Genomic DNA, 57,671 nt, shown 5'->3' with positions numbered 1-57,671 from the left:
TTGATGCCATCGACGGCCGCCGACAGAATGCCGCCTGCGTAGCCGGCGCCTTCGCCAGCCGGGAACAGGCCGCGCGTGTTCAGGCTTTGCAAGTCATCATCGCGGCGCTTGATGCGGATCGGCGATGAGGTGCGCGTCTCCACGCCCGTCAGCACGGCGTCGGCCTTGTAATACCCCTTGATCTGCTTGTTGAATGCCGGGAAGGCTTCGCGCAGGGCCGTGATCGCGTATTCGGGCAGTGATGGTGCCAGGTCCGTCAAGTGCACGGCCGGCTTGTACGATGGCACTACGCCGCCAAATTCGGTCGAAGCGCGGCCTGCCACAAAATCGCCGACCAGTTGCCCTGGTGCATCGTAGTTACCGCCGCCCAAGGCGAAGGCGCGTTCTTCCAGTTCGCGCTGCAGGGCGATGCCGGCCAGCGGACCACCAGGGTAGTCAGCCGGCGTTATGCCAACCACGATGGCGCTGTTGGCGTTGCGTTCATTGCGCGAATACTGGCTCATGCCGTTCGTTACCAGACGGCCCGGTTCCGATGCGGCGGCCACCACCGTGCCGCCCGGGCACATGCAGAAGCTGTAGACAGAGCGGCCATTGCTGGCGTGGTGCACCAGCTTGTAGTCGGCTGCACCCAAAATCGGGTGGCCGGCGCTGGGGCCGAAGCGGCAGCTATCGATCAGCGATTGCGGGTGTTCCACGCGGAAACCGATCGAGAAGGGTTTCGCCTCGATGTAGACGCCGCGCTGATGCAGCATCTCGAAGGTGTCGCGCGCGCTATGGCCGATCGCCAGCACCACATGGTTGCTGGCGAGGGTCTCGCCGCTGGCGAGCACCACGCCACGCACCTGGCCGCCATCGCTGCCAGGTTCGATAGTGAGGTCGACTACTTTGCTTTCAAAGCGGTATTCGCCGCCCAGTTGCTCGATATTGGCGCGCATTTCTTCCACCATCTTGACCAGGCGGAAGGTACCGATGTGCGGTTTGCTCACATACATGATTTCTTCGGGCGCGCCGGCCTTGACGAATTCCGTCAGTACCTTGCGGCCATAGTGTTTCGGGTCCTTGATCTGGCTATACAGCTTGCCGTCCGAGAACGTGCCCGCGCCGCCTTCACCGAACTGCACGTTCGACTCAGGGTTCAGCTCGCGCTTGCGCCAGAAACCGAAGGTGTCGACCGTGCGTTCGCGCACCTGCTTACCCCGTTCCAGGATGATCGGACGCAAGCCCATCTGCGCCAGGATCAGCGCCACAAACAGGCCGCAGGGACCGGTGCCGATGACAATGGGACGTGGCTGATTGGTATGGCCCGCCAATTGTTCACCGCCGGCAACGAATTTATAGTCGGTGTCCGGTGCAGGCATCAGATGGATATCGTGCTGCAGGCGCGCCAGTACGGCTGCTTCATTCTTGACTTCAACGTGCAGTGAGTAAATCAACACCACGGCGCTGCGCTTGCGCGCGTCATAACTGCGCTTGAAAACGGTGTAGCTGACCAGGTCGGCGGCAGTGATGCCGAGGCGCGCCAGGATGGCGGCGGGCAGGGCCGCTTCGTCGTGTTCAAGGGGGAGTTTTACTTCGTTGAGTCGCAACATGGTATGTCTTTGTAAAGATGTCGGGCTCCGTATCTAGCGGAGAGTCTGTGAGAGACCGCTTGGGCAGTGTCATCAGGATGCTATTTTACCTGTTGCGCTGCATATTGATGAAGTGAGGAGCGGACCGTCGCTTGCTATGCAGAAGTGGGAGAGGTGGTGGCGCAGGACTCAGTGCCTTTGCAGGGCTCATGTTCAAGCACCATGGATTTGTCAGGCGTCTTGAAACGATATCCAATGTACTAAAAAGGACAAGTGATATGGACTGAGGTGTACTGTCAATAGCGGACACTCTTGTTTTAAGGCGCCTGCAGCTGTTTGCTGAAGGATTCAGCGAACAACGCTGGCGGAACATTACCAAGGCGTGAATGACGCCGCTGGCGGTTAGGCGGATTAAACCGGTCCTCGCAACACTAGATTGTTGAACAAATTGTAGGTATTCGTCCAGTACTTCTGCCGAGGTCTTCCAACCAAGCGTTTTTCGGGGTCTAGAATTCAGTGCATTGGCAACGGTCTGGATTTCTCGAGGGCTCCACCGAGACAAGTCTGTACCCTTTGGGAAGTACTGCTGCAATAGGCCATTCGTGTTTTCTTTAGCGCCGCGCTGCCATGGGCTATGCGGGTCTGCGAAGAATACCTTCACCCCGGACTCGACCGTGAAGCGGGCATGCTCAGACAGTTCTTTGCCGCTATCCCAGGTCAATGACTGCCACAAAAGGGTGGGCATGTCCGTCACAGTATTCTTGAGCGTATTAGTCATCGTGACAGCTCCGTAGCCAGCCAACGCAGGGCCATTTTTCGTCCTGGGTATCAATCCGTAGCCTTCCTCGCGAGGTAGGTGGACAAGTATGGTGAATCTGCTTGAGCGCTCAATTAGCGGTCCGATCGCAGACCGATTTAGAGCCTATCCCAGTAGTGAGCACCTTCTGCCGGCAGCTCATCGGGAGCGCGGGCAAGGCATGAGGAGGACGCATGGCTAGCCATGCGACGACGAGCAACACAGTCCCCGCTTCTGAGGGGCGCCTGCAGGGGGCGTATTCATCTACTGGGATAGGCTCTTACCTTCCAGATATTGGGCTCAACATAGAAAGTGGCATGCCGCCATTATGACGAAACCAACGCGTCCCGACTGCCTGCGACACGCCAACTGCTTCAGCAGCTTTTTCGCTTGTAATCCCCGTTGCTATTTGTTCCCAGAACCGCCGCTCGACCAGTCAACTTGTTCATCCACCTTGCCGGTCTACCCATAAACACCTCCTCGATTAAAGGTGTTGCGAGGACCTGTTGAATCCGCCTTGGCTCCCTCGGTCTGAGTGATGAGTCAATCCTGGCGCTGGCCGCATATTGGTTGCGGCGCGCCAAAGGGCCTGTATCATACGATCACCCATGGCATAGCCGACGATTTCACAGATGAACACGTCCTTCACGCCGGCTAGGTAGGACCATCCCTCGCCAGTCTGAATGTACGTGATATCAGTCACCCAGGCTTCGGTCGGGTGGGCGTGAACGTCTGGTTCAGCAAATTGTCGGCCACTGGCAGGTCATTGCTCGAGTTCGTCGTGGCCTTGAATTTGCGCTTCTGATTGCAGCGCAAGGCCAGTTCGCGGCGCAGGCGGGCAATGTGGTCACGGCCAGCCTTAAAGCCTTGTGCCGCAAGCTCTGGCTGCATACGCAGTGGACTGCTTTGATCGCGACCTTCAGACGTTCATCGACCTGCACACGCGGTGGCAATGCGCCACTCGCCCAAGCTTAGTGGCCACTGCGCGAAACCCTAAACACTTGGCACATAACGGTAATCGGATATTCGAGTATCATCGCCCTCATCACCGCGTACTTGGCAGCGACTCCCGCGCAAAGTACGCTGCCGCCTTTTACGATATCTCGCTCAATACGGGCTTCAGCGAGCTCCTTACGCAGCTTTGCATTCTCCGCTTCCAACTCGGGCACAGTGCAGCTTCTCGGCGCGGCGCTGGGCGTTATCCCGAGCTTTGCTGCACTTACCCAATTGGCTGAAGTCCCCTTCGGAATGGTGCTGCGCGCTGCCGTATCTTCAAGCGTCAGGCCTTGGGCCAAGACCAGCTTAACCGCCTCCTCGCGAAGCTCCGGCGTGTAAAGGCGGTTTTTCCTGTACTGACCGGTGCCGGGTGCTGTTTTTTCTGCGCGCCGGCGATGTTGCGACAAGGCGTGCATGCCGGTGAAAAACTGTTGTTTTATAGAAACTTATGGGTAACAACGTTTCTTTTTCGTTGACGCTGTTATTGCTGCATGATTAACTCTTCCTGCGGGACTAGCTACTGTCATGAAAGTAATTTCAGGTCGATCCTGCGTGATATCACTCCTCTTATCCTCTTCCCTGTCGTCCCTCTGCGGACGTTAATGCAAGGCTATTTAGCTTATCGCCTTTGCATTTTTTGTTGGAAAAAAATTTACTGTTGTAAAAAAGTGTAACGGCGCTGGATTTATTTGACAGAATTAAAACAAAAATGTTTTCATGTGTTTCTAGGCAAATTGTTTATCACATTTTGCAAAAAAAGCCGGGTATGAACGGCGAAAAACTAGGTCGGGTTGACAGGTGATTGCACCCACAATTTTCCTGTTTCAACAGTTTTGTCTGCAAAAAGACAAGCTCTGAGAATGGCTTGTACGGAGAAGAAAAATGATTAAAAAAATCGTATTGAAGCGTAGCGTCGTGGCGGTGGCTCTGACACTGTCCTCGTCCCATGTAGTTTTTGCACAAGAAGTGTCCACTGAACCAGCGGTACAAAAAGTGCTGGTTACGGGTTCAAACATCAAGCGCTCGGAAAAAGAGGGTTCATCGCCGGTTCAAATCTTCAATGCCAAGCAGATCGCTGCCACCGGTGCCAATACCGTGGCTGAACTGCTGCACTCGATTCCTGCTTTCGGCTCGGGTTCGTCGGTTGACATCACCGATGGCGGCTTTTCGCGCGGCGCGGCAACGGCTTCCCTGCGTGGCCTGGGTTCTTCGTCTACCCTGATCTTGTTGAACGGCCGCCGCATCACCGCTTCCGCTTATGCCGACCCGAACCAGGGTAAATCGGCGGTGTATGACTTGAACAGCATTCCCGTGTCCGCAATCGAACGCGTTGAAGTATTCAAGGATGGCGCTTCGGCTGTGTACGGCTCCGACGCGATCGCCGGCGTGGTCAACTTCATTACCAAAACCAAGTACACGGGCGCCGAACTGACTGCCAGTGTCAGTGCCAACGATGATGGCGAGTTCGGACGTCAAAACCTCAGCGGTATCTTCGGTTTCGGCCAGGACCGTTTCAATGGCTTCGTCAGTTTCGACGTCGCCAAGCGTGACAGCACCCTGATCAAGAACGTCAACGACGTTGAAAAAGGCATGTATGCCGACATCAACGGCCGCCTGAACCCGTTCTCGAGCAGCCTGACCACTTCGCCATTCTTCTATGCCGAGCGTACGCCAGGTGGCAAGAACTTTGCCAATACCTATGCCTTGCGCGACCTGGTCAAGAACCGCCTGGATTGCCCCGCATCGGAACAGATCACCGGCGACCGCGCCCTGCATAACCTGTCGTCAACCGATACCCTGATTGGCCGCACCTTCTGTAATATCAATCTCAACGACTATTCCGAAGTACAAAGCGCGGGCAAGGACGCCAACGTGCTGTCGCGCGCCACATTTGAAATCAATTCGGATGTGACCGCTTTTGCTGAAGCCGGCTATAGCCGTTCGGAGCGTACTTACCTGCGCCCGCCATCGGCATTCCGCAGTACGGCATCGACCACGGTGTTCATGCTGGACGGTGCTCCCCAGCAATTCCAGCTGATTTTGCCGGTGGGCCATCCTGACAATCCGTTCCCGAACCAGCGTTCCGCTGTCGGCTACCGCGTCAGCGCGCCTGGCGGTGCAGTCAATACCAATGAAAGCTACCGTTTGCTGGCCGGCTTGCGCGGCACCGTCGGTACCTGGGATTGGGAGACCGGCATCCTGTGGAACCGCTCGGAGCGCAAGGAAGAGTGGAAGGGCATGCTGTATCGCCCAACCCTGGAAAAGGTCATGACGCAAGGCTGGACCCTGGCCCAGGTTAATGCGGATCCTACCGTGACGCGCGACCTGGTCAACCGTGGTTATGCCCAAGTGTCGCAAGTTGACGCCAAAGCCAGCTCGGCCTTCGGTCAACTGGACGGCGGCCAGGTCGGCGTGGCATTCGGCGCCGAATTCCGTCAAGAGAAAATCGGCCTGACGCCAGACGACGCAACCCAGCGTGGCGATATCATTGGCCTGGCCAATTCGCTGGCCGATGGCCAGCGCAACGTCAGCTCCGCTTTCTTCGAAGTGCGTACGCCATGGACCAAGAACTTTGAAATGGACTTTGCTGGCCGTTACGATAAATACCCGCAACTGAAGGGTAATTTCGTCCCGAAAGTCGGCGGCAAACTGACGGTCAACGATAAGGTAGCGATCCGCAGCACCTACGCTGAAGGCTTCCGGGCCCCAGCCCTGACGCAAGTGTCGCCGGGTGGTGTGCAGTCCTTCCAGACGGTCACCGACTCGCTTCGCTGCCCGGACGGTGTTAACCCAGTGGCCGGTGCGGACCGTACCGATTGCGCCAAGGGTATTTCCAGCTTGTCGTCGGCTACCCCTGACCTGCGCCCTGAAAAGTCCAAGAGCTACTCCCTGGGCCTGATCTTGGCGCCGACCAAGGACATCGATGTGCTGATCGATTACTACCGTATCAAGAAGGTGGATGAAACCGCCTTGTTCAGCGCGCAATACATGATCGATCACAGCAGCAGCTACCCAACCAGCGTGGTTCGCGATCCTAACCCGGCCAACCAGCTGGTCGACGGCAAGGGGAACCCTATTCCGAATAGCGGCCCGATCTATCAAGTCAACCGTTCGTATGTGAACCAGGGCAGCACGGAAGTGAAGGGCGTCGATTTTGAAGTAGCGTTCCGCAAGTCCCTGGGTGACATGGGCCGCCTGACCGCCAACCTGAACTGGAGCTATCTGATCAGTTTCCGGCGCGCTGAGCGCCCAGGCGAGGTAGCGGCCAATACCGCTGGTTCCGCTGGTGGTATTTCGGACTGGTCGACGTCGGTTGGCGACAATCCTAAGAATCGCGGCAACCTGTCCGTCAACTGGACGCGTGGCGATCATTCGCTGACCACCTCGGTAGACTTCGTCGGCCCTGTCTCCTTGCTGCGCCGCAGTGACAATGATGTGACTTACGCCGAACCGTACTGCCAGTATGGTACTGGCCAGCCATCGACCGCATACCAGCTCGGTGGTTTGCCGAAGTTCAGCAATTACATCAGCAGCTGCGATGTGAAAAGCTGGACTACCACGGGTGTGGCGTATTCCTACACGGGTTTCAAGGATTTGACCTTGTCGTTTAACGTCAGAAACATCTTTGACGTGAAAGCGCCATACGACCCACGTTACCCAACCGAAGGCTTCAACACGCAGTTGCACAACGGCCAAGGCCGTTACTTCCGCGTCAGTGCCAACTACCACTTCATGTAATACGTAGTGGCCGGCGTGGCAGCACGCTGGCCAACCTGAATGCATGATATGAAAAGCCATCCGGTTTTCTTCCGGATGGCTTTTTTTATTGCTGAGCTGGCTGTGCCTTACATGCCGCCCCACAGCGCGCTCAAGGTCGCCAGCGCCGTCAATCCCGCCGTTTCCGTGCGCAGGATGCGGGGTCCCATCGATAGACCGATGGCGCCGGCGGCCAGTGCGGCCTTTTCTTCCGCTTCCGAAAAACCGCCTTCCGGTCCTACCATCAGGGTGATGGCTTGTGGCGGCTGGTGACGCGCCCAGTCGGCCAGCGACTGGTCCGCGCGCGGTGTCAGAATGATACGTTTGTGCAGGTCTTGCTGGCTGCTCCAGCTATTAAAATCTTGCAGCGGCGCCAGTTGGGCCAGGCGGTTACGCCCGCTCTGTTCCGAGGCCGAGACGATGATGCCTTGCCAATGAGCAAGTTTCTTTTCCGCTCGTTCGGCGGACAAGCGCACCACGCAGCGCTGCGCCGCCAGCGGCACGATGCCGGCCGCGCCCAGTTCGATGGCTTTTTCAATAATCCAGTCCATTTTCGACGCTTCCGGCAAGGCTTGCGCCAGCGTTACCGCGTAAGGCAGCTCCGCTTCGCGCGCCACATGCGCTTGTATTTCAGCCGTTACGCTGCGCTTGGCGACGCTGACCAGGCTAGCTTGCACTTCACCACCTTCGCCATTGAACAGGGTAATGATGTCACCGGGAACCAGGCGCACCACTTGTATATGGTGGGCAACGGCTTCAGGCAGATCGACGGTGGTGCCGGCGACGAGCGGCTGGGGGCAGAAAAAACGCGGCATGCAAATCCTCGACAGCGGTAAAGTGGGTAAAAGACGTGAAAGTATAGCGAGTTGGCGGGCCAGTACGCCGCAATTCTAATTTGCAGCCCCCCAGTCTGGTAAAATAGTTGACTACAGAAAGCAGCCGGCTTCCTTGTCTGCGCTGCTGCAAACGAATTCCAAACTCGCGACTGACCCACATCATCATGACAACTACGCTCCCGACTACCAAAATGGCCAATGCGATCCGCGCACTGGCAATGGACGCTGTACAAAAGGCCAATTCCGGCCATCCTGGCATGCCGATGGGCATGGCCGAGATCGCAGTTGCCCTGTGGAGTGGTCATTATCGCCACAATCCAATCAATCCAAAATGGCAAAACCGCGACCGTTTCCTGTTGTCGAACGGCCACGGCTCGATGCTGCACTACGCTTTGCTGCACCTGACCGGCTACGACCTGTCGATGGATGACATCAAGGCTTTCCGCCAGATGCATTCGAAAACCCCGGGCCATCCGGAAGTCGATATCACGCCAGGCGTGGAAACGACCACCGGCCCGCTGGGCCAGGGTATTGCCAATGCCGTCGGCATGGCTCTGTCGGAACAATTGCTGGCTGCTGAATTCAACAAGCCTGGCCACGACATTGTCAATCATTACACCTACGCTTTCCTGGGCGACGGTTGCCTGATGGAAGGTATTTCGCACGAAGTGTGCGCACTGGCCGGCACCCTGGGCTTGAACAAACTGATCGCCCTGTACGACGACAATGGCATTTCCATCGACGGTAAAGTCGAAGGCTGGTTCACCGACGACACCCCGGCCCGTTTCGAAGCCTACGGCTGGAACGTGATCCGCGCCGTCGACGGCCATGACGTTGCTGCCATCTCGGCCGCCATCGCCGCTGCGAAAACCGCGACGAAGCCAACCCTGATCTGCTGCAAAACCATCATCGGCAAGGGTTCGCCAAATCTGCAAGGCGGCGACAAGGTCCACGGCGCCGCGCTGGGCGACAAGGAAATTGCTGCCGTACGTGAATACATCGGCTGGGACGCCGCACCATTTGAAATTCCAGCTGACGTGTATGGCGCCTGGGATGCGAAAGAGCAGGGCGCCCTGCTGGAAAAAGACTGGAACGACCGTTTTGCCGCTTACAGCCGCGAGTTCCCGCAGCAAGCCGCTGAACTGAACCGCCGCATGAAGGGCGAGCTGCCAGAAGCATTTGAAGCGGCCTTGAGCGCTGCCATCGCTTCCTGCGTGGAAAAGAAAGAAAACATTGCGACCCGCAAGGCTAGCCAGAACGCCATCCAGGCACTGGCGTCGTCGCTGCCAGAATTCCTGGGCGGTTCGGCCGACCTGACCGGCTCGAACCTGACCAACTGGAAAGAGTGCGTAGCCGTGCGTTCGGGCCAGCCTGGCAACCATATCAACTACGGCGTGCGCGAATTCGGCATGAGCGCCATCATGAACGGTATCACCTTGCACGGTGGTTACATTCCATTCGGCGCCACCTTCCTGACGTTCTCCGACTACAGCCGCAATGCACTGCGCATGGCAGCCCTGATGAAGCTGCGTTCGATCTTCGTGTTCACCCACGATTCGATCGGCCTGGGCGAAGACGGCCCGACCCACCAATCGGTGGAGCACGTTTCGTCGATGCGTTTGATTCCTAACCTGGACAACTGGCGTCCATGCGACACCGTCGAGTCGGCTGCTGCCTGGGGCGCCGCCGTGCGCCGCAAGGATGGTCCATCGACCCTGATCTTCTCGCGCCAGAACCTGCCGTACCAGGAACGTAGCGCCGAACAGATCAACAACATCTACCGCGGTGGCTATGTGCTGAACGACGTGGCCGATGCCAAGGCGATCCTGATCGCCACCGGTTCCGAAGTGGAACTGGCAGTGGCGGCCGCCAGCGCGCTGGCTGCCGAAGGCATCGCCGTGCGCGTAGTGTCGATGCCGTCGACCGACGTGTATGACCGTCAGGATGCAGGCTACAAGGCCAGCGTGCTGACCAAAGGTGTGCCACGCGTGGCCATCGAAGCGGGCGTGACCAGCTTCTGGTACAAATACGTGGGCCTGGAAGGCGCCGTGGTCGGTATCGACACCTTTGGTGAGTCGGCCCCGGCTGGCGTGCTGTTCAAGCACTTCGGCTTCACGGTTGATAACGTCGTGGCCAAGGTCAAGGCTGTTATCGCCGGCTAATTGAAGTTAGTTGCAAGTTCCTGCCGCCAGCGCCCCGCAGATGGGCGCGGCGGCACGCATTTTTGGTAACACCTGAAAACCGTAGCGAGCGGCAGTGAGTTGTGGCTGAGAAGCGGAGCTGTGCGGATGCACAGTGAGCATCGGAGGCCGCAAATCGCGACGCGCAGCAGGTTTTTCCAGATGTTTAATGTGTCAGGTTTTTTTCTATCAGGAGCAAAGTATGACGATCAAAGTTGCAATCAACGGCTACGGCCGCATCGGCCGTAATGTATTGCGCGCTTTCTACGAAGGCGGCAAGAAACAAGATATCCAGATCGTTGCCATCAACGACCTGGGCGATGCCAAATCGAACGCCCACCTGACCCGCTACGACACTGCCCACGGCAAGTTCCCGGGCACCGTCACGGTCGAAGGCGACAACATGATCGTCAATGGCGATCCGATCCGTGTGTTTGCACAACGCAACCCTGCTGAAATTCCATGGGGCGAGCTGGGTGTGGACGTGGTACTGGAGTGCACCGGTTTCTTCACCACCAAAGAAAAAGCCTCGGCCCACCTGAAAGGCGGCGCCAAGAAAGTCATCATCTCTGCCCCAGGCGGCAAGGATGTGGACGCTACCGTCGTGTTCGGCGTGAACCACTCGGTACTGAAATCCACCGATACCGTCATCTCGAACGCATCGTGCACCACCAACTGCCTGGCGCCGCTGGTCAAGCCCCTGAACGACGCCATCGGTATCGAAACGGGCCTGATGACCACCGTGCACGCTTACACCAACGACCAGGTCTTGTCCGACGTGATGCATGAAGACCTGCGCCGCGCCCGTTCGGCCACCATGAGCATGATCCCGACCAAGACCGGCGCCGCCGCTGCGGTTGGCCTGGTACTGCCTGAGCTGAATGGCAAATTGGACGGCTTCGCTATCCGCGTGCCGACCATCAACGTGTCGCTGGTCGACCTGTCCTTCATCGCCAAGCGCGACACCACCGTGGAAGAAGTCAACGCCCTGATGAAGTCTGCTTCGGAAGGCGCGCTGGAAGGCATCCTGACGTACCAGACCGAACCGCTGGTATCGATCGACTTCAACCATAACCCGGCTTCGTCGAACTTCGATTCGACCCTGACCAAAGTCTCGGGCCGTCTGGTCAAAGTATCGTCGTGGTATGACAATGAGTGGGGTTTCTCGAACCGCATGCTGGACACCACCGTGGCGTTGATGTCTGCCAAGTAATTTCCGGCAATTGCTGAACACGCCCTGCGGGGTGTAATGCCGCCCTGGCTGATGCCAGGGCGGTTTTTTTTTGCCGTCTGAATGTGAGTCAGGTGCCCCTATCGCTACCGCTGCGTTCAAGCCTTCCGTTATCTTTGGTAGCGGTGCTGCCAACCAGGTCTTGTATGACTCGATCACGGCCGACTCCACGAATCTGTTCAAGTCAGGCTTGACGCAAATCGATGGCAAGATTTCCGGCGAACTGTTCAACCTGCCAGCTGGCGCCGTCGGCCTGGCCGTCGGTACTGAATTCCGTCGCGAGTCGCTCGATACCAATCCTGATCCGATTGCTGTCCAGGGTGAGTTCTATCACCAGGCGCAATTGCCGCCAGGCTTCTCGAATAGCCGCCGCATTGCGTCGATTTATGCAGAATCGACAGTGCCTCTGCTGAAGTCTGTCGAAGCGCAACTGGCGGTGCGCCACGACCACTACTCGGACTATGGTAATTCGACTACACCGAAAGTGGGCCTGAAATGGAGTGTTACGCCAGCCTTCATGGTACGTGGTACGTACGCCGAAGGTTTCCGTGCGCCAACCTTGGTAGAGAACTCGACCGACGTGCGTAATGCCTTCGTCTCGATCCGCGATCCGTTCCGTTGCAACGCCCAATACAAACTGGGCTGCTCTACTTCCAGCCCGTATCAAAGCGGCGCCAATCCAGACCTGAAACCTGAAACGGCGAAGAGCTACACCCTGGGTCTGGCATGGGAGCCTAGCTCCTCGTTCCTGGCAACGGTCGACCTGTGGCAGATCAAGCGTGTCAATGAAATCGGCACCTATGATCTGGACAAGGTGTTGTCCGATCCGGGCCGTTACGCTGGTGACCCAGCCGTTGCCATTACGCGTGCTGATCTGACTGCCGCCGACAAGGCTGCTGGTGCAGTTGCTGGTGAAATCACCAACATCAAGATGTTGCTGACCAACGTCGCTGTCACGCAAATCCGCGGCGTGGACTTGAAACTGACTGGCCGTATCAATATGGGCGAGTACGGCACCTTGCAGCCAACCTTGAACGTCAGCCATATGCAGTCGTTCAAGAATGCACCGTCGCCGACAGACGACCTGATCGAGTACGCCGGTACCCGCGGTACTCCGTCGGTACAGGCCAACCTGGGTCTGGCCTGGAGAAAAGCAGCATATGCGCTATCGGCAGATACTGTCTTTGTCAGTAAGATGGCTTCCGTTGCTGACCGTACGCCACCATGTATGGTTTGGTGAAAAATCCGGATTTGTATAAATGCGGCATTAACTGGGTAGGCGTGACCGATGTGAAAATGCTGTTTACCGTCAACTGGTCGGATGTGGCCGGTCCGGTGATGGATAACATCGGCACGAAAATGCATGGCGATCCTAAAACCGACGAAGCCTATTTCAAGAAAGTGTCGGCGATCGAGCACGCAGACAAGATCAAGGCGCCGGTACTGATGGCTTATGGCAGTGAAGACCGCCGCGTGCCGCTGATCCACGGCGAGAAAATGCGTGATCAGTTGCTCAAGCAGGGCAATACCGTCGAATGGATGGTCATGACGGGTGAAGGCCACGGCTGGTCCAAGGAAAGCAATAACATCAAATGGGGCGAAGCCGTCTACCGCTTCATCGACCGCTACATTGGTCAGGCGGCCGGCAGCAAGGCTGCCCAGCAGTAATCAAGCAAGGCGCAACGGCGACGGCGACGCCGGTGCAGCATAAAAAAACCCCTCCCGGCTTGCACCGGGAGGGGTTTTTTTTCGGGCTGATGCGATTAACGGAACTTGTATTCCGCGGTCAGGCGCACGGCACGGCCGCTGACGTCGGACGTGTCTTGCGGAATCACGCCGCCACCACTGGCATTGAAGGCGCGCAGGTCCACCGGTGGACGACGGTTGGTGACGTTACGGATAAACATCGACAAGGTCAGATCCTTGATGCCGGTGTAGTTGACGTTATAGTCCAGGCGCTCGTAAGCCTTGACCTGGCAATCATCGGCCGACCATTTCTTCGCGCTGCAACCCGCCATGGTATAGGTGGTGTCGAAGTAGTCGGTGTTGAGCGAGGTCTTGCTTTGGTAGGTCACACGCAGGCTGTTGCTGAAGTTGCCGGTCTGCATGGATGCGCCAACGTTAGCCGAGACTCTCGAGTAACCATAGCGGCCTGCCAGGTTGTCGCCGAAGCCGTTCAGCGTGCTGCTGAAGTTTTTCAGATCCAACAGGTAGGTCGCGTTGGCGCTCAGGTCGAGGCGGCCGAAGCGGGTAGGAATACGGCTATTGGCACTCAGGTCCAGGCCGCTGGTCTTGGTGCGCGACACGTTCAGGAACTCGCCCGAGGTCGATGCCAGTGGGCCGGCGGTGACGCCGTACTTGGCTTGTTCGGCGGCGGTGAAGGTCTTGTCGGCCGAGAGCGGTAGGCGGTTGATGACGCCCGGTGCCTGATCCGCTTCCGCGGCCAGCAGGTCGTCCGTGGATTTCAGGCCGATCTCATCCTTGCGCTGGATATTCCAGTAGTCCAGCGAAATGCTGGTGCCCTTGATTGGCTCGATCACGAAACCAATGGTGCCGCTATGCGTGGTTTCCGGCTTCAGGTTCGGGTTATTGCGCACGATGCTGGCGACGCCCGCAGCGCACTCTCTACCCTGAACCGTATCGGCGCGTGCCAGCAAGAGTGCTTTGTTCGGATCGCTGGCCGGCAGGGCTTTGGCTTGCGCTTGCAAGTCGTTGGACAAGGCTTGCGCCTGATCGCAGCGTTTTGGATCGACGACACCGTTGTCGAAGGCGAACTTGGTCGACTGCGCGCTTTCGGTCAGGTTGGGCGCGCGGAAACCGGATTCCAGGGTGCCGCGGAACAACAGGGTGGGCGTGACTTCCCAGCGTGCGGACACTTTTGGCGAAGCATGGGTTTTAAAGCCCGGGAATTTATCGATGCGTGCTGCTCCCACTGCCTCCAGGGTAGACGTCAGCGGCAGGTTGATTTCGGTAAATGCCGCTTCCGTCGTACGGCTGGCATCGGCCGACGATACGCCATAACCGACGATATCGCCGGACAGCAGATTGTCCGTAGGCGTGATCTGGAACTTCTCGTGGCGCAGTTCCATCCCTACCGCCAGGCCAATGGCGCGGTCACCGATCTTGCCCACTTCACCGCTCAGTTTGGCGTCAGCGAAGTATTGGGTGATCTTGCCATCATAGCCTTGCGCGGGGAACAAGGTGTTGAGCACATCGGCCGAATTCTTTTGGCCAATCTTGTAGCCATGATTGAAGAAGTTCGGATCGAGCACGCTACCCGTATTCGGGTCAACCTTGGTATAGTCGCCCACTTCCTTGATGAAGCCGCTATCGCTCAGGGAGCCGTAAGTACGGTCCTTGGTCTTGCTGCCCATCACGCCGACCGCGCTTTCCCAGTCAAAGGTGCTCCACTGGCCTTTCAGTCCCGTCAGTACGCGATACTGGTCGCTGCTCGTTTCGCGGTAGGCCGGTGCATCGGCCCAGCGGTAGCGGAACTCGATATCCTGGCCGCTGTGGTTGAGCGGGTTCGTGCTCGGCAGGTATTGGTAAGTGAAGTCCTTGCCCTGGCCAGTGCTGGGGTTGCCCCAGATCGTATCTGGGCTGGTTGAGCCGTAAGTACCAAATGCGTTGGTGTAGGTGGTCTTGGTGTGCGAAAACAGCACTTCGGAGAAGCTTTCGGTACCGCCACCCAGATTCAGTTTGCCCGACAGCAAGGCATTCACGCGGTCCGCCTGCGGCACGGCTTCAAAGCGCGAGAAGCGGTCATATACGCACAAGCCTGCTGCATTGAGCGTGGTGCAGCCCGGTACGGCACCTTGGCCGATCAGGTTGCCAGGATAGGAAAAGGTCGATGGGGCGCCGCGGTTGCCAAACATCAGGCCGCTACCGGGTGCCACAGCGGAGAATTTCTGGCCGTAGGTAGGGTTGATGTGGTCGACGACGTCGCGCCACATCACTTCGCCGCGCTTGAACACTTCGAGGTTGGCCAGCACATTGTATTTATCCGTGCTGAAGTCGCCCACACCGGCCGTGATGCTGGCCGTCTTGGTGTTGAACTGTTCATGGGCGACCGACTGGTCGTAGCCAGCGCGTACCTGCACACCCTGGTAATCGGAGCGCGTGATGATGTTGATCACACCGGCCACGGCGTCGGAGCCATAGATTGCCGAGCCGCCGTTGCGCAGTACTTCGATGCGTTCGATGGCGTCCAGCGGCAGCGAGTCCAGGTTGGTGAAGACCTCGTTGTAGTCTGCCAGCGCATATGGAGCGACGCGGCGCGAGTTGAGCAAGACCAGAGTCGATTGCTTGCCCAGGTTGCGCAGCGAAACAGCCGATGCGCCGCCAGCGAAGGAGTTCGAGCCGCCGATATCGGACAGGCTGCCGGTGGAGGCGGTCAACGTTTCCAGCGCTTCCTTGACCGAGTTCACGCCCAGGCGGACGATGTCTTCATGTTTCAGGATCTGTACCGGCGTTGCGGTTTCCGTGTCGATGCGTTTCAGGTTGGAGCCTGTCACGAGGACTTTTTCCAGCGGTTTGCCCGCTGCGTCGGTGTCTTGCGCCAATACGACGTGTGAGGATGCCAGCGTTAACGCAACCGCGATAACACCTTGTTTCAGTGCGATTTTTTTCACCCAAACTCCCGATTTAACTTTAGTTATATATAAGTTTTTATGCGTTACAGATCGTGTAACTGCAGTTTGATTATATTTATCGCTAGAGCAAAATTGCGAATAGTCAATTACAAAAACAACACTCGATGTGTAACGGAATGTGTCGCATTTGTAATGTTCAAGGTTTTTTGTGTAATTATTAGTAACTGAAAAAGAGATTGCCGATGGCGTGGATTGCCGATGCTGCGGGGCATGGGACTCTGATTTTCCGTTTGACAAGGTGCTGGCCAGGATCGTCCAGCGACAGGCCTTGAACGGTAATTTTTCCCTTGGTCAGAGAAAAATATGCTTGACGAACAATTGTATCCGTGCATTTTTTATTCGGCGTTTGCCTGCGCCGGATGCGGCAGGCGCGCGGGAGCGCCAGCGGCTGTTTAAACCGCTGCCAAGTGTTTTGATTGATCGCCTGCAGGCAGGCGCGGTGGGGGCTGGAAGGGGGTTAGTGCGTTTCTTGGAAAATCGTTTGCCACAGGCGCCGCACGTTGTCCGCATGCACGCGTACGCGCTCCGGTTCCACGCGGGCCAGGTCTTGTCCCTGCAGCCGCAACTGATGCTGCAACTTGCGCAGCGCGCGGTAAGCGTCGGCGACCAGCGCGGCCAGGCTGGCGTCGATCAGTCCCAGTTCGCCGCACAGGCGCAGCAGGGCGATATTGCCCATGTTGGACGTCAGTTGCGGATAACGGGCCGCATGTTGCAGCACCAGGTATTGCACCATGAATTCGATATCGATCATACCGCCCGCATCCTGCTTCAGGTCGAACCAGCCGGCGCGCGGTGGATGGGCGTCGAGCATCTTCTTGCGCATGGCCACCACTTCGCCCTTCAGCGGGCCATTTTCTGGACGCTCCTTGCGCAAGATGGTGTCGCGGATACGTTCGAATTGCTGGCCGATGCCGGCATCGCCGGCGCAAAAGCGCGCGCGTGTCAGCGCCTGGTGTTCCCACACCCAGGCTGCGCTGCTTTGGTAGCGCTCGAACGCCTGCACGCTGGACACCAGCATGCCGGAGGCGCCATCGGGGCGCAGCGCGATGTCAATATCGAACAGGATGCCGGCCGAGGTATGCGAGGTCATCCAGGTAATGAAGCGTTGCGCCAGCCTGGCGTACAGGGCGGGCGCTTCCTGGTCATCGTCGTCGAACAGGAAAATCACATCCAGGTCGGAAACATAACCGAGTTCCTTGCCGCCCAGTTTGCCATACGCGATGACGGCAAATTTTGGCACTTCGCGGTGGCGGGTAGCCACGGTTTTCCAGGCGGCCGGGATGGTGGCGGCGACGATGATGTCGGCCAGCTGCGACAGGTAATCGGCCAGTTTTTCCACGCTGAGGTCGCCCGCCAGGTCTTGCGCCAAACATTGGAACAGCTGCGCGTGGTGCATTTCGCGCAGGATATCCATTTGCCGCTCGGTGTCGCCCGCTGCGTCATCGAGCTGGCGTTGCAAATCCAGCGCCAGCGCAGCCGGATCGGGCACGCTGTGGCGGATGCGTTCGTCCAGCAATTCATCGAGCAGTATCGGATGCTGGGTGAGGAAAGTGGCTGCCCAGCCGCTGGCGCAGACCATGCGCACCACTCTTTCCAGTGTGTGCGGGTATTCTGTCAGCAACGACAAATACGCCGAACGGCGTGCAATGGCTTCTAAAAAGTCCAGTAATCGCCCTAACGTCGACAATTGGCTGGCTTTTCCCGAGCTGATCGAACAGTCGGCAATCAGGGGCAGGGCAGAGTTTACCAGGGCGACCAGGCGTGTGCGGCTCGCTTCCGGCAGTGATTGCAGCCGCGGCGCCTGCCAGGTGGCCAGCAGGCGCCGCGCGCAATCAGCCGGTTCGTCAAAACCCAAGGCGGCAAAACGCGCTTCGATGGCTTCCTGCTGGTCCGAGGCGGTGGAGTCGTTCGAGCTTTGCGGATCGATGCCGGTGTCGGCGGGCGGCGTGCCACTGCTCTTGTCGCTGAACATTTCGTCGAACTGGCCGGCGACAAATACGCGGTGCGCTTCCAACTGGGCCAGCAGGGTGGCCGTATCGGGCAAGCCCATCATGTGCGCCACCAGCAGGCGGTCGGCGTCATTGGCGGGCAGGGTATGTGTTTGCGCATCGTCAAGATATTGCAGACGGTGTTCCAGGTTGCGTAAAAAAGTGTAGGAAGCGAGTAATTGGTCGACGATGGCTGGTGTTAGCAGATTTTTGTCGGCAACTGTGCGCAGGGTGGTCCGCGTGGAACGGTCGCGCAGATCGGCGTCGCGCCCGCCCCGTATCAATTGAAAGACTTGCGCCAGGAATTCGATTTCGCGGATGCCGCCGCGGCCCAGCTTGACGTTATTGCTGCGGTCTGGATGCAAGCGCTCTTGCCGGTTGACTTCGGCGCGGATCTGGCCGTGCATGGTACGGATAGCGTCGATTACGCCGAAATCAAGATAGCGGCGGAACACAAAGGGGCGCACGATGGCGTCCAGCGCGGCGATATCTTCAGGTTTGCCGGTCACGGCGCGCGCCTTGACCCAGGCATAGCGCTCCCATTCGCGGCCCTGCACGATCAGATATTGTTCCACCATGCTCAGGCTGGCGGCCAGCGGTCCCGAGTTGCCATTCGGGCGCAGCGCCATATCGACGCGGAAAGTAAAGCCATCCTGTGTGATTTCGGCCAGGGCGGCGATCAGTTTCTTGCCCATACGAATGAAGAATTCGTGGTTGGACAGGTTGCGCTGGCCAGGCTGCGTGGCGTGCGTTTCACCGTCTTCAGGGTAGACAAAAATCAGGTCGATGTCGGACGAGACATTCAGTTCGCCGCCGCCCTGTTTGCCCATCGCCAGGACCATCAACTCCTGGGTTTGCCCCGATTCCTCGCCCACCGGCATGCCGTGCAAGGCCACCATCTCGGCCATGATGGCGTGCACGTGCGTGCGGATGGCGAAATCGGCAAAGCCTGTCATGGTGGTGACGACTTCATGCAAATCAGCCTGGCCGGACAGGTCGCGTTCGATCAAGCCGCACACCAGCAGATTGCGCAGGCGCCGCATGGCGCGCTCGGCCGGCAGCGGCGGATTGACAACGTTTGCCTGTTCCGCCAGGGCGCTTACAAAGTCAGTCTTATCGAGCGCAGTAAGCACTAACTGTGCTACTTGTGCGGCGCGTTCGGGAGCAGCATTGAGCCAGCGCTGGTAAAAACGCGAGGCAGAGATCGGGGGCGTAGGACTCATGGTGGCGGTTTCTATCGTTTCTGTCAGGGTATAGACGCGTAAAGTGGCGGCGAACGCCGGGGGATGCGGTAAAATTGGGCCGCCGGTAGTTTGCTGCCTGCTTGCAGGCAGGTCCTCCCGGACGATGGTAAGGGAGGCCAGGCGCAGACGCAAGCGCAAGCAGGCCGGCAAACGCCCTCGCGGCGTGCCCGCAGACTGAGAATTCAGACGATTTTTGCCATTATTTGACGCCAGGCCAGTTTATTAGCTTATTGATGCAAAAACCGCCAGAAGCAAGCGAGACCGAGCATGTGCCACTGGCCCAGCGTTGGCAGCGGCTGCGTGCCGCCTATCGCATGGCCAATCTGGCCACACACCATGTGCTGGGCTTTACGGTCAAGGCTGTGTTGCTGGTCTATTTTGTTTTCGCTGTACTGTTCCTGTCCCTGCGTTACCTCATTCTGCCCAATATCGATTATTACAAGAGCGATATCGAGCAGGCGGCCAGCCATGCGCTGGGCAATCCCGTCAGTATTGCCCGTATTTATGCTTCCTGGCATGGCTTGCGGCCGAATCTTTTTCTCGGCGATGTCACCCTGCGCGACAAGACAGGCCGACAGGCGCTGAGTTTGCCCAGCGTGTCTGCCACCCTCTCGTGGTGGAGCTTATTGGGTTCAGTGCGATTCGATACACTGGAAATCACGCGCCCCGACCTGGACGTGCGCCGCAGCGCAGATGGCAAGCTGTATGTGGCTGGCGTGCTGGTCGACAATAATCAGGGCGGTGACGGCAAGGGCGCCGACTGGCTGCTGGCGCAGCATGAGATCATTATCCGCGACGGCAAGGTGCGCTGGACGGACGAGTTGCGCGGTACGCCGGAGCTGGCGCTGGAGCAAGTCAATTTATTGCTGCGCAATCGCTGGCGCAGCCATCGCCTGGGCTTGCAAGCGACGCCGCCGGCCAGCCTGGCCGCGCCCATCGATGTGCGCGCCCACTTCGTGCATCCGCCTTTCAGTACGCACATTTCCGATGTCGGCATGTGGAAGGGCGAGCTGTATGCCGACCTGAAGAATGCTGACCTGGCCGCCTGGCGCCGCTATCTCGATTACCCGTTTGAACTGAGCCAGGGCAAGGGCGCCGTGCGCGCCTGGCTTAACCTGGACCATGCGCGTCTGGCCGGTTTTACGGCTGACGTGGGGTTGACGGATGTGCAGGCCAGGCTGGGCGAGCATATTGCACCGCTCGATTTACTGTCGGTCAGCGGCCGTGTTTCGGCAAAGGAAGAGCTGTCGGCACAAACGCCAGTTGGCAAGCCGACTTTTGGCGCCAACGGCCATCAAGTCGAGTTGACTGACTTTGCACTGCAGACGCGCGATGGCTTGAGTTTGCCGCCGACCACCTTGTCCGAACGGTTTACAGCCGCCACCAAACGCAAGCCGGCGCATACGGAAATTACGGCCCAGACGCTCGACTTGCAAACCCTGGCCGCACTGGCGGACAAATTACCGCTTGGCCAACAGCAGCGCGAGAATCTCGAAGCGATGGCGCCGCGCGGCAGCTTGCAGGATTTTTCGGCGCAATGGGACGGCGATTTCGCCACCGCCAGCAGCTACCGTGTGCGCGGCCGCCTGGTGGAACTGGGCTTGAATGCGCGCCCGGCCCGCCTGGCCATGGCCAAAACCGCCACCAGCCCGGCGCAGGCTGCCGCGCCCGCGATTCCCGGTTTCGATAAGCTCAGCGGCACGATAGACGCCAGCGACAAGGGCGGCAAGATCGATATCGATGCCCACGGCCTGGTCTTGCAATTGCCCAGTTATCTCAGTGATCCGGCTTTGCCGTTCGAACAGTTCCAGATGCAGGCGCGCTGGGACTTCGAAGCGAACAACATGCTGCAAGTCAACCTGGACAAACTGGACTTCAACCAGCAAGGCTTGCGTGCCAGCTTGCACGGCACGCACCGCATGCCGCTCGATGGCAGCAACCTGGGCGAAGTGGACCTGACTGGCACACTCGATAATTTTGAAGTCAACACCATCGGCCGCTACCTGCCGGTGCAAACGCCAGAACACTTGCGCCATTGGCTGACTGGCGCGCTGGAAGGCGGCGTGGCGCGCGACGTGACCTTGCGCCTGCGCGGCGAACTCGATCATTTCCCGTTCAAGGCCGACACGGCGGCAGAGCGTAGCCGTGGTGAATTCCGTGTGGCCGGCAAGATCGACAATGGCAAGCTCAACTACGCGCCTGGCGAATTTGCCGAAAGCGGGCCGCTGGCCGGCAAGGCGCCGCTGTGGCCGCAGGCGGAAAAGATCAAGGGCAGTTTTCTGTTCGAGCGCGCGCGCATGGAAATTCGCGGCGACACGGCCACCACCGGTGGCGTGGCCCTGAGCAATGTCAAAGCCGTGATACCGGACCTGACCGTCTTCGACACCCTGCTCGATATCGATGGCAACGCCGCCGGCCCGATGCAGGAATTTCTCAAATACGTGACTGACAGCCCGGTGCTGGCCTGGATCGATCATTTCACCGATGAAACGACGGCCACCGGCAACGCCAAGCTGGCCCTGAAACTGCACTTGCCGATCGAACGCTTGCTGGAATCGACCGTGCAGGGCAGTTTGCAGCTGGCCGGCAATGACGTGGTGTTGTTCCATGACATGCCCCCTGTGCTGGGCACGCAAGGCAAGATCGAGTTCAACGAAAAGGGCGTGAACCTGAACGGTCTGAACGGCAATCTGCTCGGTGGGTTGGTGGCTGTCTCGGGCGGTACGCAGCCCGACAATTCCATCCAGGTCAAGATCGCCGGCAACATGACGGTCGATGGCTTGCGCAAAACCTATCCCACACCTGTGGTGCAGCGGCTGGCGAAACACTTGAATGGCGGCGCCCGCTATAACGGCTTGATCACCGCCCGTGATCATTTGCTGGTAGTCAATGTCGAATCGCCATTGAATGGCCTGGGCCTGGACTTCCCGGCGCCCCTGAAAAAGGCCGCCGGCGACAGCCTGCCGCTGCGCTTTACCTTGACCGGTAATGCCGCCAACCCGGCCGGTCTGCGCACGGACGATATCCGCATCAATCTGGCAAACGGCATCGCCGCGCGCTACCAGCGCCAGAAACAGGGCAAGGAAGCCTGGCGCCTGGTGCGCGGTGGCATCGGCGTCAATGTGCCGGCGCCTGAACCGGACAGCGGCATGATGCTCAACGTGAACATGAAGTCGCTCGACGTGGACAGCTGGATCGCCGCCGGCAGTGCAATCGCGGGCGGCGGCACGGCCGGGGGCAGCGATGCTGGCGCGGATGGCGACGCGCCCGATTTTGCGCAATATGTGGTGCCGGACGTGATGGCGGCGCGCGCCAGCGAGCTGATGCTGGGTGAGCGCAAACTGGAAAACGTGGTGGTGGGCGCCACGCATCAAAAGGATGTGTGGCAAGCCAATATCGACGCCAAGCAAGTATCCGGTTATGTAACCTGGCTGGAAACGCCTTCCGGCCTTGGCAAGATGACGGCGCGGCTGTCGTCGCTGATCATTCCCGAATCGGCCGCAAACGATGTGAAAAACCTGCTGGAAGGCAAGAGCAGCGCACAATCGATCCCCTCGCTCGATATCGTCGCCGAGCAGTTTGAATTGTTCAATAAAAAGATCGGCCGGCTGGAACTGCAAGCGTATAACACCATGGCGGCCGGCGGGCGCGAATGGCGTGTCGGCAAGTTGCAATTATCAAATCCCGACGGCGCCTTGAGCGGCAACGGTAAATGGATACTCAAGGATGGCCAGAGCACCACCAGCCTGCGCTTCGGACTCGATATCGTCGACGCCGGCAAGCTGCTGGACCGCTTCGGCTTTGTCGATACCTTGCGTCGCGGCAAGGGCCGCCTGAGCGGCGACATCGCCTGGAACGGCTTGCCATATTCGCTCGATATTCCGACCCTGTCCGGGAATATCGAGATGAACGTGGAGTCGGGCCAGTTCCTCAAGCAAGACCCGGGCGCGGCCAAGCTGTTGGGCGTACTGAGCTTGCAAGCCTTGCCCCGTTTGCTGAAACTCGATTTCCATGACGTGTTTTCCGAAGGCCTGGCCTTCGATGGCATCACGGCCAATGCCAGCATCAAGCGCGGCGTGGTGACCACCGATAATCTGAAGATGCATGGCGTGGCGGCAACGGTATTGATGGATGGCACGGCCGATATCGACCATGAAACGACCAATCTGCACGTGGTGGTGATACCGGAATTTAATCTGGGGACAGGCCCCCTGGTGTATGCGCTGGCCGTCAACCCGGTGATTGGCATTGGCAGCTTTTTGGCGCAACTCTTTCTGCGCGCGCCGGTCATGAAGGCGCTGACTTACCATATGCAGATCGCCGGACCGTGGAAGTCGCCCGTGGTGACCAAGCTCGATGGTGGTAAATTGGAGCCGGTCCCTGCTGCGGCCTCGACGCCGGAGGCGGTCGCGAAGTAAGCGCAATAGCTGAACCAAGCTGAACCAAGCTGAACCAAGCTGAACGATAGGTGACATGATGCATACAGTGGCAGCAATACAAATGATTTCCTCGCCCTCCGTCGAGGAAAACCTGGCCACCGCGCAGCGCCTGGTGGCGCAGGCGGCGGCTGGCGGCGCCAAGCTGGTGGTCTTGCCTGAATACTGGGCCATCATGGGCCAGCAAGAGACAGACAAGCTGGCCCATGCCGAACAGGCCGGTAGCGGACCCATCCAGGATGGCATGGCGCAGATGGCCCGCCGGCACGGCATCTGGCTGATCGGCGGTACCTTGCCGCTGGTCTCGGAGCAAGCTGGCAAGGTCCTCAACACCACTCTGGTGTATGACCCGCAAGGCGAGCCGGCCGGCCGTTACGACAAGATCCACCTGTTTGGTTTTACGCGCGGCGCCGAGTCATACAACGAATCGCGCACCATCGTTGCCGGTAGCCAGGTACGCAGCATCGAAATGCCATTTGGCCGGGTCGGCCTGTCCGTCTGTTATGACTTGCGTTTCCCTGAGCTGTACCGGGCGATGGGCGATTGCGCGCTGATCGTGCTGCCGGCCGCCTTCACCCATACGACTGGCCGTGCTCACTGGGAAGTGCTGCTGCGCGCGCGTGCGATTGAAAACCAGTGCTATGTGCTGGCGTCGGCGCAGGGCGGCCTGCATCCGAACGGGCGCCGTACCTGGGGCCACAGCATGCTGATCGATCCCTGGGGCGAGATCAAGGCGGTATTGCCGGAAGGCGAGGGCGTGGTGATAGGTGACATCGATACCCTGTTCCTGGCTGGCGTGCGCGAATCGCTGCCAGCCCTGGCACACCGCACCATGTAAATTGAATTTTAAGAATAGATAGACATGATCTCATTTGAACCTAATCTGTCCAGCCTGGCCGTGGCGCGCGATATTTTGTTGACGCCGTTCGGCCTCGACGAAGACAAGCTGCTCAAGGCGCTGGGCACGATGTTTACGCACAAGGTCGATTACGCCGATCTGTATTTCCAGTTCACCAAGAGTGAAGGCTGGAGCCTGGAAGAAGGCATCGTCAAGACGGGCAGTTTTTCCATCGACCAGGGCGTCGGCGTGCGTGCCGTGTCTGGTGACAAGACGGCTTTTTCCTATTCGGATGAGATTTCCGAACGGGCCTTGCTGGAAGCGGCAGCGGCCACGCGCACGATTGCGCGCGCGGGCGCTGGCAAGATCAAGGTAGCGGGCCAGACGCAGCTCCAGGGCGGCCGTTCGCTGTATCTGCCGAACGACCCGCTCGCTTCGCTCGATGCGACGGCCAAAGTGCAATTGCTGGAGCGCGTGGAAAAAATGGCGCGTGCCAAAGACCCGCGCGTGGTGCAAGTGATGGCTGGCCTGGCCGCTGAATACGATGTGGTGCTGGTGCTGCGCAGCGATGGTCTGCTGGCGGCCGATATCCGGCCCCTGGTACGGCTCTCGCTGACGGTGATCGCGGAACAGAATGGCCGCCGTGAAACGGGTTCTTCGGGAGGCGGTGGGCGTTTCAGTTATGACTATTTCAGCGACGCCGTGCTGGAACAATATGCCAGCGACGCCGTCAATTCAGCCTTGGTGAACCTGGAAGCGCGCCCCGCGCCAGCCGGCCCGATGACCATCGTGCTGGGGCCGGGCTGGCCCGGCATCCTCTTGCACGAAGCCATAGGCCATGGCCTGGAAGGCGATTTCAACCGCAAGGGATCATCCGCGTTTTCGGGCCGCATCGGCGAGCGCGTGGCCGCCAGGGGCGTCACCGTGGTCGATGACGGTACCTTGTCGGGCCGCCGCGGTTCGCTCAATATCGACGACGAAGGCAACCCCACGCAATGCACGACGTTGATCGAAGATGGCATCCTGAAAGGCTATATCCAGGACACCATGAATGCGCGCTTGATGAAAATGCCGGTGACGGGCAATGCGCGGCGCGAATCGTTCGCGCACCTGCCGATGCCGCGCATGACCAACACCTACATGCTGGGCGGCGACAAGGATCCCGGCGACATCCTGGCTTCCGTCAAGAACGGCTTGTATGCGGTGAACTTTGGCGGCGGCCAGGTCGATATCACGAACGGCAAGTTCGTCTTCTCGGCCAGCGAAGCCTACATGATCGAAAACGGCAAGCTCAGCTATCCAGTCAAGGGGGCGACCCTGATCGGCAACGGCCCCGATGTGCTGAATCGCGTTTCCATGATCGGCAACGACATGCGCCTCGATTCGGGCGTGGGCGTGTGCGGCAAGGAAGGGCAGAGCGTGCCGGTAGGTGTGGGGCAGCCTACCTTGCGCCTCGATGGCATCACGGTTGGTGGCACTGCTTGATTTTCCAAAACTGCTTGTCCCAGCCCGGCGCAGGGACAAGCCAGTCTTTCCTCAGAACTTGTACTTCAATCCCGCGCTAAAGAACCGTCCTGCCGCGCCCGCGTAGTCGAGCGGGTTGTAGCCGGTGGCACCGTAGGTCAATGGGTCAAGCGGGGCGATCTTGTCGAACAGGTTCTGGATCGATGCATAGGCTTCCAGCTTGGGCGTGGCCAGCCAGCGGGCAGTCAGGTCCACGCTGGTGAACGAGGCGATGCGGCAGCCGCGCGGCGCATCTGAACCGTCGGCAAAATGCGTGGCGCAGCCGTCGGGATCGTTCTTGAACAGTACATTGTCGAGCGCACCGCGGTAGTTGAGGTTGGTCGAGACGCGCCAGTTCTGGCGCTCCCAGGTGATGCCCAGGTTGACACGGTTGCTCGGCGTACCCATGCAGTTGGAAACGTCGCAATTACCATGCGTGCCGGCAAAATCGCGCTGCGTGCCATCCTGCTCCGTGCGCAGCCATTTGTACAGATGGGTCCATTTCACGTCGAAGGTCAGGCTGCCATAATCGCTGCCCAGGATGAAGCGCTGGCGGCCATCGACGTCGATGCCGCGCACCGTCGTCTGCGCCGAATTGACATAGTTGGCCAGCACGGCCGTGATGGCGCCAGGGTCGCCCGATATGCCGGTGGCAGTCGATGGGTCGCGCGCCACATGGCCTTCGGCAATCGCCGTATCTGTTTGTTCCTGGTTGATTTCATTCTTGCGGCGGATTTGCCACAGGTCGACCGAGACGCTGGTGCGGGGAAGCGGGTCCCAGATGGCGCCCAGAGAGTAGCTGCGCGAGCGTTCTGGCGACAGGTTCGGATTGGGCGAGGTGATGATGGCGATCGAAGCGGGATTGCAGGCGGCAGCGACGCCGAGCGCGCAGCGCAATGGATCGGTTGCCGTGGAGAATGCTGCCAGGCCACCGACGCCGTTCTCTGCCGCGCTGGGAGCGCGAAAGCCCTTGGCGAACGTGCCGCGCAAGGCCAGTTCGCGCAGCGGCGTCCATTTGATGCCCACCTTTGGCGTGTAGGAATTGCCCACGTCGCTGAAATGGTCGGCGCGCAAGGCGCCCGACAGCTCCACCTGGCTGAGCACCGGCGCCAGGACTTCGGCATAGATGGCCGAGGCGTTGCGGCTGCCTTTGTAGGCGGAGTAGCCGAGGCCGATGATATTGCCCCGTTCTGTACCCGTAGTCGGCTGCAACTCCGTCGCTTCGTGACGCAATTCTGCACCGACCGCCACGCCCAGCGCGCCGCCGTCCAGCTTGCCGACTTCGCGGCTGGCCTTGAAATCGATTTGTGCTATATGCGTCTTGGCATCGTTAGAAATGGTGGGCGACAGCGCCGCATACAGGGCCGGCGAATTGAGGCCGGCATTTTCCGCGATGCGCCACAGGCTGCCCGCAGGCAGGGCGGCATAGGCAGGGTTCAGGCTGGCGGCAGCCACGTTGACGGCGCTGGGGTTGAGCAGGGCAAAGGCCACGTCGCGCTGCAGATAGCCGTTCTGCTCGTTCGATACCCGGTTTTGCGAGTACAGCAGGGCGCTGTCGATATCCCAGCCGGCAAGCGTGCCCTTGATACCGAGCACATAGCGCTGGAAGGTGGAATCGATGTTCGATACGCGCGGCCCCACGTCGCCTGCCAGGTAGCGCAGGCGGGCATCGGTGCCAAAGTAGGGGTTGTCCGGATGCGTGGCGCCCAGCGAGACGCCTGCATTGCTGACGGGGCCGCCTGGATAACCCACCGAACCGCTGACCGTCGATGGTGTCGTTTGCGAGGTCGATTCGCTGTGATACAGGTTGACCTCGGCATAGGTTTGCAACTCTGAGCTCAGTTGCCAGGCGCCACGGCCGAAGAAGTTGAGGTTCTTTTGCTGGGGCTGGATTTGCCCGTATTGTTGCGCGGCATCAGTCAAACAGCCGCCACCCGGATCGCCCTGCGGGTGCGTGGTGAAGTTGCTGCAGGCCGCTGCCGGAAAGGTGCGCGTGAAACCCACGCCGGCCAGGTTGCCGCGGTTGTAGTAATCGAGCGTGCCGGGGTTGCGCACGTTGCCGTTGATGGCGCTGCCGGCCGCATTGTTGGTGGTGATCGCGCCCGTGCCGCCCAGCGCCTGCTGTGCACTGAAGCCCAGGTCGCGCAAGTCGCTGCGGCCGACGGCGCCGCGTCCGTCCCGGTCGCGGTTCCAGATCGGTGCCTTTTCACTGTATTCCAGATTGAGCAGCACGTTGTAGCGGTCGGTGTCGATATCGCCGAAACCATGCATGATGGCCGCGTGCGCATCGCGGCCATCCCAGTATTTGGTCTTGCCGTAATTGCCTTTGATCGTGGTGCCCTGGAAGTCGCGCCGCAAAATCACATTGACCACGCCGGCAATCGCATCGGAGCCATAAATAGCCGAGGCGCCATCCTTGAGGATTTCCACGCGCTCGACGGCGTCGAGCGGAATGATGTTCAGGTCGGCAAAGACCTTTTGCCCATCGTCGGCCAGGCCATACGGCGCCACCCGGCGCCCGTTCAGCAGTACCAGGGTCGAGGCGGTGCCCAGGCCCCGCAGCGAGATGCCGGAGGCGCCGGCAGCGAAGCCATTGCCGAAGGTGGTGGGGACCGAACCCTGGTTGTCGACGGCCAGCGTCTGCAGCAGTTCGGCCACGCTGGACTTGCCGGATTTTTCGATATCGGCGGCGCTCAGGGTTTGCACGGCCGATGCCGTTTCAGCCTGCGTGCGGCGGATGTTTGAGCCGGTAATTTCCACGCGGGCGATCGGCGCCGCCGTGGCACTATCCTGGGCTTGCGCCAATGCAGGCAGGGCCAGCAGAATGGCGCCAGGTGCGAAGGCGTACTGCAATGCGAATACGATGGGGGGAAGTAAGGGTGTAAATAAGGAGGTAAATAAGGAGGTAAATAAGAGTGGTCCTGCCTTGCAATGTCGCGACATGCTGTTCTCCCGGTTGGATGTGCAGGTGTGTGCCTGAACTCTCAGTTTTGCCGGGGCGCCTGTCGCCAGATTCGATCTGCATCAGTTGTGCGCGATATGCGGGACGTTTTATGCGGGTTTGTAGCTGATCTACGACAGTTAAAAAGGCCAGAAAAGTATGAACTTTTCTGGCCTTTTATGGTCGTGCTTTAAGTGAACAGTTTAGAACTTGTAGCTGGCTTTCACGTACAGCGTGCGGCCCAGTGGATCCGTGTAGCGTGGATCGTAGCCGGTCTGGAACACTGTGCCCTGGTTGGTGAATGGCGGGTTGGTGTCAAACAGGTTTTTCACGCCGACGCTGATATCGGTGTTATGGAAGCCCTTGTACGAACCCGACAGCGAGAACGTGGAATAGGCTTTCACGTGCTGCTGATATTGAGCATCGACCAGATTCTGGTCTTCATAACCACTCATGTACTGGTTCGACAGACTGGCGCCCCATTTACCCTTCGACCAGTTCAGCGATGCATTGTGTTTCCAACGGAACACTGGGTTGTTGTCAGCATACACGCCTACGTTCTGGATGTAAGCGCCGCCAGTTTCGTTCTGGTACTCATAGTTGTGTACCCAGGTACCGTCGAACTGCAGGCCGAAGTCGCCATAGGTGTTGCTGTGTGGCAGTCTCCAGGTCAGGCTGGTATCGACACCGGAGGTATGCACTTCGCCGAGGTTGGTCAGATTGGCGTTGACATATTGCAGCGTATTGCCATCGGCCGAATATACGAAGTCTTGCTGGTATTTTGCATAGTTGCCGAACAGCGTTTGCTCTGCCACGGTGCCGATCTTGTCGCGGATCTTGATATTGAAATAATCGAAGGACAAGGTGACGGCATTGACTGGTTCGAGCACCACGCCGAAGGCGAAGGTCTTCGATTTTTCCGGCTTCAGATTGATGTTGCCGCCGCTGCGGATGTTTTGCTGCTGGTTGCAGACCACGTTGGCATTGGCGCCAGGAACGGCCGTACCACCTGGGCACAATTTAGGATCGTTATACGAATCGCCGGTGAAGGTGGTAGTCGCCGGTCCATGCAAGTCATACAGCGTAGGCGCGCGGAAGCCGGTGTTGTACGAAGTGCGGAACAACACTTGTTTGGTCGGTTGCCAGCGGAATCCCACCTTCGGATTGAAGCTGCTGCCGACGTCATCGTAATGGTCGTAGCGCGCTGCCAGCGACAGATCCAGATCCTTGCGCAGAGGCACGCTCAGTTCCGAGAACAGGGCGGCGATATTGCGTTGGCCGGATTGGTTTTGTGCATCGGCATAACCGGAGCTTTGCGCTTGCGAAGCGAGGGCCGTGTTCACATCGTAATCAGCCTTGTCGTGGCGGAATTCGGTACCTACGGCGAAGCCGACTGCGCCTGCTGGCAATTGGTAGATATCGCGGCTGATTTTTGCATCGACGCCGGTGCTGGTCATTTTGGCGCCCAGGTATTGGCCATGCAGCTGGGCTGCATCGATATACGCGGTACCGGCAGCGGACTGGTCGCCGAACGGGTTCAGGATGCCATTGGCCACGCCCTGCATGATCTGGCTGTCATTGGTGTAGCCATTGACGAAAGCGCTGGCCGCCTTGCTGATCGAGTAGTTGAAACCGACATCGTAGTCCCAGCCTGCAACCAGGCCTTCCGAGGACAGTACCAGACGATCCGAGATACTGGTGTCGTAGCCTTCGCGCTTGCCGGCAGCGACGGTACGCCAGTTCAGCGTCAGGTCGCTGCCATTCAAACCGGCCACGCCAGGCACATTGCCATTGCCTGGATAGTAAGGGCTGGTCGATGGCATCGAGATACCGATCAGTGGCGATGCTGCGATGGCCGTCGTGTCGCTGCTGCGTGCATGCAGGTATTCCACGCTGGCGGTATTGTCTTCGTTGAGCTTGAAGGTAGCCTTGCCCAGGAACGACTCTTGCTGCGTTTTTGGAATGTCATCGATAAAGGTGGTGGTGTCGGTGCGGCAAGTGCCGGTCTTGCTGTTGGCGACCAGGCCAGGGCCCTGGCAGCCGGTAGCGAAGTAAGGGTTGCCCGTCAAGCCGTTATCGGCAAAGAAGTTCGCTGGTTGCGAGGTGCCGCTGGTGCGGTCAACCCCCTTGCTTGGAATCAGGCTGGTATCGGAGAAACCGCGCGAGATGGCCGACAGCGCCGATTGCTTGTGCAGGTCGGCCACGCCGAAGACATTGTAGCCATCCTTGTTCAGATCGCCATAACCGCCGGTCAGGTTGATGCGCGATTCTTCGCCGCCGCCACTCTTGGTCGGCGTGAAGCCTTCGACGCTGACGGTGGCGCCTTGCACCGAGCGCTTGGTGATGAAGTTGATCACGCCGCCGATGGCGTCGGTGCCGTAGATGGCCGAAGCGCCGTCACGCAGGATTTCCACGCGGTCCAGTGCCGACAGCGGGATGATGTTCAGGTCGACCGAGGAGCCGTTAAATGGGTGGCTGGCGATGCGACGGCCGTTCAGCAGGACCAGGGTCTTGTCGGAGCCCAGGCCACGCAGGTCGGCGACCGATTGGCCGCCCGTGCCCAGGCCGACGGACTGGCTGCTGCCTTGCGAGCTTTGGTTCATCGGGATGGTATTCATCACATCTTGCGCCGTCGTCAAGCCTTGCTTGATGAAGTCGTCGGCCTTGATCGAGGTGATAGGCAGTGCCGTCTGCGACGACAGGCGTTTGATGCTCGAGCCGGTCACTTCCACGCGCTGCATGCTGGCTGAGTCATCGGTGCTGTTGTCCGTTACGCTCTGCGCGCCTGCCGCGTGCATGCCTAACAGCAGGCCGCTGGCGCAGATGACGCGCAACGACCGTGACAGCAATTTTTCTATCATCATGGCAAAACTCCTGGTCAATAATTTTTTGTGATTTGTGTTTGTCTACAAGCAAGGGGGTGGCCTTACGCCTGTAACAGAGATGCCTCGCTGTTTTTTTATGCAGGAGACGTATTCATCAAATCACCTTGCCGGTAGCAGGGTCAAGAACCAAAAAGACAAGAGTGAAAATAACCAACAGTAATGATTAATTACAGATGTAAAGAGGTATTGATGCATCTGGAACGTGCTTGTGCGTCGTTGCGCGCGGGCTGATTACTTGAGCCCGCATGGATGCTTGCGATGGGATTTGGAGAGGGGCGACAAGGTCGCTTACAAATTGAAACGTTTGTGAGGAATCGTTATGCCGGGCAAGCTGGAGATAGCTTACTTTTCAATTGTAAAGTTATGTAGTGACAGCATGATGACGCGGAAAAAAACGCATATCCGATGGCAAAGCATACACGATGCAAACGTGTTGCACTATGCCGAGCAGCACAAATATGCTTGCCAAGCGTTCCAATTTGGCGTTATAGTGAATTAACACCAACTGGATGACTCGCATGTTCGCTCGCTTTTTTACCGCCTACTTTTACTTTAGCAATTCCAACCCAACGGCGGTGGAGTAGCGGTCGGTTCACGTAGCAGCAAAAACGAGATCCCAGCAAATTCTAAAAAACCGCCACTGATGGCGGTTTTTTTTTACCCCTACAGTTTTACCTCTGTTCAATTTTTTGGAGAAAATGATGCCTCGCACCGATGATTTGCGTATTCGCGAAATGAAGGAATTGACCCCGCCGTCCCACCTGATCCGCGAATTTGCCTGCTCGGAACTGGCCGCCCAGACCGCTGCCGAATCGCGCGTCGCCCTGCATCGCATCCTGCATGGCCAGGATGACCGCTTGATGGTGGTGATTGGGCCCTGTTCCATCCACGATACCAAGGCCGCGATGGAGTATGCGCGCCTGCTGGTCAAGGAGCGTGTGCGCTTTGCCGGCGAGCTGGAAATCGTCATGCGCGTGTATTTCGAGAAGCCGCGCACCACGGTGGGCTGGAAAGGGCTGATCAATGATCCCTACATGGACAACAGTTTCCGCATCAACGATGGCTTGCGCATGGCGCGCGAACTGCTGCGTGATATCAATGAACTGGGCTTGCCGGCCGGTACCGAGTTTCTCGATGTGATCAGTCCACAATACATCGCCGACCTGATCAGCTGGGGCGCGATCGGTGCGCGCACCACCGAATCGCAGGTACACCGCGAGCTGGCGTCGGGACTGTCGTGTCCGGTAGGCTTCAAGAATGGCACGGATGGCAACGTCAAGATCGCCGTGGAAGCGATCAAGGCCGCGTCGCAACCGCATCATTTCCTCTCTGTCACCAAGGGCGGCCACTCGGCCATCGTGTCGACCAATGGCAATGAAGACTGCCATATCATCTTGCGAGGCGGCAAGACGCCTAACTATGACGCAGCCAGTGTCGACGAAGCTTGCAAGGCCATCGCGGCGCAGGGACTGGCGTCGCGCCTGATGATCGACGCTTCGCATGCGAACAGCTCGAAAAAGCCGGAAAACCAGATTCCCGTCTGCGCCGATATCGCCGCCCAGGTGGCGGCGGGCGATGACCGCATCGTGGGCGTGATGGTTGAATCGCACCTGGTGGCCGGCCGCCAGGACTTGGTGCCAGGCAAGGAACTGATCTATGGCCAGTCCGTCACCGACGGCTGCATCGACTGGAGCGCCAGCGTGGCCGTGCTGGAAAACCTGGCGGCCGCCGTGAAACAGCGCCGTCTGCAGGGCGATAAGGAATAAACTCCGCTTTGGCATAGGAAAAAACCCGGCAAGCTGAGTCAGCCTTCCGGATTTTTTGCTTTTAAACTTAGCTCAGTTTAAAACTTGTAGGTAGCGCGCACGTAAAAAGTCCGGCCCAGCGGATCCGTAAAGCGGGGATCGTAGCCGGTCTGGAAAGTACCGATCTGGTTACTGAACGGTGGATCCTGGTTCAGCAGGTTTTTCACGCCGACGGTTACTTCCGTATTCTTGAAACCCGAATACGCGCCCGACAGCGACCAGACCGAGTACGCCTTGACGCTTTGTTCGAATTCCGGATCGACATAGTTCTGGTCGCGGTAGCCGCTCATGTACTTGTTCGACAGGGTGGTGCTCCATTTGTTCAGATTCCATTGTAGAGACGCATTATGTCTCCAGCGGAACACCGGTGCATTGTCGCCGTACACGCCCACGTTTTGCACGTATTCGCCATCGCGTTCGTTCTGGTATTCATACTTCTGTACCCAGGTACCGTCGAAGTTAAAGGTGAAATTGCCGTACTGGCTGCGTGGCAGTTTCCAGTTCAGGCCCAGGTCCAGGCCCGCCGTGTGCATTTCGCCCAGATTGTCCAGCGTCGCCAGCACGTATTCAAGCCTGGTGCCATCGGCCGAATACACGAAGCTGTCCTTATATTTGGCGTAGTTGTCGAACAGGGTTTGTTCGGCCACGGTACCGATCTTGTCACGCAGCTTGATATTGAAGTAGTCGAGCGACATGGTCAGCGACTTGATCGGTTCGAGCACGATACCGGCGCTGAAGGTCTTTGATTTTTCCGGCTTGACCTCCGGATTGCCGCCCGAGCGGATGTATTGCTGCGCCCGGCAAGCGACGTTATCGTTGGCGCCAGGAATGGCCACGCCATTCGGGCACAAACGCGGATCGTTGTACTTATTTGCCGTGAAGGTTTTGGTTTGCGGGCCATGCAGGTCATACAGCGTGGGGGCACGGAAGCCCGTGTTGTAGGAACTGCGCAGCAAGACCTGATTAGTTGGCTGCCAGCGCAGGCCGACTTTCGGGTTGAAGCTGCCACCAACGTCGTTGTAATGGTCGTAACGGGCCGCCAGCGACAATTCCACATCTTTTACGACAGGAATGCTCAACTCTGAAAAGAGGGCGCTGATGTTGCGGCTGCCTGACTGGCCCAGGGCATCGGCATAGCCGGAGCTCGACGCCTGACTGGCCAGCTCCCGGTTGACGTTGTATTCCGCCTTTTCATTGCGGAACTCGGTGCCGACGGCGAAGCCGACCGCGCCTGCAGGCAAGTTGAACAGTTCACGGCTGATTTTCGCATCCAGCGCCGTGCTGGTCATCTTGGCGCTCAGATACTCTCCTTTCAGGACGGAGTCCTGCAGGTAGGCTTCGCCGGCGGCGCTTTGGGCGCCAAACGGATTCAAGATGCCATTGGCAATACCGTCGATGATGCGCTGATCGTTCAGGTAGCCGCCGGTAAAGGCGCTCGTCGCCTTGCTGACGGAATAGCTGAGGCCAGCGTTATAGTCCCAGGCGCCGAGCACGCCTTCGAGTGCCAGTACCAGTCGGTCCGAGGTGCTTGTGTCGTAGCCGCTGCGCTGGCCCGACGCCACTGGACGCCAGCTGATATCGAGATCTTGCCCGGACAGGCCCGGGACGGCTGGCACGCCACCACTGCCGCCTGGATAGTAAGGCGAGCTCGATGGCATCAGCAAGCCGATGTTCGACATTGGCGGCGGCGAGATATGGGCTTGATTGGTGCTACGCGAGTGCAGGTATTCGATGGTGGCCAGGTGATCCTGGTTCAGCTTGAAGCTGGCTTTGCCCAGGAAGGATTCCTGCTGGGTTTTTGGAATCGCGTCGATGAACGGCGTGACATCCATGGCGCAAGTGTTCTTGCCCGCAGTGTTTTTGTACAGATTGGGTCCGACGCAGCCGGACGCGAACGCCGGGTTGCCGACCAGGCCGTTGCCGGTATCGTAGAAATTGGCCGGAAAGGTGGTGCCGCTCAGGTTATCGACGCCCTTGCCGGGAATATAGCCGCTGGCCGAGAAGGCACGGTCTGCTGCGCTCAGCGCAGATTGGCGATGCACGTCGACGACACCGAAGACGTTGAAGCCATCCTGATTCAGGTCACCATAGCCGCCAGACAGGTTCAGGCGCGATTCGTCACCGCCCCCGGCTTTTTGTGGCTGGTAATGTTCCACGCTCACCGAGCCGCCCTTGACTGAACGCTTGGTGATGAAGTTGATCACGCCGCCAATCGCATCGGTGCCGTAAATGGCGGAGGCGCCGTCACGCAGTACTTCGACACGCTCCAGGGCGGAAATGGGAATGATGTTCAGGTCGACGGAAGAGCCATTGAACGGATGGCTGGCGATGCGCCGGCCATTGAGCAGCACCAGCGTCTTGTCGCTGCCGATACCGCGCAAGTCCGCCACCGACTGGCCGCCCGTGCCCGAACCGACGGACTGCGAACTGCTTTGTGAGCTTTGATTCATGGAAATGGTCGACAGTACTTCCTGCGCCGTCGTCAAACCTTGCTTGACGAAATCGTCCGCCTTGATCGAGGTGATGGGCAGCGCCGTTTCCGACGCCAGGCGCTTGATGCTCGACCCGGTCACTTCGACCCGTTGCATGGTGTTATCGCTTGTCTCCTGTGCATAGGCGGTCTGCATGCCCAGCACCAGGCTGCCGGCAAACATGAGGCGCAATGAACGCGATATTACATTTTCAACCATCATTGTTAATTCCTTATTTTATTGAGAAATGTTGCAATTATCTCGATGAAACTGGCAATTTACTTATTATAATTTTGCTTCTTTTTATATTGACCAGTGAATATTTGGCAAATTTTTTGAGTCCCCATGACAACATTCACAGTTTAAATTGTCAATTTTTCTTACTTTTTTTGGAAAAAAAGTAACAAAACACTGTAATTTTTATAATCCATTACTCATAAAATGTTGTGCGATGTTTTGATTTCTTGTTGGTCGCGTAAAATAAAACGGCGCAGACCATCGCTGGTATGCGCCGCCGACAAACAAGGCACTTCGTTGTGTCATAAAAAAAGCCCGGAAAGCTGTACCAGCTTTCCGGGCGTGTCAGTTTTTCGCTGAAGTCAGCTTAGAACTTGTAGGTGGCGCGCACGTAGAAAGTACGGCCCAGCGGATCGGCAAAGCGCGGATCGTAGCCGGTCTGGAAGGTATTGTATTGATTGGTGAACGGCGGATTTTCGTTCAGCAAGTTCTTTACGCCGACCGTCACTTCCGTATTCTTGAAACCGGCATACATGCCAGACAGCGACCAGATCGAATACGGTTTGACCTTTTGTACGAATTGGTCATCGACATCGTTCATGTCCTGGTAGCCGCTCATGTATTTATTCGCCAGGGTAGCGTTCCACTTGCCCAGGTTCCACTGCAGCGACGCATTGTGTCTCCAGCGGAATACCGGGCCATTGTCGGCATACACGCCCACGTTTTGCACGTAGTCACCATTGCGTTCATTCTGGTACTCATACTTCTGTACCCAGGTGCCATCAAACGCAAAGGTGAAGTTGCCATACTCGCTGCGTGGCAGTCTCCAGTTCAAGCCCAAGTCGACGCCGGCCGTGTGCATCTCGCCCAGGTTATCCAGGTTGGCCACCACGTAGTCCAGCGAGCGGCCATCGGCCGAGTACACGAAGTTGTTTTTGTACTTGTCATAGTCGCCGAACAGGGTCTGTTCAGCCACGGTGCCGATCTTGTCGCGCAAGCGGATCTGGAAGTAGTCGACGGATACCGTCACGGATTTGATCGGCTCGATGACGACACCGGCGCTGAAGGTTTTCGATTTTTCAGGCTTGATTTCCGGATTGCCACCCGTGCGAATATATTGCTGTGTGGCACAAGCGGTATTCTTGTCGGCGCCAGGCACGGGGGTGCCACCAGGGCACAGGCGCGGGTCGTTGTACTTGCCGGCCGTGAAGGTCTTGCTCATCGGGCCGTGCAGATCGTACAAGGTTGGTGCGCGGAAACCCGTATTGTACGAGGTGCGGAACAATACCTGGCTGGTCGGCTGCCAGCGCAGGCCGACTTTCGGATTGAAGCTGCCGCCGACATCGTTGTAATGGTCGTAGCGGGCTGCCAGCGACAGTTCCAGGCTCTTCAGGACAGGTACGCTCAGTTCCGAGAAGATGGCGCCGATATTGCGGCTGCCCGACTGGTCTTTTGCCTCGGCATAACCGGAGCTCGATGCTTGCGAAGCGAGTGCCGTATTGATGTTGTACTCGGCTTTTTCATTGCGGAACTCGGTGCCGACGGCAAAACCGACGGCGCCCGCTGGCAAGTCATAGATTTCACGGCTGATCTTGGCGTCAACACCCGTGTTGGTCATCTTCGCGTTCAGGTATTCGCCTTGCAGCAGCGAATTTTTCATGTATTCCAGGCCGGCCGCGCTTTGCGGGCCAAACGGGTTCAGCACGCCGCTGGCCACGCCATCGACCATGCGCTTGTCACCCACGTAGCCATTGACGAAGGCACTGGTGGCCTTGCTGACGGAAAAGCTCAGGCCGACGTTGTAGTCCCAGCCTGCGACCACGCCTTCCGACGCTGCCACCAGGCGATCCGAGGTGCTGGTGTCGTAGCCGATGCGCTGGCCCATCTCCATCGGACGCCAGCTCAGGTTGAGTGCTTCGCCTGCCAGGCCTGGCACATTTGGAACACCAGCGCTGCCGCCTGGATAGTATGGCGAAGTCGGGTCGATGGTCAGGCCGATGCGGGTCAGCGTCGGTGGCGTGATGCGCGACTCGTTGGTGCTGCGCGCGTGCAAGTATTCCAGGGTAGCCAGATGATCTTCGTCGATCTTGAAGCTGGCTTTGCCCAGGAAGGACTCCTGGTTCGTCTTTGGAATATTTTCGATGTAGGGCGCCGCGTCAAACGAGCAGACCGAGCTGCCATCCGGGTTGGGGCGCTGGTTTTGGCCTGCGCAACCACCGGCAAAGGCTGGGTTGCCCGAGAATACTTTCGACGGATCTTTATTGATGGTCGTGAAGTTGGCGCTTGGCGTCGTGCTGCTCAGGTTATTGACACCCTTGCCAGGAATGTAGCCGGTGGACGAGAAAGCGCGGTCGCTGGCGTTCAACGCTGACTGGCGATGCACGTCGACCACTCCGAAGACATTGAAGCCATCTTTGTTCAAGTCGCCGTAGCCACCCGACAGGTTCAGGCGCGACTCATCGCCGCCGCCCGATTTTTCTGGCTGGTAATGTTCTACCGAGACCGAGCCGCCCTTGACGGAGCGCTTGGTGATGAAGTTGATGACGCCGCCGATGGCGTCGGTGCCGTAGATCGCGGAGGCGCCGTCACGCAGCACTTCCACCCGTTCCAGGGCCGATACGGGGATGATGTTCAAGTCAACGGAAGAACCGTTGAATGGATGGCTGGCAATGCGCCGGCCATTGAGCAAGACCAGGGTCTTGTCGCCGCCGATGCCGCGCAGGTCGGCTACGGACTGGCCGCCGGTACCGGCGCCCACGGACTGGCTGCTGCCCTGCGAGCTTTGATTCATGGAAATGGTAGCCAGGACTTCCTGTGCCGTCGTCAGACCTTGCTTGGCGAAATCATCGGCCTTGATCGAGGTGATCGGCAGCGCTGTTTCCGAGGACAAACGCTTGATGCTCGAACCTGTTACTTCCACGCGTTGCATGACACCATCTGTTGTTTCTTGTGCATATGCCGCGTGCATGCCTAACGCCAGACTACCGGCAAACATGATGCGCAGCGAGCGTGCGATTACATTTTCAACCATTCTCTAAAATTCCCTTTTTTGTGATTAATACAGCAATTAATTCATTGTAACAAGATGTAACTCAGTGATTAATTTGCCCTTATTAAAATTGGCCGCTGAAAATTCGGAAAATGATCAGCGGCCATCATCAAAACACTCACAATTAACATTGTCAATTTCAGTTGTATTTTTTGGATGGAATGCAACAAAGTCGGTGTTTTTTTATAAAACTTCATAAATAAAATATCGTGAACCCTTGTCATCCGTGTTCAGATGCGTAAAATAAAACGGCGCACATCATCGCTGATGCGCGCCGTATGCGACCGGCACCTGCTTGCCGGTGCCGTTATTTTCTTACAGTAAAGTTCCCCTTAAAATGTGTAGCCTCCACGCAGGTAATAGGCGCGTCCGATCGGGTCCGTGTAGCGTGGGTCATAGCCCTTCTGGAACAGCGTGCCCTGGTTCGAGAACGGCGGTTGCTTGTCAAACAGGTTTTTTACGCCGGCGATCAGCTGGAAACCGTTCCAGGTGTAGCTGCCCGACAAGTTGAACAAGCTGTAGGTCGGCACATCCTGCTTGTATTGGGCGGCCACGTTGTTCTGGTCCGTGTAGCCCGACTTGAACGATTGCGACAGGGTTGCACCCCAGTTGCCCAGGCGCCAGTTGAGCGACGCCGTGTGCTTCCAGCGAAACACGGGATTGTTGTCTGCATAGCGGCCCACATTGTGGATGAATTCGCCGCCGCGCTCGTTCTGGTAGTCGTATTTGTGGGTCCAGGTGCCGTCGACCGACAGGCTGAAATCGCCATAGCTGCTGCGTCCCAGGCGGGAGTTGAGGCTGATGTCGATGCCATCGGTCTTGACCTCGCCCAGGTTCTCGTTCAAGTCGAGAATCGCATATGGCGAACCATCGGGATTACGCAGGAACAAGGCCTTGTAGCGCTGGTAATCGCCGAAGATCGATTGCTCGGGCAGCGCGGCGATCTTGTCCTTCAAGTGGATGTTCCAGTAATCGATGGCGACAGTGACATCCCTGGTCGGCTCGAGTACGATGCCGAAGGCAAAGGTGGTGGACTTTTCCGGTTTCAGGTTTTCATTGCCTCCTTGCAGCTTGTATTGCTGAATTTCACAGTCGCGCAGCGGATTGGAACCGGGTTGCGGCACGCCGCCAGGGCACAGTACGGGATCGCTGTACGAATCGTTGGTGTCGTTCTTGGACGGTGGCGCGTTCTTTTCAAACAGGGTAGGGGCACGGAAACCGGTGCTGGCCGAACCGCGCAGCACCAGCTGGGGGCTGGCCTGGTAGCGTATGCCCAGCTTCGGATTGGTGGTGCTGCCGACATCGCTGTAGTGGTCGTAGCGGGCCGCCAGCTGCACTTCCAGATCCTTGATCAAAGGCAGGTTGAGCTCGCCAAAGAAAGCTTCGATATCGCGCGAACCGCTCTTCGACAGCGAGCCGGACAAGCCCGAACTGGCTGCCTGGCCAGCGATATCGCGGTTCACATTGAAGTCGGCTTTTTCACGCCGCAGTTCGGCGCCCAGCGCGATGGCCAGTGGTCCGCCTGCCAGTTGCGTCAGCTCGCGGCTCCCCTTGATATCGAAACCGGTGGTGGTGACCTTGGCGTTCTGTACTTCGCCGCGCAGCGCCGTGCTGTCCAGATACGCCTTGCCGGCCGCGTCTTGTACTCCGAAAGGATTCAGGATGCCATTCAATACGCCGGCCGCAAACGAGGCGTCCTGTACATAGCCACCCGTGAATTTTTCCGATGACTTGCTGACGGCGTGGCTCAAGCCCGTCTTGTAATCCCAGCCCGCCACTTCGCCTTCCAGCGCCAGTACCAGGCGATCGGCCTTGCCATCCGAATCGATCTGCCGCTGGCCCGCTTCGACAGGGCGCCAGTTGACGCTCAGCGGCTGGCCCGACAGGCCAGTCTGGGCCGGCACACCGCCACCATTGCCCGGATAGTATTTGCTGCTGATCGGCAGGACCAGGCCGGTTTGCGGCGGTGGCGCCGTGCGCGCCTTGACCTTGTTTTCAGAGTGCAAGTATTCCAAGGTAGCCAGATGGCCATCGCCGAGCTTGAAGGCGCCCTTGCCGAAGAAAGCCACTTGCTCCTGTGCCGGCAAATCATCGATCTGGCGCGTGTAATCCTGGCGGCAAGTGCCGTTGGCAGCCGCCACCGACAAGGGCGGATTGCAGCCCGTCGCTGCATAGGGATTGCCTGCCAGGCCATCGCCCTTGTTGGCTGCAGCATCAAAATAATTGCCAGGGAAGGTGGTGCCGCTGGTCACGGACAAGCCGCGCGCGGGGATGATGCCGGTCTTGGAGAAATCGCGGTCTTGCGAGGTCAGCACGTTTTGCTTGTGGTAATCGACCACGCCAAAAATATTGTAGCCATCGCCGTCGAGCTTGCCGAAGCCGGTTGACAGATTCACGCGGTGTTCGCCGCCGCCCTTGTGCTGCGGCGCCACGACTTCAGCCGTCACGTTGGTGGCATTGACCGAGCGCTTGGTGATGAAGTTGATGACGCCGCCAATCGCGTCGGTGCCGTAGATGGCCGAGGCGCCGTCGCGCAATACTTCGATACGGTCCAGTGCGGCAATCGGGATGATGTTCAGGTCGACGCTGGCGCCGTCATACGGGTGGTTGGCGATGCGCCGGCCGTTTAGCAGGACCAGCGTCTTGTCGCCGCCCAGTCCGCGCAAGTCGGCACTGGCCTGGCCGCCCGTGGGCAAGCCACTGGTATTGCCGCCGACGGCGTTGCCGCTACCCATGCTCGACGAGTTCGAAGGGATCTTGCTGAGTACTTCCTGGGCAGTGGTCAATCCCTGCTTGGCGAATTCCTCGGCCTTGATGATGGACAGCGGGGTAGCCGTTTCCGAGACCAGGCGCTTGATCGATGAACCGGTAACTTCTACCCGTTGCAGACCAGAACTGTCGCCGCTGTCTTGTGCCAGTGCCGGCTGGCTGAACAAACCGGCGGCAAGCCCGCTGGCACAGATCAAACGGATGGAACGGGACAAGCATATTTCTCTAAGCATGTTCAAGACTCCTGATTAAGCGGTTGGCTAACGGGGCAAGAACGGCCATGCAGATAGGCATGTCCGAGAAGATTGAAAAGTGGTTTTAAACCATTTATATATTTTCAATTTCTCAAATGTAATAAATTAAAAATTGTCTTGTCAATAACTGTATGGAGATTGTGTAGTTAAATAACAAATGGCGACATTTAGCATGATTTAGGATAAATATTTGTCAAATAAGCTTATCTTATTTTTATTTTTCTGCACATGATGTCTACGCCATAAAAAAAGGCGGTGATTTCTCACCGCCTTGGTCTTGCAACGTTTGAAACAAGTTAGAAGAACTTGTAGCTGGCGCCCACTTTGAAGTAACGGCCGATGGCGCCGCTGGCGTCCATCGGGTTGTAGCTCATGCCACCGTAGGTCAATGGGTCGAGTGGCGCAATCTTGTCGGTTACGTTATTGATCGACGCGTACAGTTGCAGCTGCTTGTTGACATTCCAGCGGGTCGACAGGTCCAGCGTGGTGAAGGAAGCGATTTTGCAGCCATTAGGTGCATCTGCGCCGTTCGCCAGTTTGGAAGCGCATCCTGCACCTTCGTACAGGATGTTTTTCATGTCGGAGCGATAATTGAGTACACCGCTGAGATTCCAGTTGCCAATGTCCCACGAGCCAGTGACATTAATCTTGTCTTTCGGCGTACCGGCGCAGTTGGACGTGTCGCAGTTGCCATGCGTGCCGGCGAACTGGTATTTCGTCGTGGCGGACTCGGCACGTACCCACGAAGCGACATGGCTCCAGGTCAGGCCGAACGTGGCGCGGCCGTAGTCGCCCAGGCGCACGCGTTGCTTGACGTCCAGGTCGATCCCCTTGACTTCCGTGAAGCTGGAATTGCGGTATGGCGCCTTGGTGATCAGCAAGGTGCCCGTGTTCGGCACAACCACGCCATTAATCGTCAAATTGTTGTCGGCACGGATAGCGGTCGGCAGGGCAGCCGCTTCGTTATACGGCAGCGGGTTGATTTCGTTGCTACGCTTGATCTTCCAGCCATCGAGCGACAGGCTGGTATCGTTGAATGGATCCCATACCAGGCCCAGCGTATAGCCTTTCGATTTTTCTGGTTGCAAGTTGGGATCGCCGATCTTCACGGCGGCGACCTGGATGGCGCAGTCGGTCAGTGTGGCACCAGTCAGCGGCGTGCCGTTCGGGCAGCGGATAGGATCGCGCACGGTCGAGGTGCCGGTCGATTGCGAATCGGCATTGCTTTCTGCCGGGCCCGGTGCACGGAAGCCTTCCGAGTAAGTGCCGCGCAGGGCGAAGGTTTTCAGCGGTGTCCACTTGGCGCCCAGCTTTGGCGTGGTCGACGAGAAACGGTCGTATTTATCGTAACGCAAGGCGCCCGATAGTTCTACCGTCTTGATCACCGGAGCCAGTACTTCCACGAACACAGCTGATACCTTGCTGTCGCCTTTGGCTGCCACATAACTGGAGTTGATCGAGCCATCTTGCGTGCCCGACAGGGACGGATTATCCAGCTTGTCGCGGCGATGTTCCGCGCCTACGGCCAAGCCCATAGCGCCACCCGGCAATTGCATCAGTTCACGCGAGGCCTTGAAGTCGACGATATCGAGCTTGGTAGTAGAATCGGAAGTGGCATGCGTGACCATGGCCGCGTACAGCGAGGCGGGATTCTTGCCTGCCTGCGCGCCGATGTAGTAAGGGAAGTATTTGCTGTTCGGATTGCCCAAGGCATCCTTGACGACCTTCATGTTCAGCATATTGCTGTAATCGAGGTGCAGCTTCGATTCCGAATGCGTGTAGCCTGCATCGTAGTCCCAGCCCATGGCCGATCCCTTGATGCCCAGCACGATACGGTTGAACTCGTTGTTGGCTTGGCGTGTGCTTGGGCCGACATCGAATGCCTGGTAGCGCACGCGCACCGGTACGCCGTACGGGTTTTGTGGGTGGTTCGCTGCCAGCACGATGGTGGTGCCGGCGCCCGAGCCATAGTTGATCACGCCGTTCGGATTGGATGCGTTGGGCGGGAAGGCGATGGTCGGCGTGATCGATGGCGGAATCAGCGTAAATGCGGTATTGCGTTTCGAGTAGCCGGCTTCTGCGTAGACCTGGGTATCGGAATTGACTTGCCAGGTGCCGCGCGTGTAGAGGTTGACTGATTCGATGCTCGGTTGCATCGAACGAAACTGATCGTGATGCCAGACGCAGCCGCCTTTCGGATCTTGCGGCGAGGAAACTGACAGGGTGGAGCAGCCTGGCAGTGACACATAGTTGAGCGTGTTCGGATCGCGGATCAGGCCAGTCGGCGCGGCATTCGCATCGTTGTTGCCATTGATGTAGCCGCCGGCGAACTGCGTGCCGATTGGATAGCCATACGGACGCAAGTCGCCTTTGCCTATCCACTTACGGTCGGCACGGTCCTTGTTCATCAGCATGTCCGACTTGGTGTATTCGGCATTGATCACAAAGTTAAATTTGTCTTCTTCCAGATTGCCCTTGCCAAAGGTCAGCGAGGCGCGATGCTGTTTAGCGTCGCTATCACCGGAAATGCCGGTATCGGCTTTCAGGGTAAGGCCTTCGAAGTCTTTGCGCAGAATGATGTTGACCACGCCTGCGATGGCGTCTGCGCCATAGGTGGACGAGGCGCCATCTTTCAGGATCTCGATACGTTCGACGATTTGCATCGGTACCGTGGACAGGTCGGTAAAGCTTTTTTGACCATCGTCGGCACGGGCGAAGGGCGCCATGCGGCGGCCGTTCAGCAGTACCAGGGTCGAGGTGGCGCCCAAGCCACGCAGCGAAATGGCGGTTGATCCAGCAGCAAAGCCGTTACCGAAACCGGTCGGCAGGGAGCCGGCGCCATCGGCCGTCAGTGTTTGCAGGTACTCGGCTACGGTGGCCTTGCCTGACTTCATCAAGTCGTCGCGGCTGATCACCTGAACCGGCGATGCGGTTTCCGCCGTAGCGCGTTTGATGCTCGAGCCGGTAATTTCCACACGTTGCACATTGGCGTCTTGCGCCATTGCCGGTGCTGCTATCAGACCCAGACTGAACGCTGCAATACTGCCCGAAAAAATCAGGCGCACGGAGCGCGATATTACTGTTTCCATCATCATTCTCAAAAACCCCGAAGTGAGCGTGATTGCCCTGTCGCTGGCATCACTATTTGTATGAAAGACGATTGCTGCGTCGGCAATCACTATGGAAAAAAAACGGCGTCTTTTTAGTTGCCGCTTTTTCATAAGACCACTAGGCGAGAAGTGCTGTCAACGAGCAACTATGTCAATTCATGATGAAAACAACACTCAATTTTGTAACACTTGTTCATTGTCATAAATGAAAATATTTTTATGCTGCAATGCGATATTCGCTTTATTCCTTTTTGCTAAAAAGATCTCCATTCTTGCGTGTAAGGGTTTTTACCAATACGTGGCAGAGGGAAAAAAATGCCGCACTATTGCGACGCAGCAAATTGATATCGTGATGGGGATCGTGTCGACGCCATTGTCCTGAAGAGGCTGCTCTTTTCGCCCGGCGGGCAAAATATGCGTTATCGTTACGCGTTTTTCAGGCAGTCAGAACACCAGCTTGTCGGGTTGGAAACAAGGCATAGATCTTGCGAGGATGAACTGGTTTTAGCGGTGTCTTCCTGTATCCCAGGGGGATGCCAGTAAAGTGCACCAATACGGTGCAGCAGACAATCAAGATGAAGGGTATGACATGAAGTTAGCATGGATGCGGCGCCTGGCGCTGCTGGCCTGTCTGGGAGCGTTGCCGCTGGCCGCCAGTGCCGCAGATGCCCAGTCGGCAGCGACGCAGGTAAAAACCTTGCGTTATATTTTGCCCGCTGCCGAAACGGGTTTTGACCCAGCCACCGCGCGCGATCTGTATTCCAACCATATTACCCAGGCTGTTTTCGACACGCTGTACACCTATGATTACCTGGCCCGTCCCGTAAAAGTGGTGCCGGCTGCAGCAGCGGCCATGCCGGAAGTGTCCAGCGATGGCAAGATCTATACCATTCATCTGAAAAAAGGCATTTTGTTTACGCCCGACCCCGCGTTTGGCGGCAAGCGCCGTGAACTGACGATGGCCGATTATGTGTATTCGTGGAAGCGTTTGTTCGATCCCCGCCTGTCTTCGCCACACACCTGGTTGTTTGAAGGCAAGGTCGTCGGCCTCGATGATCTGGCCAAGGACGCCGTTAAAACGAACAAGCTCGATTACAGCAAGAAAGTGGCCGGCCTGGAAATTCTCGACCCCTACACCCTGCGCATCACCCTCACCAAGACCGATTTCAATTTCCCCATGATCCTGGCCTATGTGCCGACCGCCGCCGTGGCGCACGAGGTGGTGGAAAAATATGGCGACGTAAAGGGCGAAGTCGCTTCCAACCCGGTTGGCACCGGTTATTACACCTTGGGTGAATGGGTGCGCGGCAACCGCATCGTGCTCAACAAGAATCCGCTGCATTTGCCCGAGAAATGGAACTTCCTGCCCAGCGACGATCCCGACGACCAGCGCATCGTGCGCCAGATGCAGGGTAAATCGATACCCGCCATCGACCGCATTGAAATTACCGTCATGACGGAAGACCAGTCGCGCTGGCTGTCCTTCCAGAGCGGCGGCACCGATGTGTTCTGGCTCGATGGCCCGCTGGCGCCGAAAGCGCTGCTGAACGGCAAGCTGCGTCCTGAACTGGCAGAGAAGGGTGTGCAACTGTCGCGCTTGCTGGATCCGGAAATCAGTTATTACTACTGGAATATGGAAGACCCCGTGCTCGGTGGCTTCAGCAAGGAAAAGATTGCCCTGCGTCGCGCGATTGCCATGGCGCACAATATCGACGAAGAAATCCGCATCATCTGGAATGGCCAGGCCAAGCGCCTCGATTATCCGATCCCGCCTGGCGTGGTCGGCTACGATCCGCACTATAAAAGCTTGCTGCAATACGATCCCGTGCTGGCCAACAAGCTGCTCGACAAGTTCGGCTACAAGAAGGGCCCCGATGGCTGGCGTACCTTGCCAGACGGCAAACCGCTGGTGATACGTTACGCTTCGCGCAATGAAGCCAATGGCGTGCTGCAGGCTGAAATGTGGCGCAAGACGTATAACTCGATCGGTATCCGCATGGAAAATGATCGCATGATCTTTTCCGATATTTTGAAAACGGAAAAGCAGTGCAAGATGCAGACGCGCACGGCGCCATGGCTGGCCGATTACCCGGACGGCGATAACTTCATGCAACTGTTCTATGGCCCGAATGCGCACCAGAACAATAATGGCTGCTACCAGGACCCGGTCTACGACAAGTGGTACGAAACCAGCCAGTCGATGCCGGCCAGCCCCGAGCGCGACGAGCTGTATCACAAGATGGCCCGCCGCCTGGAAGTCAATGCGGGCGCCCTGATCGGTTACGCACGCTACCGCAATATGCTGGCGCAAAAGAATGTGCTGGGCTACAAAAAGCACCCTATCCTGTTCCAGGAATGGGCGTATATGGACATCGATAACGCGAATGCTCCTGCCACCGCCCCAGCTGCTGCCCCTGCCAAGGCTGCGGTCAAATAAGCGCGGCTGATCACAACAAGGAAATACAATGTTTGCTTATATCCTGCGCCGCCTGTGGCAGATGCTGCCTACCATGCTGGGCGTGGTCTTGCTGGTGTTTATACTGTTTAACTGGGTGGGGGGCGACCCGGCCTACATCCTGGCCGGCAAGATGTCGAATGCGGAAAGCATCGCCAATATCCGCCGCCAGCTGGGGGTGGATCAACCGTATTACATCCAGCTATGGATCTTCATCAAGCAGATCGTCACCTTTGACTTTGGCCAGAGCTGGGCCACGGGCGAGACGGTGTCGCACATCATCACTTCACGCCTGGGACCATCGATGATGGTCTTGATCCCGCTGACCGTGCTGGAAACGTTTTTCGGCGTGGCGCTGGCGCTGGCGATTGCCTTCGTGCGCGGCTCCTTGACCGACCGCGCCGTCATGATCGCCTGCACGGTGGGCATGTCGATTTCGATCCTGGTCTACATCATCGTGTTCCAGTACGGCTTTGCCTACAAGCTGGGCCTGTTCCCCGTGCAAGGCTGGGGCGACAGTTTCTGGGAAAACCTGCTGCGCTATTCCACCTTGCCGATCCTGATCGGCCTGGCCGTCTCGATCGCACCGACCCTGCGTTTGTTCCGCACCTTCGTGCTGGATGAAGCGAACCAGGATTATGTGCGCACGGCGCGCGCCAAAGGCCTCTCCGAAGGCCGCATCATGTGGGTCCACGTGCTGCGCAATGCCGCCATCCCGATCATTACCTACGTGATGTCGAACTTGCCGGCGCTGCTGATCGGCGCCTTCCTGCTGGAGCGTTTCTTTGGCATTCCCGGCATCGGGCGCGAAGTGATTTTGGCCGTCGAGCGCAGCGATTTTCCGGTGATCAAGGCGATCACCGTGTATGTCGCGGCCGCCACCATGCTCTTCAATCTGCTCACCGACCTGCTGTATCAGGCGGTCGATCCACGCGTACAACTGAAGTAAGAAAGAAATGATGTCGAATACACATACTTCGCCCGGCTTGTGGGCACTGGCGTGGCGCCGTTTGCGCGGCGACAAGGTGGCAATGGTTTCGCTGGCAGTCGTCGGCGCCTTCTTCTTATTGATGATCGCTTCGGCCAGCGGCCTGGTGGGCGCGAACTGGGAAGATGAAGTGGCGCTCAGCTATGCGCCGCCTACTTTTATCGGCGCCGATACGGACGGCGGCATCGATGGCGTCGATGGCGTGGTGCACGCCTCCGATGAACACAGCACGCCGACCCCGGTCAACGTGCTCGATCCGCTGGCCGACGACATCGCCGAACTGCGGACCCAGATGGGCAGCAATCCGGCCGCTGGTGTCGAGATGTACGGTGTGACCGATCCTTTGGCCGACGACTTGACGGCCTTGCGCGCCAGCATGGGCAAGACCAAGAAGGTCATTACCCACAAGGCATCGACCTTGCCGTTCGGCGCCGATAAATGGGGCCATGACGTGATCGATAAAACCATCAAGGGCGGCGAAACGTCGATCGTGGTGGGCCTGGTGGCAGCCTTGCTGGCCGTCGTGCTGGGCACCGTGTTTGGCGCCGTGTCCGGTTACTTCGGCGGTATCGTCGATGATTTCTTCAACTGGTTCTACAGCATCTTCACCTCGATCCCGTCGATTTTGATGATCTTGACGGTGGCCGCCGTGCTGCAGCAAAAAGGCGTGCTGACCATCGTGCTGATCCTGGGCTTGACGGGCTGGACCGGACCTTACCGCTTGATCCGCGCCGAATATATCAAGCACAAGGCGCGCGAATACGTGATGGCGGCCGACGCCATCGGCGCTTCGCACTGGCGCAAGATGTTTTCGCACATTTTCCCCAACATCAGCCATGTGGCGCTGGTGCAAATGTCGATCCTGGTAGTGGGCTTCATCAAGGCTGAAGTGATCTTGAGTTTCCTCGGCTTTGGCGTGCCGGTGGGCACCGTGTCGTGGGGCAGCATGCTCAACGAAGCACAAAATGAGCTGATCCTGGGCAAGTGGTGGCAATTGACGGCAGCCGCTGCGGCGATGGCCGTGCTGGTGACGGCGTTCTCGCTGTTTACCGACGCCTTGCGCGATGCGCTCGACCCCAAAGTGAAATAGGAGTTGCTCATGGACCAGAATAACCTGTTGGAAGTGCGCGACCTGCGTGTGATCTTCCGCTTGGATAAGAAAAATACCTTTGAAGCCGTCAAGGGCATTTCGTTTGATGTGCCGCGCAACAGCACCGTGGCCCTGGTGGGCGAATCGGGCAGCGGCAAGTCCGTCAGCTCGCTGGCCGTGATGGGCCTGCTGCCGCCAGACAACACCATCATCGATCCGCAATCGAGTATCCATTTCGGCGGGCGCAACCTGCTGGAATTGTCGATTGCCGAACGCCGCACCATGTGCGGCAAGGATATCTCGATGATCTTCCAGGAGCCGATGTCGTCATTGAATCCGGTGTTCACGGTGGGTTTCCAGATCGCCGAAGTCTTGCGCCAGCACATGGGCATGAACCGCAAGCAGGCCCGTGCGCGTACTTTGGAACTGCTGGAAGAAGTCGGCATTCCCGATCCGGCCACCAAGATCGACGCTTACCCTAGCCAGATGTCGGGCGGCCAGCAGCAGCGCGTGATGATCGCCATGGCGATTGCCTGCGAACCCAAATTGTTGATTGCCGATGAGCCGACCACGGCGCTGGACGTGACGATCCAGAAGCAGATCATGGATTTGATCGCCGCGCTGCAAAAGAAACACCAGATGTCGGTGCTGTTCATTACCCATGACCTGGGCCTGGTGGGCGAGATTGCCGACCATGTGATCGTCATGCGCCACGGTGAAGTGCGCGAGACGGGGGAAGTGCGGCAAGTGTTCGAGGCTGCCAAGGATACTTATACCCAGGCCTTGCTGCATTGCCGCCCATCACTGGACGAGCGGCCATGGCGCTTGCCCGTGATTGCCGACTATATGGAAGGCAAGGCGGGCCCCGGCGTGGAAATCGCCCAGCGCACGCGCGGCTACACGCCAGGCGACGAACCGGTGCTGGTGGTGAAAAACCTCAGTAAAAGTTTTTATCTGCGTGATGGCTGGTTCGGCAAGCGCGAATTCCAGGCCGTCAAGGATGTGTCGTTTACTTTGCCACGCGGCAAGACACTTGGCGTGGTGGGCGAATCGGGCTCGGGCAAGACCACGGTCGGTTTGACCCTGCTGCGGCTGCACCAGGCCACTGGGGGCACGGCCATGTTCCACGGCAAGGATTTGATTTCCATGCCGAACAAGGAATACCTGCCGTATAAACGCCGCATCCAGATCATCTTCCAGAATCCCTATGCTTCGCTGAATCCGCGTTTTACGGTGGGCCAGATTTTGCTGGAACCCATGCGCATCCACAACATCGGTGCGAATGACAAGGAACGCATCGCCAAGGCTTACTGGCTGCTCGATAAGGTGGGTTTGCCGGAACAGGCTTTCCACCGTTATCCGCACGAGTTTTCCGGCGGCCAGCGGCAGCGTATCGCGATTGCCCGCTGCCTGACGATGCAGCCGGAAATCCTGGTCTGCGATGAATCCGTGTCGGCGCTGGACGTGTCGGTGCAGGCGCAGGTGCTGAACCTGTTGCAGGATTTGCAGGATGAATTCGGCCTGTCCTATATTTTCATTTCGCACGATTTGTCGGTGGTGAAATACATTGCCGACCAGGTGATGGTGATGCACAAGGGGCAGGTGGTGGAAATGGCCGATTCGGACGAGTTGTACCGCAACCCGGTCCATCCTTATACGCAAACCCTGCTGAGCGCGATTCCGCGCGGCGTGCAACTGTAAACACATCAAGGGGGCAGGCTGATGCTGCGCCCCCGCTACTGTCCTCCGCCCCATACTGAGAGTTCCCCATGAAATCACCACGCATGCGCAAACTGGCGCTGGCCGTCTGTTGCATCTTGCCGACCCTCTTGCCTGCCGCCCATGCCCAGGAGCCGGTCAAGGTCTTGCGCTATATCATGGAAGCAGCCGAAAGCGGCCTCGATCCCGCCACCACAGTTGACGAGGGGGGCTTGATGATCGAAGAAGCCATCTTCGACACGCTCTACACCTATGATTACCTGGCCCGCCCCGTGAAGGTGATACCGCAGGCGGCCGCCGCCATGCCGGAGATATCCGCCGATGGCAAGACCTATACCATCCGCCTGAAAAAAGGCATCGTGTTTACGCCTGATCCCGCTTTCAACGGCAAGCGCCGCGAATTGACGATGGCGGACTTCGTGTATTCATGGAAGCGCTTGCTCGATCCGCGTTTGTCATCGCCGAACAGCTGGCTGTTCGATGGCAAGGTGGTTGGCCTCGATGAACTGGCGGCGGCCGCCAGCAAAGGCGGATCATTTAATTACAACAAGAATATCGCCGGTTTCGAATTGCTCGATCCCTACACCCTGCGCATCCATTTGAAACAGACCGATTTCAATTTGCCGATGTTGCTGGCGCAGCCGGCCTCGGCGGCTGTGGCGCACGAAGTGGTGGCGAAATATGGCGACAGCAAGGGGGAAGTGGCATCGAACCCGGTCGGCACGGGTTTTTATAAATTGGGGGAATGGGTGCGCGGCAGCCGCATCGTGCTCAATGAAAATACCGATCACTTGCCGCAAACCTGGGATGTGGCGCCCGGCGACGATCCCGATGACCAGCGCATCGTGTCGCAGATGAAGGGCAAGAAGATGCCGCAAATCGGCCGTATTGAAATCAGCGTGCAAACGGAAGACCAGTCGCGCTGGCTGTCCTTCCAGAGCGGCGCCGCCGACCTGTTCCGCCTGGGTGGGGCACTGGCGCCGAAAGCGCTGCTGAATGGCAAGTTGCGCCCCGAACTGGCCGCCAAGGGCATGCAGTTGTCGCGCTTGCTCGATCCGGAAATCACCGCGTATTACTGGAATATGCAAGATCCGGTAGTCGGTGGTTTTTCAAAGGACAAGATCGCCTTGCGCCGCGCGATTGCGATGGCGCATGATGTCAATGAAGAAATCCGCATCACCTTGAACGGCGAAGCCCAGCGTCTGGAATATCCGATACCGCCGGGCGTGGTGGGCCACGATCCGCATTACCGGAGCTTGCTGCAATACGATCCGGCACTGGCCAACAAGTTGCTCGACCAGTTCGGCTACAAGGTAGGCAAGGATGGCTGGCGTACCTTGCCAGATGGCAAGCCGATGGTGATTCATTTTGCCTCGCGCGCGGGCAGCGCCGGCGAGCTGCAGGCTGAGCTGTGGCGCAAGACCTATAAGTCGATCAATATTCGCATGGAAAGCCAGATGCTGACCTTTGGCGACTTGATCAAGGAGCAAAAGAATTGCAAGCTGCAGGCGTTTGCCTCGCCCTGGCAGGCCGACTACCCTGACGGCAGCAATTTCATGCAATTGTTTTACGGCCCGAACACGCATCAAAACAATTCGGGCTGTTACCAGGATGCGCAATACGACCAATGGTATGCGGCCAGCGAGAAATTGCCGGCCGGCCCCGAGCGCGATCTGCTTTACCATGAAATGGCGCGCCGGCTGGAAGTGAACGCCGGTTCCATGATCGCGTATGGACGCTACCGCAATATGCTGGCGCAAAAAAGCGTACTGGGCTACAAGAAGCATCCGATCATGCAGGAGGAGTGGCAATATCTCGATATGGCCACTCCTCCTGCTTCACCGGCTAAATAACTTACTGCACCAGCGCTTTCAACAGTTCTTTGTGGAAAGCGGCTGGTTCTTCCATCTGCGGCGCATGGCCCAGGCCGGGGAATTCGACCAGCTGGCCTTGCGGGATCAGCTTGATCACTTGCTTGCCCAGCACGGCGTAATGGCCCAGCTTGGCTTTCACTTCTGGTGGCGCGATATCGCTGCCGATGGCCGTCGTGTCGGCGTCGCCTATCATCAGGGTGACGGGCACTTTGAGCTGCGGGAATTCATAGATCACGGGTTGTGTAAAAATCATGTCGTAGATCAATGCCGAATTCCACGCCACCAGCTTGTGGCCCGGACCCTGGTTCAGGCCGGCCAGCATGTCCACCCAGCGCTCGTATTCCGGTTTCCAGCGGTTCACGTAATACGTCGATTTCTCATACGAACGCACCGAGTCGGCATTCAGTTTCAGCTCGCGCTCATACCACTGGTCCACCGTGCGGTAGGGCACGCCCAGCGCTTTCCAGTCTTCCAGCCCGATCGGATTGACCAGCACCAGGCGCGACACGGCTTGCGGATACATCAGCGCATAGCGCGTGGCCAGCATGCCGCCTGTCGAATGGCCGATGATGACGCTGCGCGTGATGCCTATATGTTGCAGCAAGGCTGCGGTATTGCCGGCCAGTTGCTGGAAGGTATATTGATAATGTTCCGGTTTGCTGGAGGCGCAAAAGCCGATCTGGTCGGGCGCCACCACGCGGTAGCCGGCGTCGGAAAGTGCCGTGATCGTCTGGTCCCAGGTGGCAGCACAGAAGTTTTTACCATGCAGCAACACCGCCGTCTGGCCGTTGGGCTTGCCCTTGGGCGCCACATCCATGTACGCCATTTTCAGGGTCTGTCCTTGCGAGCTGAAGTTGAACGACTCGATGGGATGGGGATACGTAAAACCTTGCAGCTCGGGGCCGTAAGTCGATGCTGTGGCGCTGCTGGTAGCGGCCAATAGCAGCAGCGTAACGGCGGCTGGTGCGCTGAAATGGGTGGTGCTCATGAAAACTCCGGGATGGTGAGGGGGCGTTTGAACCCATCAATATAGCGTGATTTGGCGCTACGTGTTGCGCGCTGGCACAAGCCATGTCGTATGCATAATGGCTGCAGGCGGGCGCTGGTCAGATGCGATAAAATAGGGGCATGCAGACCCTTCTCCACCTCCTCGAACATTACGGCGTGCTGATCGTTTTCGGTATCGTACTGGTGGAGCAGCTCGGCTTGCCGATCCCCGCTTTTCCCCTCCTGATCGTGGCGGGGGCGCTGGCGGTGGATGGCGATATGCATTTCGCTACCGTGCTGGCCGCAGCGCTGGCCGCCTGCCTGATCAGCGATTTCACCTGGTTCCGCGCGGGCCGTTATTTTGGCAAGCGCATCCTGCGTTTGCTATGCCGTATCTCGCTGTCGCCTGATTATTGCGTCAGCCAGACGGAAGACAAGTTCAAGCGCTGGGGCCCCAAGGCGCTGGTCGTGTCCAAGTTCATTCCCGGTTTTAATACCATTGCCGCCCCCATGTCGGGCGCGATGGGGACCTCGCCCAAGCGTTTCTTCTTTTATGCGGGCCTGGGTGGCTTGCTGTGGAGCAGCACCGGCATCCTGGTGGGTGTGATTTTCCATGCCAGTGTGCAACAAGTGCTGGATTTGCTCAGCACCATGGGCAGCACGGCCTTGCTGGTGCTGGCGACCTTGCTGGGCCTGTTCCTGCTGTATAAATATCTGGAGCGCAGGCGTTTCCGCCAGGCCTTGCAAATCGAGCGCATCGGCATCGATGAATTGCTGGAATTGATAGAGCAGGGCGAAGAACCGCTGATGGTCGATGCGCGCAGCGCCACCGCGCAAGCGCTGGAACCTGCGGTGCCCGGCGCAATGTTTTTCAATGGCAAAGAACCCGTGCCTGCCATGATTACGATGGACAAGGATAGGCACATCATCGTGTACTGCAGTTGCCCCAATGACGTGACGGCTGCCCAGGTGGCCAAGCTGCTGCACGAACATGGTTTCCACCGTGCCCGGCCTTTGCATGGCGGCCTCGATGCCTGGAACGCCGCCTACCGCTCCGATTTACCGGTCTCCTCCAGCCTGCTCAGCGAAGGTTTGCCGTCTTGATGCTCATCTTGCAGCGTATAAAAATCCGGTAGTAATAATACGAAAATCAGGCTGCAACGGCTAGGCTGAACGCTGCTGATACGTGCGCAGGGCGTGTGCGTTAGCGCGCTCGCGAAGACAATTTGCTCTGTCCGATGATGGTGATTTCTGCTGCTGTGCAGCATACTAATCTGGAGTTTGCGGATAGTGTGCACTCACAACAAAGCATAATTATTAGATAACTTATTTCAGGAATGTTGCATTTGGAGTGGAACTACCAACAAATGCCAGTTTTGATGTACTTAAACTACAAACTTTGCTTGCATCGAAGCTCGTTCATCCTTTAAGCTTGGCGTCCCATGGGTCCCATTTCAACATTAAAATCATGAGCGCATCGTCTTCTCCTGCACTGCAATTTTCCGCTTTTGCCGATGGTCCACGCCTGCTGGCCGACGTGGGTGGCACGAATGCCCGTTTCGCCCTGGAGCTGTCTCCTGGCAATATCAGCCTGGTAGAAGTGTTGCCTTGCGCCGATTACCCTAGCCTGACCGCCGCCCTGCAAGCCTATCTGGCGTTGCCGCACGTGGCCGCTGCCGGCGGACAATCGGTGCGCCACGCCGCGATCGACATCGCCAACCCGGTCGATGGCGATTTCCTCAGCATGACAAATCACCACTGGTCCTTCTCGATCAGTGCCATGCGCGAAGAGTGCGGCTTCGTGACCCTGGACGTGGTCAATGATTTTACGGCCCTGGCGCGCGCCTTGCCGCTGTTGTCGAATGAAGAGAAGCATCAGGTCGGCGGCGGTACGGCGCGCCAGAACACGGCGATCGGCTTGATCGGCGCTGGCACGGGCCTGGGCGTATCGGGCCTGATCCCTGCGCACGGCAGCTGGGTGGCCTTGCAAAGCGAAGGCGGCCATGTCAATTTTGCGCCCTCCAATGAAGTGGAAGTGGCGATCCTGCAATATGCCTGGCGTGAATTCGAACATGTCTCGGCTGAGCGTTTATTGTCTGGCGATGGCCTGGAATTGATTTACCGCGCGCTGGCCGACCGTGCCGGCCTGCCGTTAGAAAATTTGAGCGCTGCGGAAATCACGCACCGCGCCCTGTCTGGTGCATCAGTGCTGTGCGACGAGGCAATCGAAGCGTTTTGCTGCGTACTCGGCGCCATGGCGGCCAACGTTGCCGTGACCCTGGGTGCGCTGGGCGGTATTTATATCGGTGGCGGCATCGTACCCCGCCTGGGCGAGCGCTTCGACCGTTCCGGTTTCCGTGCCCGTTTCGAAAGCAAGGGACGCTTTACCAACTATGTCTCGCAAATCCCGACCTTCGTGATCACGGCGCAATATCCCGCTTTCCTGGGCGTGTCGGCTATCCTGTCGGAAAAGCTGGGCACGCAGTAAGCTTAGCCGCAGATCCGCTGCGCTTCGCGCCAGCCCGACAGCAGAGCGCCGTGGACGGTGCCGCTGTAATCGTTGTGGGTGGCTTCTCCCGCGAAATACAGCCGCTGCTGCAGCGGTGCCGCCAGTTTCTTGCGGTCATCGTGCAGCGCACCAGCGCCGGGGAAGGAATAACTTCCCCGCGCATAGGGATCGGCCGCCCAGCGCGTGATGCGCCAGCTGTCCGGTGCCACGGCAGCGCTGTCGTAAATGCAGCGCAATTGCTGCATGGCGCCGGCCACGATTGCTTCATCCGTCATGCCTTCCAATACACGCGCCGCGTTACCGCCATTTAAGGCGCACAATATCGGCTGGCCCGTCACGCGCTCCAGCGCATACCAGTTCGACCAGATACCTTGTTTGGTATTGAGTTGTGTGATGACGTCGCTGGCATCCCAGAAGACCTTGGGAAAGCGCAGATACAGTTTGTCGTAGACGCCCATGCCGAGGCGGGCGATGGCGCCGGCTTTCTCTACTGGCAGCGCTGGC

At 58.2% G+C, this 57,671-nt stretch carries 28 protein-coding genes and 2 pseudogenes (2 of these 30 running past the window's edge); 16 read left to right on the top strand and 14 right to left on the bottom strand.

Annotation, left to right across the window (positions count from 1 at the left end; all coding sequences use genetic code 11):
• The 3 genes and pseudogenes from HDE75_RS18405 to HDE75_RS26835 form a co-directional block, all read right to left on the bottom strand.
• Window positions 1-1,589, bottom strand: the 5' portion of a protein-coding gene (locus HDE75_RS18405) for an NAD(P)/FAD-dependent oxidoreductase (protein WP_183680915.1). 43 nt of this gene lie to the left of the window's left edge; only the first 1,589 of its 1,632 coding nucleotides appear in the window; it begins with the start codon at window positions 1,587-1,589; the stop codon falls past the left edge of the window.
• 403 nt (window positions 1,590-1,992) lie between these two features.
• Window positions 1,993-2,487 (bottom strand): annotated as a pseudogene (locus HDE75_RS18400) (IS30 family transposase); the annotation flags it as partial.
• Window positions 2,488-2,881: 394 nt separating this feature from the next.
• A pseudogene (locus HDE75_RS26835) lies at window positions 2,882-3,665 on the bottom strand (IS3 family transposase); the annotation flags it as partial.
• A 577-nt stretch (window positions 3,666-4,242) separates the two neighbouring features.
• Here HDE75_RS26835 and HDE75_RS18375 point away from each other — a divergent pair.
• Entirely contained in the window at window positions 4,243-7,098 is a 2,856-nt protein-coding gene (locus tag HDE75_RS18375) for a TonB-dependent receptor plug domain-containing protein (protein WP_183680907.1), read from the top strand.
• A gap of 107 nt (window positions 7,099-7,205) precedes the next feature.
• On the opposite strand, the gene HDE75_RS18370 is transcribed toward HDE75_RS18375, so the two are convergent.
• Entirely contained in the window at window positions 7,206-7,931 is a 726-nt protein-coding gene (locus HDE75_RS18370; protein ID WP_183680905.1) for a 16S rRNA (uracil(1498)-N(3))-methyltransferase, read from the bottom strand.
• Between the two features lie 185 nt (window positions 7,932-8,116).
• Between HDE75_RS18370 and tkt the strand changes: the two genes are divergently transcribed.
• The 4 genes from tkt (at window position 8,117) to HDE75_RS18350 (ending at window position 13,031) form a co-directional block, all read left to right on the top strand.
• Complete coding sequence (gene tkt / locus HDE75_RS18365; protein WP_183680904.1) at window positions 8,117-10,114, top strand: transketolase; 1,998 nt, start codon at window positions 8,117-8,119, stop codon at window positions 10,112-10,114.
• 220 nt (window positions 10,115-10,334) lie between these two features.
• Window positions 10,335-11,345: a type I glyceraldehyde-3-phosphate dehydrogenase gene (gap, locus tag HDE75_RS18360; protein ID WP_046685413.1), complete on the top strand. Its 1,011-nt coding sequence runs from the start codon at window positions 10,335-10,337 to the stop codon at window positions 11,343-11,345.
• Between the two features lie 70 nt (window positions 11,346-11,415).
• Window positions 11,416-12,603: a TonB-dependent receptor plug domain-containing protein gene (locus HDE75_RS18355; RefSeq protein WP_183680902.1), complete on the top strand. Its 1,188-nt coding sequence runs from the start codon at window positions 11,416-11,418 to the stop codon at window positions 12,601-12,603.
• Complete coding sequence (locus HDE75_RS18350; protein ID WP_183680900.1) at window positions 12,600-13,031, top strand: alpha/beta hydrolase family protein; 432 nt, start codon at window positions 12,600-12,602, stop codon at window positions 13,029-13,031. Before HDE75_RS18355 ends, HDE75_RS18350 begins: the two co-directional genes overlap by 4 nt.
• Window positions 13,032-13,126: 95 nt before the next feature.
• Here the strand turns inward: HDE75_RS18350 and HDE75_RS18345 are convergent, their stop codons facing one another.
• A complete protein-coding gene (locus HDE75_RS18345) occupies window positions 13,127-15,994 on the bottom strand; it encodes a TonB-dependent receptor domain-containing protein (protein ID WP_183680897.1) in 2,868 nt (955 codons plus the stop codon).
• A 478-nt stretch (window positions 15,995-16,472) separates the two neighbouring features.
• Window positions 16,473-19,226 carry a bifunctional [glutamate--ammonia ligase]-adenylyl-L-tyrosine phosphorylase/[glutamate--ammonia-ligase] adenylyltransferase gene (glnE, locus tag HDE75_RS18340; RefSeq protein WP_183680896.1) on the bottom strand — a complete coding sequence of 918 codons (2,754 nt, stop codon included), beginning with the start codon at window positions 19,224-19,226 and terminating at the stop codon, window positions 16,473-16,475.
• A gap of 254 nt (window positions 19,227-19,480) precedes the next feature.
• Here glnE and HDE75_RS18335 point away from each other — a divergent pair, with 254 nt between their 5' ends.
• Genes HDE75_RS18335 through tldD form a run of 3 tightly spaced genes read left to right on the top strand, consistent with a single transcriptional unit; the run spans window position 19,481 to window position 26,006 of the window.
• On the top strand, window positions 19,481-23,665 hold the full coding sequence (locus tag HDE75_RS18335; protein WP_183680894.1) for a YhdP family protein: 4,185 nt from the start codon (window positions 19,481-19,483) through the stop codon (window positions 23,663-23,665).
• A 55-nt stretch (window positions 23,666-23,720) separates the two neighbouring features.
• On the top strand, window positions 23,721-24,521 hold the full coding sequence (locus tag HDE75_RS18330) for a carbon-nitrogen hydrolase family protein (RefSeq protein ID WP_183680892.1): 801 nt from the start codon (window positions 23,721-23,723) through the stop codon (window positions 24,519-24,521).
• 24 nt (window positions 24,522-24,545) lie between these two features.
• Entirely contained in the window at window positions 24,546-26,006 is a 1,461-nt protein-coding gene (gene tldD, locus HDE75_RS18325) for a metalloprotease TldD (protein ID WP_183680890.1), read from the top strand.
• A gap of 51 nt (window positions 26,007-26,057) precedes the next feature.
• Here the strand turns inward: tldD and HDE75_RS18320 are convergent, their stop codons facing one another.
• Both HDE75_RS18320 and HDE75_RS18315 read right to left on the bottom strand, forming a co-directional pair.
• Entirely contained in the window at window positions 26,058-28,877 is a 2,820-nt protein-coding gene (locus tag HDE75_RS18320) for a TonB-dependent receptor (RefSeq protein ID WP_260174281.1), read from the bottom strand.
• Between the two features lie 291 nt (window positions 28,878-29,168).
• Complete coding sequence (locus tag HDE75_RS18315; RefSeq protein WP_183680886.1) at window positions 29,169-31,829, bottom strand: TonB-dependent receptor; 2,661 nt, start codon at window positions 31,827-31,829, stop codon at window positions 29,169-29,171.
• A 722-nt stretch (window positions 31,830-32,551) separates the two neighbouring features.
• On the opposite strand from HDE75_RS18315, the gene aroG reads away from it, so the two are divergent.
• Entirely contained in the window at window positions 32,552-33,616 is a 1,065-nt protein-coding gene (aroG, locus tag HDE75_RS18310) for a 3-deoxy-7-phosphoheptulonate synthase AroG (RefSeq protein ID WP_300759003.1), read from the top strand.
• 77 nt (window positions 33,617-33,693) lie between these two features.
• On the opposite strand, the gene HDE75_RS18305 is transcribed toward aroG, so the two are convergent.
• The 4 genes from HDE75_RS18305 to HDE75_RS18290 form a co-directional block, all read right to left on the bottom strand.
• Window positions 33,694-36,348 (bottom strand): TonB-dependent receptor, encoded by a 2,655-nt coding sequence (locus tag HDE75_RS18305; protein ID WP_183680882.1) that lies wholly within the window; start codon window positions 36,346-36,348, stop codon window positions 33,694-33,696.
• A 382-nt stretch (window positions 36,349-36,730) separates the two neighbouring features.
• A complete protein-coding gene (locus HDE75_RS18300) occupies window positions 36,731-39,394 on the bottom strand; it encodes a TonB-dependent receptor (RefSeq protein WP_183680880.1) in 2,664 nt (887 codons plus the stop codon).
• Window positions 39,395-39,744: 350 nt separating this feature from the next.
• Window positions 39,745-42,414, bottom strand: a complete 2,670-nt coding sequence (locus tag HDE75_RS18295) for a TonB-dependent receptor (RefSeq protein ID WP_183680877.1) — start codon at window positions 42,412-42,414, stop codon at window positions 39,745-39,747.
• Between the two features lie 317 nt (window positions 42,415-42,731).
• The gene (locus HDE75_RS18290) at window positions 42,732-45,524 is read right to left on the bottom strand and encodes a TonB-dependent receptor (RefSeq protein WP_183680876.1); all 2,793 of its coding nucleotides are present in this window, start codon (window positions 45,522-45,524) and stop codon (window positions 42,732-42,734) included.
• Between the two features lie 610 nt (window positions 45,525-46,134).
• On the opposite strand from HDE75_RS18290, the gene HDE75_RS18285 reads away from it, so the two are divergent.
• The 5 genes from HDE75_RS18285 to HDE75_RS18265 all read left to right on the top strand — a co-directional run bounded on the left by HDE75_RS18285 (window position 46,135) and on the right by HDE75_RS18265 (window position 53,650).
• Complete coding sequence (locus HDE75_RS18285) at window positions 46,135-47,982, top strand: ABC transporter substrate-binding protein (protein WP_260174279.1); 1,848 nt, start codon at window positions 46,135-46,137, stop codon at window positions 47,980-47,982.
• A gap of 28 nt (window positions 47,983-48,010) precedes the next feature.
• A complete protein-coding gene (locus HDE75_RS18280; RefSeq protein WP_183680874.1) occupies window positions 48,011-48,949 on the top strand; it encodes an ABC transporter permease in 939 nt (312 codons plus the stop codon).
• Window positions 48,950-48,956: 7 nt separating this feature from the next.
• Window positions 48,957-50,078, top strand: coding sequence for an ABC transporter permease (locus tag HDE75_RS18275; protein WP_183680872.1), 1,122 nt, complete (start codon window positions 48,957-48,959; stop codon window positions 50,076-50,078).
• A 9-nt stretch (window positions 50,079-50,087) separates the two neighbouring features.
• Window positions 50,088-51,779 (top strand): ABC transporter ATP-binding protein, encoded by a 1,692-nt coding sequence (locus HDE75_RS18270; RefSeq protein ID WP_183680870.1) that lies wholly within the window; start codon window positions 50,088-50,090, stop codon window positions 51,777-51,779.
• 68 nt (window positions 51,780-51,847) lie between these two features.
• Entirely contained in the window at window positions 51,848-53,650 is a 1,803-nt protein-coding gene (locus HDE75_RS18265) for an ABC transporter substrate-binding protein (RefSeq protein WP_183680868.1), read from the top strand.
• A gap of 1 nt (window position 53,651) precedes the next feature.
• Here the strand turns inward: HDE75_RS18265 and HDE75_RS18260 are convergent, their stop codons facing one another.
• Window positions 53,652-54,659 (bottom strand): alpha/beta fold hydrolase, encoded by a 1,008-nt coding sequence (locus tag HDE75_RS18260; RefSeq protein WP_183680866.1) that lies wholly within the window; start codon window positions 54,657-54,659, stop codon window positions 53,652-53,654.
• 140 nt (window positions 54,660-54,799) lie between these two features.
• On the opposite strand from HDE75_RS18260, the gene HDE75_RS18255 reads away from it, so the two are divergent.
• Window positions 54,800-55,762 carry a VTT domain-containing protein gene (locus tag HDE75_RS18255; protein WP_183680864.1) on the top strand — a complete coding sequence of 321 codons (963 nt, stop codon included), beginning with the start codon at window positions 54,800-54,802 and terminating at the stop codon, window positions 55,760-55,762.
• A 364-nt stretch (window positions 55,763-56,126) separates the two neighbouring features.
• A complete protein-coding gene (locus HDE75_RS18250) occupies window positions 56,127-57,146 on the top strand; it encodes a glucokinase (protein ID WP_183680862.1) in 1,020 nt (339 codons plus the stop codon).
• A 2-nt stretch (window positions 57,147-57,148) separates the two neighbouring features.
• Here the strand turns inward: HDE75_RS18250 and HDE75_RS18245 are convergent, their stop codons facing one another.
• Window positions 57,149-57,671 carry the end of a flavin monoamine oxidase family protein gene (locus HDE75_RS18245; protein WP_183680861.1) on the bottom strand. It continues 866 nt past the right edge of the window, so 523 of the gene's 1,389 nt are visible here — the last part of the coding sequence; its start codon lies off the right edge, out of view; its stop codon occupies window positions 57,149-57,151.

The organism is Janthinobacterium silvisoli (genome assembly GCF_014200725.1).
Lineage (GTDB): Bacteria > Pseudomonadota > Gammaproteobacteria > Burkholderiales > Burkholderiaceae_D > Janthinobacterium.
This window is presented reverse-complemented; position numbering and strand designations above follow the sequence as displayed.

Excerpts from the sequence above, each read along its gene's own strand:
- HDE75_RS18375 (WP_183680907.1), top strand. The coding sequence starts at position 4,243 with ATGATTAAAAAAATCGTATTGAAGCGTAGCGTCGTGGCGGTGGCTCTG.
- HDE75_RS18370 (WP_183680905.1), bottom strand. The coding sequence starts at position 7,931 with ATGCCGCGTTTTTTCTGCCCCCAGCCGCTCGTCGCCGGCACCACCGTC.
- tkt (WP_183680904.1), top strand. The coding sequence starts at position 8,117 with ATGACAACTACGCTCCCGACTACCAAAATGGCCAATGCGATCCGCGCA.
- gap (WP_046685413.1), top strand. The coding sequence starts at position 10,335 with ATGACGATCAAAGTTGCAATCAACGGCTACGGCCGCATCGGCCGTAAT.
- glnE (WP_183680896.1), bottom strand. The coding sequence starts at position 19,226 with ATGAGTCCTACGCCCCCGATCTCTGCCTCGCGTTTTTACCAGCGCTGG.
- HDE75_RS18335 (WP_183680894.1), top strand. The coding sequence starts at position 19,481 with ATGCAAAAACCGCCAGAAGCAAGCGAGACCGAGCATGTGCCACTGGCC.
- HDE75_RS18330 (WP_183680892.1), top strand. The coding sequence starts at position 23,721 with ATGATGCATACAGTGGCAGCAATACAAATGATTTCCTCGCCCTCCGTC.
- tldD (WP_183680890.1), top strand. The coding sequence starts at position 24,546 with ATGATCTCATTTGAACCTAATCTGTCCAGCCTGGCCGTGGCGCGCGAT.
- HDE75_RS18315 (WP_183680886.1), bottom strand. The coding sequence starts at position 31,829 with ATGATGATAGAAAAATTGCTGTCACGGTCGTTGCGCGTCATCTGCGCC.
- aroG (WP_300759003.1), top strand. The coding sequence starts at position 32,552 with ATGCCTCGCACCGATGATTTGCGTATTCGCGAAATGAAGGAATTGACC.
- HDE75_RS18305 (WP_183680882.1), bottom strand. The coding sequence starts at position 36,348 with ATGATGGTTGAAAATGTAATATCGCGTTCATTGCGCCTCATGTTTGCC.
- HDE75_RS18300 (WP_183680880.1), bottom strand. The coding sequence starts at position 39,394 with ATGGTTGAAAATGTAATCGCACGCTCGCTGCGCATCATGTTTGCCGGT.
- HDE75_RS18295 (WP_183680877.1), bottom strand. The coding sequence starts at position 42,414 with ATGCTTAGAGAAATATGCTTGTCCCGTTCCATCCGTTTGATCTGTGCC.
- HDE75_RS18290 (WP_183680876.1), bottom strand. The coding sequence starts at position 45,524 with ATGGAAACAGTAATATCGCGCTCCGTGCGCCTGATTTTTTCGGGCAGT.
- HDE75_RS18285 (WP_260174279.1), top strand. The coding sequence starts at position 46,135 with ATGAAGTTAGCATGGATGCGGCGCCTGGCGCTGCTGGCCTGTCTGGGA.
- HDE75_RS18280 (WP_183680874.1), top strand. The coding sequence starts at position 48,011 with ATGTTTGCTTATATCCTGCGCCGCCTGTGGCAGATGCTGCCTACCATG.
- HDE75_RS18275 (WP_183680872.1), top strand. The coding sequence starts at position 48,957 with ATGATGTCGAATACACATACTTCGCCCGGCTTGTGGGCACTGGCGTGG.
- HDE75_RS18270 (WP_183680870.1), top strand. The coding sequence starts at position 50,088 with ATGGACCAGAATAACCTGTTGGAAGTGCGCGACCTGCGTGTGATCTTC.
- HDE75_RS18265 (WP_183680868.1), top strand. The coding sequence starts at position 51,848 with ATGAAATCACCACGCATGCGCAAACTGGCGCTGGCCGTCTGTTGCATC.
- HDE75_RS18260 (WP_183680866.1), bottom strand. The coding sequence starts at position 54,659 with ATGAGCACCACCCATTTCAGCGCACCAGCCGCCGTTACGCTGCTGCTA.
- HDE75_RS18255 (WP_183680864.1), top strand. The coding sequence starts at position 54,800 with ATGCAGACCCTTCTCCACCTCCTCGAACATTACGGCGTGCTGATCGTT.
- HDE75_RS18250 (WP_183680862.1), top strand. The coding sequence starts at position 56,127 with ATGAGCGCATCGTCTTCTCCTGCACTGCAATTTTCCGCTTTTGCCGAT.